At 39.7% G+C, this 57671-nt stretch carries 57 protein-coding genes, 2 tRNA genes and 1 pseudogene (1 of these 60 running past the window's edge); 57 read left to right on the plus strand and 3 right to left on the minus strand.

Annotated elements, in window-relative coordinates; translation table 11 throughout:
* Positions 1-336 precede the first annotated feature (336 nt).
* From K9B36_RS15490 to rsmI, 12 genes and pseudogenes are all read left to right on the plus strand, one after another.
* Positions 337-546: pseudogene (locus K9B36_RS15490) on the plus strand (IS1595 family transposase); the annotation flags it as partial.
* An 82-nt stretch (positions 547-628) separates the two neighbouring features.
* Positions 629-1282: a hypothetical protein gene (locus K9B36_RS15495; RefSeq protein WP_223703277.1), complete on the plus strand. Its 654-nt coding sequence runs from the start codon at positions 629-631 to the stop codon at positions 1280-1282.
* A 357-nt stretch (positions 1283-1639) separates the two neighbouring features.
* Positions 1640-1840: a sigma factor G inhibitor Gin gene (locus K9B36_RS15500; RefSeq protein ID WP_223703278.1), complete on the plus strand. Its 201-nt coding sequence runs from the start codon at positions 1640-1642 to the stop codon at positions 1838-1840.
* Positions 1841-2009: 169 nt separating this feature from the next.
* A complete protein-coding gene (locus K9B36_RS15505; protein WP_223703280.1) occupies positions 2010-3473 on the plus strand; it encodes an aminotransferase class I/II-fold pyridoxal phosphate-dependent enzyme in 1464 nt (487 codons plus the stop codon).
* Between the two features lie 7 nt (positions 3474-3480).
* Positions 3481-4119 carry a dTMP kinase gene (gene tmk, locus K9B36_RS15510; protein WP_223703281.1) on the plus strand — a complete coding sequence of 213 codons (639 nt, stop codon included), beginning with the start codon at positions 3481-3483 and terminating at the stop codon, positions 4117-4119.
* Between the two features lie 94 nt (positions 4120-4213).
* Positions 4214-4543 carry a cyclic-di-AMP receptor gene (locus K9B36_RS15515; protein ID WP_223703283.1) on the plus strand — a complete coding sequence of 110 codons (330 nt, stop codon included), beginning with the start codon at positions 4214-4216 and terminating at the stop codon, positions 4541-4543.
* Between the two features lie 64 nt (positions 4544-4607).
* Positions 4608-5048 (plus strand): YaaR family protein, encoded by a 441-nt coding sequence (locus K9B36_RS15520; RefSeq protein ID WP_223703285.1) that lies wholly within the window; start codon positions 4608-4610, stop codon positions 5046-5048.
* Between the two features lie 17 nt (positions 5049-5065).
* Positions 5066-6058, plus strand: a complete 993-nt coding sequence (gene holB / locus K9B36_RS15525) for a DNA polymerase III subunit delta' (protein ID WP_317889885.1) — start codon at positions 5066-5068, stop codon at positions 6056-6058.
* A gap of 1 nt (position 6059) precedes the next feature.
* Positions 6060-6884 carry a PSP1 domain-containing protein gene (locus K9B36_RS15530; protein ID WP_223703287.1) on the plus strand — a complete coding sequence of 275 codons (825 nt, stop codon included), beginning with the start codon at positions 6060-6062 and terminating at the stop codon, positions 6882-6884.
* A 12-nt stretch (positions 6885-6896) separates the two neighbouring features.
* Entirely contained in the window at positions 6897-7265 is a 369-nt protein-coding gene (gene yabA / locus K9B36_RS15535) for a DNA replication initiation control protein YabA (RefSeq protein ID WP_223703289.1), read from the plus strand.
* Between the two features lie 128 nt (positions 7266-7393).
* Positions 7394-8155: a tRNA1(Val) (adenine(37)-N6)-methyltransferase gene (locus tag K9B36_RS15540; protein ID WP_223703291.1), complete on the plus strand. Its 762-nt coding sequence runs from the start codon at positions 7394-7396 to the stop codon at positions 8153-8155.
* 79 nt (positions 8156-8234) lie between these two features.
* Positions 8235-9116 (plus strand): 16S rRNA (cytidine(1402)-2'-O)-methyltransferase, encoded by an 882-nt coding sequence (gene rsmI, locus K9B36_RS15545; RefSeq protein ID WP_223703355.1) that lies wholly within the window; start codon positions 8235-8237, stop codon positions 9114-9116.
* A gap of 58 nt (positions 9117-9174) precedes the next feature.
* Here the strand turns inward: rsmI and K9B36_RS15550 are convergent, their stop codons facing one another.
* Positions 9175-9456: an AbrB/MazE/SpoVT family DNA-binding domain-containing protein gene (locus K9B36_RS15550; RefSeq protein ID WP_223703292.1), complete on the minus strand. Its 282-nt coding sequence runs from the start codon at positions 9454-9456 to the stop codon at positions 9175-9177.
* Between the two features lie 533 nt (positions 9457-9989).
* Between K9B36_RS15550 and metG the strand changes: the two genes are divergently transcribed.
* From metG to K9B36_RS15680, 26 genes are all read left to right on the plus strand, one after another.
* On the plus strand, positions 9990-11987 hold the full coding sequence (gene metG, locus K9B36_RS15555) for a methionine--tRNA ligase (protein WP_223703293.1): 1998 nt from the start codon (positions 9990-9992) through the stop codon (positions 11985-11987).
* A gap of 135 nt (positions 11988-12122) precedes the next feature.
* The gene (locus K9B36_RS15560; protein ID WP_223703294.1) at positions 12123-12890 is read left to right on the plus strand and encodes a TatD family hydrolase; all 768 of its coding nucleotides are present in this window, start codon (positions 12123-12125) and stop codon (positions 12888-12890) included.
* A gap of 227 nt (positions 12891-13117) precedes the next feature.
* On the plus strand, positions 13118-14320 hold the full coding sequence (locus tag K9B36_RS15565) for a G5 and 3D domain-containing protein (protein ID WP_223703295.1): 1203 nt from the start codon (positions 13118-13120) through the stop codon (positions 14318-14320).
* Between the two features lie 186 nt (positions 14321-14506).
* The gene (rnmV, locus tag K9B36_RS15570) at positions 14507-15061 is read left to right on the plus strand and encodes a ribonuclease M5 (RefSeq protein WP_223703296.1); all 555 of its coding nucleotides are present in this window, start codon (positions 14507-14509) and stop codon (positions 15059-15061) included.
* Positions 15062-15946 (plus strand): 16S rRNA (adenine(1518)-N(6)/adenine(1519)-N(6))-dimethyltransferase RsmA, encoded by an 885-nt coding sequence (gene rsmA / locus K9B36_RS15575; protein WP_223703297.1) that lies wholly within the window; start codon positions 15062-15064, stop codon positions 15944-15946.
* Between the two features lie 1331 nt (positions 15947-17277).
* Positions 17278-18168: a sporulation peptidase YabG gene (gene yabG / locus K9B36_RS15580; protein ID WP_223703298.1), complete on the plus strand. Its 891-nt coding sequence runs from the start codon at positions 17278-17280 to the stop codon at positions 18166-18168.
* Positions 18169-18388: 220 nt separating this feature from the next.
* Complete coding sequence (gene veg, locus K9B36_RS15585) at positions 18389-18649, plus strand: biofilm formation stimulator Veg (RefSeq protein WP_223703300.1); 261 nt, start codon at positions 18389-18391, stop codon at positions 18647-18649.
* 256 nt (positions 18650-18905) lie between these two features.
* Positions 18906-19088, plus strand: coding sequence for a small, acid-soluble spore protein, alpha/beta type (locus K9B36_RS15590; RefSeq protein WP_223703301.1), 183 nt, complete (start codon positions 18906-18908; stop codon positions 19086-19088).
* Positions 19089-19225: 137 nt separating this feature from the next.
* Complete coding sequence (gene ispE / locus K9B36_RS15595; protein WP_223703302.1) at positions 19226-20095, plus strand: 4-(cytidine 5'-diphospho)-2-C-methyl-D-erythritol kinase; 870 nt, start codon at positions 19226-19228, stop codon at positions 20093-20095.
* A gap of 56 nt (positions 20096-20151) precedes the next feature.
* Positions 20152-20994: a pur operon repressor gene (gene purR / locus K9B36_RS15600; RefSeq protein ID WP_223703303.1), complete on the plus strand. Its 843-nt coding sequence runs from the start codon at positions 20152-20154 to the stop codon at positions 20992-20994.
* 60 nt (positions 20995-21054) lie between these two features.
* Positions 21055-21432, plus strand: a complete 378-nt coding sequence (locus K9B36_RS15605; protein ID WP_223703357.1) for a RidA family protein — start codon at positions 21055-21057, stop codon at positions 21430-21432.
* Positions 21433-21561: 129 nt separating this feature from the next.
* Positions 21562-21852 carry a septation regulator SpoVG gene (gene spoVG, locus K9B36_RS15610; protein ID WP_223703304.1) on the plus strand — a complete coding sequence of 97 codons (291 nt, stop codon included), beginning with the start codon at positions 21562-21564 and terminating at the stop codon, positions 21850-21852.
* A 281-nt stretch (positions 21853-22133) separates the two neighbouring features.
* The gene (gene glmU / locus K9B36_RS15615) at positions 22134-23510 is read left to right on the plus strand and encodes a bifunctional UDP-N-acetylglucosamine diphosphorylase/glucosamine-1-phosphate N-acetyltransferase GlmU (RefSeq protein ID WP_223703305.1); all 1377 of its coding nucleotides are present in this window, start codon (positions 22134-22136) and stop codon (positions 23508-23510) included.
* Positions 23511-23528: 18 nt separating this feature from the next.
* Positions 23529-24482 carry a ribose-phosphate diphosphokinase gene (locus tag K9B36_RS15620; protein ID WP_223703306.1) on the plus strand — a complete coding sequence of 318 codons (954 nt, stop codon included), beginning with the start codon at positions 23529-23531 and terminating at the stop codon, positions 24480-24482.
* 83 nt (positions 24483-24565) lie between these two features.
* Positions 24566-25198 carry a 50S ribosomal protein L25/general stress protein Ctc gene (locus K9B36_RS15625; RefSeq protein WP_223703307.1) on the plus strand — a complete coding sequence of 211 codons (633 nt, stop codon included), beginning with the start codon at positions 24566-24568 and terminating at the stop codon, positions 25196-25198.
* A gap of 293 nt (positions 25199-25491) precedes the next feature.
* Positions 25492-26052 carry an aminoacyl-tRNA hydrolase gene (gene pth, locus K9B36_RS15630; protein WP_317889886.1) on the plus strand — a complete coding sequence of 187 codons (561 nt, stop codon included), beginning with the start codon at positions 25492-25494 and terminating at the stop codon, positions 26050-26052.
* 79 nt (positions 26053-26131) lie between these two features.
* Positions 26132-26362, plus strand: a complete 231-nt coding sequence (locus K9B36_RS15635) for an anti-sigma-F factor Fin (protein WP_223703311.1) — start codon at positions 26132-26134, stop codon at positions 26360-26362.
* A gap of 165 nt (positions 26363-26527) precedes the next feature.
* Positions 26528-30061 (plus strand): transcription-repair coupling factor, encoded by a 3534-nt coding sequence (gene mfd / locus K9B36_RS15640; protein ID WP_223703313.1) that lies wholly within the window; start codon positions 26528-26530, stop codon positions 30059-30061.
* A 206-nt stretch (positions 30062-30267) separates the two neighbouring features.
* Positions 30268-30804, plus strand: coding sequence for a stage V sporulation protein T (spoVT, locus tag K9B36_RS15645; protein ID WP_223703315.1), 537 nt, complete (start codon positions 30268-30270; stop codon positions 30802-30804).
* 882 nt (positions 30805-31686) lie between these two features.
* Positions 31687-33282, plus strand: a complete 1596-nt coding sequence (locus tag K9B36_RS15650) for a putative polysaccharide biosynthesis protein (RefSeq protein WP_223703317.1) — start codon at positions 31687-31689, stop codon at positions 33280-33282.
* A gap of 13 nt (positions 33283-33295) precedes the next feature.
* Positions 33296-34759 (plus strand): bifunctional methyltransferase/pyrophosphohydrolase YabN, encoded by a 1464-nt coding sequence (locus K9B36_RS15655; protein ID WP_223703319.1) that lies wholly within the window; start codon positions 33296-33298, stop codon positions 34757-34759.
* A gap of 15 nt (positions 34760-34774) precedes the next feature.
* Positions 34775-35044 carry an RNA-binding S4 domain-containing protein gene (locus K9B36_RS15660; protein WP_223703321.1) on the plus strand — a complete coding sequence of 90 codons (270 nt, stop codon included), beginning with the start codon at positions 34775-34777 and terminating at the stop codon, positions 35042-35044.
* 80 nt (positions 35045-35124) lie between these two features.
* Positions 35125-35433: a sporulation protein YabP gene (gene yabP, locus K9B36_RS15665; protein WP_223703322.1), complete on the plus strand. Its 309-nt coding sequence runs from the start codon at positions 35125-35127 to the stop codon at positions 35431-35433.
* Positions 35430-36068: a spore cortex biosynthesis protein YabQ gene (gene yabQ / locus K9B36_RS15670; protein ID WP_223703323.1), complete on the plus strand. Its 639-nt coding sequence runs from the start codon at positions 35430-35432 to the stop codon at positions 36066-36068. The genes yabP and yabQ overlap by 4 nt, the downstream gene beginning before the upstream one ends.
* Positions 36069-36083: 15 nt before the next feature.
* Positions 36084-36467: an FtsB family cell division protein gene (locus K9B36_RS15675; RefSeq protein ID WP_223703324.1), complete on the plus strand. Its 384-nt coding sequence runs from the start codon at positions 36084-36086 to the stop codon at positions 36465-36467.
* Positions 36468-36556: 89 nt separating this feature from the next.
* Positions 36557-37018: a S1 domain-containing RNA-binding protein gene (locus K9B36_RS15680; RefSeq protein ID WP_223703325.1), complete on the plus strand. Its 462-nt coding sequence runs from the start codon at positions 36557-36559 to the stop codon at positions 37016-37018.
* A 686-nt stretch (positions 37019-37704) separates the two neighbouring features.
* On the opposite strand, the gene K9B36_RS15685 is transcribed toward K9B36_RS15680, so the two are convergent.
* A tRNA-Glu gene (locus K9B36_RS15685) sits at positions 37705-37776 on the minus strand.
* 11 nt (positions 37777-37787) lie between these two features.
* Positions 37788-37864: transfer RNA gene (locus K9B36_RS15690), tRNA-Met, on the minus strand.
* Between the two features lie 433 nt (positions 37865-38297).
* Between K9B36_RS15690 and spoIIE the strand changes: the two genes are divergently transcribed.
* The 19 genes from spoIIE to lysS form a co-directional block, all read left to right on the plus strand.
* Positions 38298-40784 carry a stage II sporulation protein E gene (gene spoIIE / locus K9B36_RS15695; RefSeq protein WP_223703326.1) on the plus strand — a complete coding sequence of 829 codons (2487 nt, stop codon included), beginning with the start codon at positions 38298-38300 and terminating at the stop codon, positions 40782-40784.
* 189 nt (positions 40785-40973) lie between these two features.
* Positions 40974-41711, plus strand: a complete 738-nt coding sequence (locus K9B36_RS15700) for a VWA domain-containing protein (protein WP_223703327.1) — start codon at positions 40974-40976, stop codon at positions 41709-41711.
* Positions 41677-42711, plus strand: a complete 1035-nt coding sequence (locus tag K9B36_RS15705; protein ID WP_223703328.1) for a protein kinase domain-containing protein — start codon at positions 41677-41679, stop codon at positions 42709-42711. The genes K9B36_RS15700 and K9B36_RS15705 overlap by 35 nt, the downstream gene beginning before the upstream one ends.
* 278 nt (positions 42712-42989) lie before the next feature.
* Positions 42990-44384 carry a tRNA lysidine(34) synthetase TilS gene (gene tilS / locus K9B36_RS15710; RefSeq protein ID WP_223703330.1) on the plus strand — a complete coding sequence of 465 codons (1395 nt, stop codon included), beginning with the start codon at positions 42990-42992 and terminating at the stop codon, positions 44382-44384.
* Between the two features lie 22 nt (positions 44385-44406).
* Entirely contained in the window at positions 44407-44955 is a 549-nt protein-coding gene (hpt, locus tag K9B36_RS15715) for a hypoxanthine phosphoribosyltransferase (RefSeq protein ID WP_223703332.1), read from the plus strand.
* 84 nt (positions 44956-45039) lie between these two features.
* On the plus strand, positions 45040-46971 hold the full coding sequence (gene ftsH / locus K9B36_RS15720; RefSeq protein ID WP_223703334.1) for an ATP-dependent zinc metalloprotease FtsH: 1932 nt from the start codon (positions 45040-45042) through the stop codon (positions 46969-46971).
* 159 nt (positions 46972-47130) lie between these two features.
* Positions 47131-47904: a type III pantothenate kinase gene (locus K9B36_RS15725; RefSeq protein WP_223703336.1), complete on the plus strand. Its 774-nt coding sequence runs from the start codon at positions 47131-47133 to the stop codon at positions 47902-47904.
* Positions 47905-47925: 21 nt separating this feature from the next.
* Positions 47926-48807 carry an Hsp33 family molecular chaperone HslO gene (gene hslO / locus K9B36_RS15730; protein WP_223703338.1) on the plus strand — a complete coding sequence of 294 codons (882 nt, stop codon included), beginning with the start codon at positions 47926-47928 and terminating at the stop codon, positions 48805-48807.
* Positions 48808-48815: 8 nt separating this feature from the next.
* A complete protein-coding gene (locus tag K9B36_RS15735) occupies positions 48816-49733 on the plus strand; it encodes a peptidyl-prolyl cis-trans isomerase (protein WP_223703339.1) in 918 nt (305 codons plus the stop codon).
* A 107-nt stretch (positions 49734-49840) separates the two neighbouring features.
* A complete protein-coding gene (cysK, locus tag K9B36_RS15740; protein WP_223703340.1) occupies positions 49841-50767 on the plus strand; it encodes a cysteine synthase A in 927 nt (308 codons plus the stop codon).
* Between the two features lie 184 nt (positions 50768-50951).
* Entirely contained in the window at positions 50952-52382 is a 1431-nt protein-coding gene (locus tag K9B36_RS15745) for an anthranilate synthase component I family protein (protein ID WP_223703341.1), read from the plus strand.
* On the plus strand, positions 52379-52960 hold the full coding sequence (pabA, locus tag K9B36_RS15750) for an aminodeoxychorismate/anthranilate synthase component II (RefSeq protein WP_223703342.1): 582 nt from the start codon (positions 52379-52381) through the stop codon (positions 52958-52960). Before K9B36_RS15745 ends, pabA begins: the two co-directional genes overlap by 4 nt.
* Position 52961: 1 nt before the next feature.
* On the plus strand, positions 52962-53861 hold the full coding sequence (gene pabC, locus K9B36_RS15755) for an aminodeoxychorismate lyase (protein WP_223703343.1): 900 nt from the start codon (positions 52962-52964) through the stop codon (positions 53859-53861).
* On the plus strand, positions 53833-54687 hold the full coding sequence (folP, locus tag K9B36_RS15760) for a dihydropteroate synthase (protein WP_223703344.1): 855 nt from the start codon (positions 53833-53835) through the stop codon (positions 54685-54687). Before pabC ends, folP begins: the two co-directional genes overlap by 29 nt.
* Entirely contained in the window at positions 54680-55042 is a 363-nt protein-coding gene (gene folB / locus K9B36_RS15765; protein WP_223703358.1) for a dihydroneopterin aldolase, read from the plus strand. Before folP ends, folB begins: the two co-directional genes overlap by 8 nt.
* On the plus strand, positions 55042-55560 hold the full coding sequence (folK, locus tag K9B36_RS15770) for a 2-amino-4-hydroxy-6-hydroxymethyldihydropteridine diphosphokinase (RefSeq protein WP_223703346.1): 519 nt from the start codon (positions 55042-55044) through the stop codon (positions 55558-55560). The genes folB and folK overlap by 1 nt, the downstream gene beginning before the upstream one ends.
* Entirely contained in the window at positions 55512-55745 is a 234-nt protein-coding gene (locus K9B36_RS15775) for a helix-turn-helix domain-containing protein (protein ID WP_223703348.1), read from the plus strand. The genes folK and K9B36_RS15775 overlap by 49 nt, the downstream gene beginning before the upstream one ends.
* Complete coding sequence (gene dusB, locus K9B36_RS15780) at positions 55745-56746, plus strand: tRNA dihydrouridine synthase DusB (protein WP_223703350.1); 1002 nt, start codon at positions 55745-55747, stop codon at positions 56744-56746. The genes K9B36_RS15775 and dusB overlap by 1 nt, the downstream gene beginning before the upstream one ends.
* A gap of 310 nt (positions 56747-57056) precedes the next feature.
* Positions 57057-57671, plus strand: partial view of a lysine--tRNA ligase gene (lysS, locus tag K9B36_RS15785; RefSeq protein WP_223703351.1) — the 5' end (the start) only. Its footprint extends 876 nt past the window's final position; 615 of the gene's 1491 nt are visible here — the first part of the coding sequence; its start codon is at positions 57057-57059; the stop codon falls past the right edge of the window.

Raw genomic sequence — 57671 nt, forward strand, 5'->3', positions numbered from 1 at the left:
GCTGTCCCCCTGTGAGAGTAGGACGTTGCCAGGCAAATAGTGAAAAGATCAGTGCTGATTAAGGCACTGATCTTTTTTTGTGTTTCCGGGGTTAGGCAGGTTAAGGAACGAAGAAGTGAGGGACAGAACGGACCGGGGGCTTTTGGATGACTTGAAGAACATGAGTCTACTATGAAAAAATTTGAGTTTGATTTGAGAGTTGGTCGGTAGTTAAATAAATCCAGCAGGAATTTGTTTAGTGTGGTGCGGTGCCCAAGGTTAGTTATTGAAAGAAAAGAGAGAGTTATAAGAAGAAAAGAGAAAGTTTTCCGATAAAAGGTGCAAAGCCAGCATTACAATTATCACCGAAGGATTAAAGGATGGACACAGCGATTTAATGGGGTTGCAACAAAATATTTTAACAATTACCTTACTTGTTTGCAAGTATTAGAAAGCATTCAGCACCAAAGAAATGAAGTCACTATGAATGACTTGATTATTAAAGGGAAATTAATTCAAAATGTGGAGACCTATGATACGATTAGGTTATCTAGTTTCGAGATATAAAAATTGTCTCTAATTCAACTAATTAGGAGGCTTCCGAAGGCTCCCTAATAAATTGATATAACTGCTTAAAAAGGGGAATTATATGTATAATTTGCTGGTTTTCTTAGCGATAGCTTTGATTGGAATAATACTATATTTAACGATTACAAAAAGGAAGCCGTGGAAATTTATTGTAGTAATTATGGTAATAATCATAGGTGCTCTATTACTAATCGGCTTTCGCTTTACTGCATCAAGTGCTTTACCTAATGATACTAAACCAATAGAAAGTATAGAAACAATTTACTGGAAAGCAATATTATATGAAGATGTAAATAACCATACATTTGGCTTGGCGAAAATAAATCGAAGTATTGGGTTTCTGTATTATTACTCAGGTGGCACTTCTGACTACATCCTTGAAGGAAATGAACCATTCCAAGTTGCTGGTTTTGGAAGTGATGAAGAAGATGGTTTTATGGTTGGAGTTAGAACTGGTAACCCGAATATAAAGTATATTGTGGTTGGTAACCATCTGGAAGATTTAACGCCATCAGTCCCTTATAACTTCAATAGGGAAACAGTTGAGAAATATCCCGATAGATACCATGTCAAAGAGATAATTGATAATCATGCCTTCTTTGTACTAGATGAGTATTCTGAGGCAACATGGACAATAAGAGCGCTTGATAAAGATGGTAATCTAATTGCGGATAAATTATTTGGAACAGGTGAAGCAAGATATATTGAGTGGTAAACAACTGAATTGCTTAATCTAAAGTATATTGCGAATTAAAAGCGACAATGATTTTAAATGGAACTTCCGATTATATGGAAGTTCTATTTTTCTGCTAATATCACCATTAAACAATAGGAAAGCCTTAATTTTAAAAAATCTAATTCTCGATTCTTTACGGGCTTATAGCAACAACCTTTACAAAAGAGTCTATAATAAGACTTTCTTCAGAAACAGCCAAATTGTTAATTTCAAGACAAACACAGACTTGAAGGTGCTTCATACACTGATTGTATGAGTTTGGTAGCTTGTGATTTTGGTAATTTGGTATAAAACATGGAAACTTGGGAACACTAGTGGATGGAGGTGGAGCGAGACATGAAATCGACCGTTCAAATAACATATGGGGAAACGTGCATGGTTTGTGAAGAGAAAAAAGATAAGGGAATTCATGTTTATACTGAATTTCTTTGCAGAGATTGTGAGAAAGAGATGCTACAAACTGATACATCTGATCCAAGGTACAAATTTTACTTACAACAGCTCAAGAAGATTACAATTCCGAAAATCTTTTCATGAAGTAAAGTCCTTATTTAAAAGGGCTTTTTTTTATTGGGAAAAAGATGAAGGAGGCGGATGGTACTTTCGTTTTCATATTGTCCAAAGATGAAGGGTAGGAGTAGTCCCCTCTATCCGCTATAATAAGAAGTAGGGATTACACATTAAATATAGGAAAAAGAGTGAATAGATGATGAAGCAGGATCAAACAAGAACACCGCTATTTTCAACTTTAAGAAAGCACTGGGAGAGTGGTCCTCTCACAGGTCATGTACCTGGACATAAGTTTGGAACGGTTTTTCCTGAGCGAGGACTAGAATATTTTGAGGATATTTTAAAAATAGATGCAACAGAAATTACAGGCTTGGATGATTTGCATGATCCGGAAGAAATGATTAAGGATGCACAGGAGCTTGCAGCAGGGCTATATGGTTCAGAAGCCACTTATTTTCTTGTGAATGGTTCAACGGTGGGAAATCTGGCTATGATTCTAGCAACATGTACTAGGAAGAGCAGGGTGCTGGTGCAGCGAAATTGTCATAAGTCCATCTTAAACGCAGTGGAGCTGGCCGGAGCAGAGCCTGTATTTTTACCGTGTTTATTTGATGATGAACTCGGGGTGGTAACATCTATATCAACTGAAGGGCTTAAACAGGCGTTAGAAAGCATTTCAAATATCGATGCTGTAATTCTGACTAATCCTAACTATTATGGACTTTCCATCGATCTGGAGGAAATAATAGGAATGGTGCATGAGAAAAACTTACCGATATTAGTAGATGAAGCACATGGTGCTCACTTTGTAGCAGGTGATCCGTTTCCTAAATCTGCTTTGGCTTTAGGAGCTGATATGGTGGTTCATTCCGCGCATAAAACACTGCCAGCAATGACAATGGGTTCTTTTTTACATGTTCAGGGAGATATTGTAAAAAAAGAGAAAGTAGCTTATTATTTACGGATGTTGCAGTCAAGCAGTCCTTCCTACCCCATTATGGCATCACTTGATCTGGCAAGGTTTTATCTAGCCTCCATAGGACCTGAAGACATAAAGGTGATTGTAAGAAGCATTGATATGATTAAAGACGAAATAGATCAGCTAGTTGGAATCAAGGTAATAAGGCCTGCCAACCCTTATATAAAAGTGGATCCTTTAAAGCTGGTTCTAAGGTCGACTAACGGATTTAGCGGGTTTGAACTGCAAAAAGCTTTAGAAAAAGAAGGTGTTTTTGTAGAGCTTGCAGACGCGATGAATGTATTATTTATTCTCCCTTTAGCGGCTTTGTCTTCAAAACATGATATGATAGAGAGAATTAAAAAGGCTTTAAACAAATGTGAGAAGCAGGTGAGTGAAGTTAAAGTGGCGCTAGATAGCTTCATTCCGTTTCCGAGGAATCTAAGTCAGTTGACAATCCCTCTTGATGAACAGCAGAACTATCAGTGCAGAAAGTGCAGATTAGAAGAAGCTGTGGGAGAGGTTGCAGCCGAATCCATTATTCCCTATCCACCTGGGATATCTATTTTGCTTAAGGGAGAATTAATTACCAAGGAAGTAGTTGAATATATTTCTTATTTAAGAATGCTTGGTGCAAGGTTTCAAGGGAATGACTTATTAAAAACTAATTATATTACTACATATATAAGAGAAAAGGAGTAACATCGTTGTGAGTGGATTGTTTATTACATTTGAAGGCCCTGAGGGTGCAGGTAAAACTTCCGTTATCCAAAAGATAGCTAATGATTTAGCGGCAGAGGGATATCCCGTTTTATTGACCCGTGAACCGGGTGGGATTAAGATTGCCGAACAGATCCGTAGTGTCATTTTAGATTGTGACAACACGGAAATGGATGCCAGAACGGAAGCCTTATTATATGCTGCTGCAAGGCGCCAGCATTTGGTGGAACGAGTGTTACCAGCCGTAGAAGAAGATAAAATTGTGTTATGCGACCGCTATATTGACAGCTCATTAGCTTATCAAGGGTTTGCTCGCGGAATTGGAATTGAAGAAGTATTGAGCATCAATGAGTTTGCTACAGAAAAACAGATGCCATCTCTAACAATTTATTTTGATATAGAGCCCGAAGAAGGACTTCAGCGAATTGCGGCGAATAATAAACGAGAAATAAACCGTTTAGATCAAGAAAAATTGGATTTTCATTATAAAGTAAAAGAAGGCTACAGCAAAGTAATCGATAGATATAAAGAACGCATGCTGATTATTGACGCATCAAAGAGTTTTAATACGGTATATGATACTGTTAAAAAAGAGCTAGTGGAATATTTAGGGAAACAGGGTTATTAGATTTTACGCATATTTCTTAAGAAGCATAATAAATTACCAATAATGAAGTAATGATGTCAAACCATATTAATGGTAAAATAAAGGAGGAAACAAAATGAAGCTTATTATGGCTGTTGTTCAGGATAAAGATAGTTCTAAGTTAATGAACGCTTTGTTGGAAAACAATTTTCGTGCGACGAAGCTTGCTAGTACAGGTGGATTTTTGAAGTCTGGAAATACGACGTTTATGATTGGTACGGAGGATGTTCGTGTGCAAAAAGCGATGGATATAATTAAAGATAACTGTCAACACCGTCAACAGCTCGTTGCACCGGTATCACCAATGGGTGGAAATGCAGATTCCTACGTTCCATACCCGGTTGAGGTAGAGGTAGGGGGAGCGACAGTCTTCGTATTACCTGTCGAGCAATTTCACCAATTTTAATTACTGAAGCGGCTGGTATTTCGACAGCAACGAAAAACAGCCTAAGAAAGAGGGACGTTTCCTTTTGAAAATTTCGACGGATTTTCAAACGAATATAGATAAAAGCAGACTGGAAGTAAAAGGAGATGCAGCCTCTCGAGTAGGTTTTGGCGGAATTATGCAAAAGCACTCCTTTAAGTTACAGTCTGAGCAGTTGCAGACCTTAATGAGGGATATTGAGGTTGTGGGAAATAGACTTGGTAATTCTAGAACCTTTCAAGACTTAGCCAAATATAAAACGTTAGTTAAGCGCTTTATGGAAGAGGCAGTTGAATTTGGAATGAAACTGAATAAGTCTCATCATTGGACAAGTGATGGGCAATCAAGGCATTTACAAATTGTAAAGCAAGTAGATAAAAACTTGGTAGCTTTAACAGAAGAGGTAATGGGACAAGAGAAAAACAGAATAAATATCTTGAGTAGCATCGGGGAAATTAAAGGTCTGCTCATTAATCTATATACGTAAGTAAGTGAGTGATGATGGTGATAAAAAGTTGGTCAGATTTACAGTACCAACCTACCGTTTCAAGGATTATTAAAAATAGCCTTGAACGTAATCGAATAGCACACGCCTATTTATTGGATGGTATGAAGGGAACTGGCAAAAAAGATGTAAGTCTTCTATTTGCGAAGAGTCTCCTTTGTAAGGAACGCAATGGAGTGGATCCTTGTCAAATCTGTTCGAATTGTAAACGAATAGATTCACGTAATCACCCTGATGTGCATATTCTTGAGCCGGATGGAAACTCCATAAAAAAACAGCAAATTCAATACTTACAAGAAGAGTTCAAGAAAACTGGGCTGGAGTCTAAGAGAAAAATATATATTATTGAACATGCAGATAAAATGACAGCCAATGCAGCAAATAGTTTATTAAAGTTTCTCGAGGAACCCAATCAGGAAACTTTTGCGTTTTTATTAACAGAGAACGTTAATCAAATGTTAAATACCATTATTTCCCGTTGTCAACCTTTGTCTTTCTCAGCTTTGACTTCTGAAAGACTTGTAGATAAGCTTGTGGCAGAGGGCTTTTCATTACCTATAGCAAGGACAACATCCTATTTAACCAACAGTTTAGAGGAAGCAGTAGAATTATGTCGAGATGATTGGTTTGCGCTTGCTAGAAATTTAGTGATAAAATTGTATGAAGCGCTGTTTGGAAGACAGCAGCAAGCGTTGTTATTTATCCAGGAAAAATGGATGCCTCATTTTCAAGAAAGAAAACAATTGGAGATAGGCTTAGATTTATTGTTATTTCTTTATAAAGATATGTTATATGTTCAGTTAGATAAACAGGATGAGCTGGTGTTTGTGGATGCGAGGGAGCAGATTGAGAAGTTTGCACTTCAGACAACCCAGCAACGAGTAACAGAGCATTTATCCTATATATTACAGAGTAAGTCTCGGTTAGCATCGAATGTAAATCCGCACCTTCTCATGGAACAACTATCGTTAAACTTGCAGGAGGGATATTAGATTGTATGAAGTAGTAGGAGTTCGATTTAAGAAGGCAGGAAAAATATACTATTTTGACCCTAATGGGCTTGATATAATAGATAATGAATACGTTATTGTGGAAACGGTTAGAGGAGTCGAGTTTGGTAAAGCTGTCATAGGTACAAAAAAAGTGGAAGACAATGATGTTGTTCTCCCTTTGAAAAAGGTACTTCGTATTGCAGACCAGAAAGATCGCCTTATTGTAGAAGAAAATAAAAAAGCGGCCAAGGAAGCATTTGATGTTTGCTTTACCAAAGTAATTGACCATACACTAGATATGAAGCTGGTTGATGTCGAATATACATTTGATAGAAATAAAATAATCTTTTATTTTACAGCAGATGGCAGGGTGGACTTTAGGGAGCTTGTTAAGGACCTAGCTTCCATCTTCCGTACACGTATTGAGCTTCGTCAAATTGGTGTACGTGATGAGGCCAAGCTTCTTGGTGGAATAGGACCTTGTGGCCGGATGCTTTGTTGTTCCACTTTTTTGGGAGACTTTGAACCGGTATCCATCAAGATGGCAAAGGATCAAAACTTGTCTTTGAATCCCTCGAAGATTTCTGGTCTCTGTGGACGACTTATGTGTTGCTTGAAATATGAAAATGACGAGTATGAGTCAGCAAAAGAGCAAATGCCAGATTTACATGAGGTAATCGCTACCCCTAGTGGGACTGGTCGTGTTGTAGGGATTAATATCCTTGAGCGGGTGTTGCAAGTGGATTTAGCGGGCAAGGACCGAGTGGTCGAATTTACCCTTGAAGAATTACAAGAGGGAGCCGTTTCATCACAAGCCACAGATTAAGAGGTGGAGAATTTGGACAAGAAAGAGATTTTTGATTCTGTTAGTAATATGGAGGAACAGATCGGCCATTTATATAAGCAGCTTGGAGAATTAAAAGAACACCTTGCCCTTATCATTGAAGAGAACAATAGTGTTCTGGTGGAAAATGGGCATCTGAGAAATCGTTTGGAACAAATATCAACGGATTCTATAACGATGAAAAAAACGAAAAAGAAACAAAACGAACAAAAAGATTTGCACAAGCAAACAGATGTAGGAGAAGGATATGATAACCTTGCAAGGCTTTATCAGGAAGGATTTCATATCTGCAATCTCCATTTTGGAAGCCCCAGAAAAGAAGGCGACTGTTTGTTTTGCTTGTCCTTTCTAAATAAGAAATAAAGTCGCCTCTTTTTTAAAGTGGCGACTTTTTCGATGTGTAAGAAAAGCTCTAGATGAAATGAGAATGATTCAAAATACTAGGATATAATAAGATGGACTTAAGTTATCGAAAGAAAGGGTCATGAAGAATGGTACAGCTTGTGGAAGATGAACGATTAGATTACTTATTGGCAGAGAGTTTACGTATTATCCAGAGCCCCTCTGTTTTTTCTTTTTCATTAGATGCCGTTTTATTGGCGCGTTTTACTTATGTACCAATTCAAAAAGGCTCAATTATAGATCTTTGTACAGGAAATGGTGTTATTCCGCTATTGCTTAGTACTAGAACAAAAGGGACCATTACGGGAGTGGAAATTCAAGAGCGGCTTGCAAATATGGCAGAAAGAAGCTTTGTCTATAACCAGCTTGACGATCGAATCAATGTGCTAAATAAAGATATTAAGGAGGTGCCAGCCCTGTTAGGTCACGGCATATTTGATGTGGTGACGTGTAATCCACCCTATTTCCCAGTTTTGGAAAAAGAGGAGAAAATCAATTCTAACATCCACTATGCCATTGCTCGTCATGAAATACATTGTACATTAGAGGATGTAGTAAGGGTAAGCAGTCAGTTGGTGAGACAGGGAGGAAAGGTAGCCTTTGTCCATCGGCCGGGAAGATTATTGGACATTGTCACTTTAATGAGGAAATATCGCTTAGAACCGAAGCGATTACAGTTTGTGCATTCAAGAGTAGATAAGCCGGCAAATACAATACTAATCGAAGGCATTAAAGATGGCAGCCCTGATTTAAAGATCTTGCCACCTTTAATTGTCTATGATGAACAAGGAGAGTACACTCCGGAGGTAAGTAATATGCTCTTTGGAGAAGAAGGAAGCCGCAAAAGATAAATACTGAAAAAGTGGCTATGAAAGCTCAGTTAATAGTGCGTGGTTCAAGAAACGTTAAAGGCGGGATGAGAAAGTGGATATGTGGCAACAGAATAGTTTTTCAGAAAAATATACCAAAGGAAGGCTTTACCTTGTACCTACTCCGATTGGGAATTTAGAGGATATTACCTTTCGTGCTTTAAGGATATTAAAAGAAGTAGATTATATCGCTGCTGAGGATACCAGACAAACAAAGAAGCTTTGCAATTATTTTGAAATACCGACCTTCGTCATTAGCTATCATGAACATAATAAGCAACAAAGTGGAATGAATATCATCGAGTTATTAAAAGAAGGTAAGGATATAGCGCTTGTAAGTGATGCGGGCATGCCTTCCATTTCTGATCCTGGGTATGAGCTCGTGGTACAAGCTCTACAAGAGCAGCTATATGTTATCCCACTTCCAGGTGCAAACGCAGCACTAACCGCCTTAATTGCATCAGGGTTAGTGTCACAGCCATTCTATTTTTACGGATTTTTAAATCGTCAAAAAAAGGATAAGAAAAAAGAGTTAGAAAAGTTAAGTCGAATGGAGGACACTATTATCCTTTATGAATCGCCCCACCGGTTAAAGGACACGCTTTCTTTAATGAAGGAAGTGCTAGGCGATCGTTCTGTTGTGGTGAGTAGAGAGCTTACGAAAAAATTTGAAGAGTTTACTCGTGGACGAATTTCAGAAGTGATCACTAAGTTTGAAGAACAAGGGGTAAAAGGGGAATGTTGTCTTATCTTAGAGGGAAATTCAATGGGGGGGATGGAAGAGGAGGACACTTGGTGGCAGTCCTTAACCTTACTTGAGCATATAGAGCATTATATAACGGAAAAACAGTACTCTTCAAAAGAAGCAATTAAACAAGTGTCAAAGGAACGAGAAATACCAAAACGGGATGTTTATCAAGTTTATCATATTGAACAATCATAACGTAACACAAACAAAAGAGATCACGCTCAGCGTGATCTCTTGCTAATTTAAAGTATAATTATTTTGCAGTAAAGCTGTTTTGAATTTCTTGAACAATCTTCTCTGCGCCTTCACGACTTAAGATGATTTTTCCATCAGCAAGTGTTAGGTTGTTGTCCGATACTTCCCCAGTTACTTGACAAGTCATATTTGGCTTGTATTTCTTTAAGATGATTTTTTCTTCATCTACATAAATTTCTAAAGCATCTTTCTCAGCGATACCTAATGTTCTGCGAAGCTCGATTGGAATTACCACTCGGCCTAGCTCATCAACTTTACGTACAATACCAGTAGATTTCATATGAAAAATACCCCTCTCCATACCATAAATTATATTTTATTATTCAAGTAATCTATCAATTTCGTCATTATTCGACAAATCTTACGTACCCTTATCATAACAAGATTTACAAAATACGTCAACTTTTTTGATTGAAAAAATTTGGATTTTTATAAAAAAATGTTAGTTAAAAGTTCAAAACCCCTTTAAGAATAAGGTTTTTCATTTTAAGGCCATTACTAACTCATTACAAATAATTACTTATTTTGTAAGAGTATACTATATTCATTATAAACATGATTCGACAAAATACAACTTTTTTATTCGACAAATTTTCGACAAAGAGGTTATTAAGTTATCATGAAATAATAGTTTGGAATAAGGGGGAAAATTTACTCTTTACTTAACATTCCTTTACTAAACCATGTATAATAGTAATAAAAATTAGGTTATATTGTTGGTACATATAAATAAGAAGAAGACGCTCACTGCTCTCGTCCATTGGGCGAGAGCTTTCTACTTTTATATGGTACGAATAATGGGAGGTAGTTCTGATGGTAGAAAATAAAAAAACATTTTATATTACGACACCTATTTATTATCCAAGTGGAAATTTACATATAGGTCATGCTTACACGACGGTTGCCGGCGATGCTATGGCAAGGTACAAACGCCTCAAAGGCTATGATGTAATGTATCTAACAGGGACCGATGAGCATGGTCAAAAAATTCAGCGTAAAGCGGAGGAAAAGGGAATAACTTCTCAAGAGTATGTGGATGAGATTGTTGCTGGAATTAAAGAGCTCTGGGGGAAACTTGATATTTCTTATGATGATTTCATTCGCACAACAGAAAGCCGTCACAAGGAAGTTGTAGAGAAAATATTCAAGCAGCTTCTAGATCAGGGTGATATATATCTTGATGAATATGAAGGATGGTATTCTGTTCCCGATGAGACCTATTATAGGGAACATCAATTAGTGGAACCGCTAATGGAAAATGGAAAAGTTGTAGGAGGAAAAAGTCCGGACAGTGGGCATCCTGTGGAACTGGTTAGAGAACAATCCTACTTTTTCCGCATGGGCAAATATGTGGATCGTCTTCTTCAATATTATGAAGAAAATCCTGAATTCATCCAGCCTGAATCTAGAAAAAATGAAATGGTTAATAATTTTATCAAACCAGGACTCGAGGATCTAGCGGTGTCTCGTACTTCCTTTGATTGGGGAGTAAAGGTACCAGGAGATCCCAAGCATGTCATTTATGTATGGATTGATGCCCTTTCCAACTACATCACAGCACTAGGTTATGGAACCGATGATGATAAGAAGTATTTAAAATACTGGCCAGCGGATGTTCATCTTGTAGGGAAAGAAATTGTACGATTTCACACCATTTATTGGCCAATTATGTTAATGGCACTTGACCTGCCTCTACCTAAGAAGGTGTTTGCTCACGGCTGGTTATTAATGAAGGACGGAAAAATGTCTAAATCCAAAGGAAATGTAGTGGATCCAGTGACATTAATAGATCGCTATGGACTAGATGCCTTACGATATTACCTGTTAAGGGAAGTTCCTTTCGGTTCAGATGGAGTATTTACTCCAGAAGGATTCGTGGAGCGGGTGAACTTTGACTTGGCAAACGACTTAGGAAACTTGCTTAATCGAACAGTAGCAATGATAGACAAGTATTTTGATGGGGAAGTCCCTGTTTACAAAGGTCATGTCACCGAGTTTGATTCCCTCTTAAGTACCCTTGCTCAAGAAACGGTTGTACAATATGAAGAGGCAATGGAAAATATGGAGTTTTCTGTGGCGCTTTCTTCTATATGGCAACTTGTTAGTCGAACGAATAAATATATTGACGAAACAGCTCCATGGGTACTGGCAAAAACAGAAGATACAAAAGAGCAACTTTCTTCCGTAATGGGTCATTTAGCAGAATCCTTGCGCTATATTGGTATCCTATTAAAGCCTTTCCTTACAAGAACACCAGGTAAGATCTTTGAGCAGTTGGGTGTAAGTGAAAGTATGACTAGTTGGGAAAGCCTACAAACTTTCGGTAGTATTTCTGAAGGGACAAAAACGCAAAAGGCAGACCCGATCTTTCCAAGATTGGATGTAAAAGAGGAAGTCGAGCATATCAAAGCAATCATGCAACCGGCAGCATCCTCAGTGGAAGTAGAAAAAACTGATGTAAAAAAGGAAGAAGAAGTTCCGACTACAGAAGAGATTTCTTTTGAGGACTTTATGAAAGTTGATTTACGTGTCGCAGAAGTTACTCACTGTGAACCTGTGAAAAAAGCAGATAAATTATTAAAACTACAATTAAATCTAGGGTATGAAAAAAGGCAAGTGGTTTCTGGAATTGCAAAGTTCTACACACCAGAAGAATTAGTAGGAAAACGTGTGATTTGTGTTACCAACTTAAAACCTGTGAAACTTCGTGGGGAGCTTTCAGAAGGCATGATCCTTGCGGGAGAAAAAGACGGAGTGCTTTCTCTTGCCTCTGTTGACGCTTCCCTGCCTTTGGGTGCTAAAGTAAAGTAGAAATTATTAAGGAATACTATATTTAAAAACCAAGAGATGTTTCACGTGTAACAACGGGTAGCGTCTCTTGTTTTCATATGCATCGAAGGTTCCTTTTTATTAGTATTTTTAAAAAATATACGGGAGTGTTTTTCTATGTTATTTGATACACATGTGCATTTAAATGCAGACCAATATGAGGACGATCTGCAAGAAGTGATTGACCGTGCTCAGCAAGAGAAGGTAACGAATATGGTGGTGGTTGGATTTGATCGCAAAACAATAAAGCGTGCGATGGAATTGGTGGAGCAGTATGACTTTATCTACGCAGCTGTCGGATGGCACCCAGTGGATGCCATTGATATGAAGGAAGAAGATTTAGAATGGATCGAACAACTAGCACAGCATGATAAAGTAGTGGCAATTGGAGAGATGGGGCTGGATTATCATTGGGATAAGTCACCAAAAGAGATACAAAAGGAAGTGTTCAGAAAGCAGATCCGCTTGGCAAAAAAGGTAAAGCTTCCGATTGTTATTCATAACCGGGATGCCACGGCTGATGTGGTAGAAATATTAAAAGAAGAAGATGCCAAAGAAGTAGGGGGAATCATGCATTGTTATACCGGAAGCATTGAGGTAGCGCAGGAATGTATGGAGATGAATTTCTATCTATCATTCGGGGGCCCTGTTACATTCAAAAATGCTAAAAAACCAAAAGAGGTGGTAAAGGAGATTCCAATGGATAGGTTGTTAATAGAAACCGACTGCCCATACCTGACACCCCACCCATACCGTGGTAAAAGAAACGAACCTAGTTATGTACGCTTTGTTGCAGAGCAGATAGCAGAGTTAAGGGAGATGTCAGTGGAAGAAGTAGCAGAAAAAACAACGGCAAATGCAAAGAAATTATTCGGCATTAATTGACAAAAAGGCCTGTCGCATTAGGAGGATACTTGTCCAAATGCACCATAAACAAAAGAGTTCTAGCTTTCTTCTTCTCTACATAGGATAATCGTGTCGATATCTTTCACTTCCCTTTTGTAAAAATATTCTGCATAATAGACAATACGGTCAAGCAAGCAAAAGAAGGGTTGACAAGTATCGTACATGTCTATATAATTCCATCCGAGGAGAAGGAGGCGTTTTTTTGCATGTTACATAACATGAAAAAACTGTTTTCTGGTTCGTTGAGTAAGACCAAACTAGCGATAATGATTACTAGTTTTATAGTCTTATCAACTATACTTGGCTTTGGTGTCTTTCATGGCACAAAAGCAGCTGTTACAGTGAATATTGACGGAGAAGAAGTACTACTACACACGCATGCTGAAACCGTAGCAGATATACTTAAAGACCTAAATATTTCAATTCACCCAGAGGATCACTTGCATCCCTCAGAGAGCACAAAAGTAACCGATTCGATGCAAATAGTATGGGACCCTGCCAAAGAAATACAGCTGGTCATAGATAGTGATGAGCAAATGGTGTGGACGACAGCAAAAACAGTAGAAGAGTTACTGACTCAAGAAGAGATACAACTATCAACTCACGATAAAGTAAATGTAAGTCTGAATGATACCATCAAAGATAATTTGGTTATAAGGATTAATAAAGCCTTCCAAGTCACCTTGGATGTTGGTGGAGAAAAACAAGAAATATGGTCTACTTCGACTACGGTCGCTGACTTTTTAGAACAGCAAGAAATCACAATAAATGATCTTGACCGAGTGGAGCCAAGCTTAGAAGAACTGGTAGCAATGGATTCTGTAGTAAAAGTTACTAGAGTTGAAAAAGTCACCGATGTAGTGGAAGAGACTGTAGAATACGGTGTTGTCACAAGAAACGATGGCAACCTGGAAAAAGGGAAAGAGCAACTCGTTCAACAAGGGCAAGAAGGAACGATTGCCAAGCATTATGAAGTAATACTTGAGAACGGAAAAGAAGTGTCTCGTGAATTAGTGAAAGAAGAGACATTAAAAGAGTCACTAGATCGAATTGTTGCGGTAGGTACGAAAGCTCCGCCACAACCAACACAAGTTGTTTCGCGTAGTACGGAAACTAGCTCCAAGGAATTTTATGTTTCGTCCACGGCCTATACGGCTTTCTGTAACGGATGCAGTGGTGTAACGAGTACCGGAATTAACCTAAGAACAAATCCCGGTATGAAAGTAATTGCAGTCGATCCAAGTGTCATACCTTTAGGAACAAAAGTGTATGTAGAGGGCTATGGATATGCCGTTGCTGGAGATACTGGTGGTGCGATAAAGGGAAATAAGATTGATGTATTCTTTCCTGATAAAGAAACTGCTTACCGGTGGGGAAGAAAAAGAGTAAAAATTAAAATCATTGACTAATTTAACTATCTGCAGAGGGTTGTTCAACCTCTGCTTTTTTCTGTTATGATGGAAAAGCAGAAAAGCTACGCCCACTCATAGATATTAGGCAAGTTAGATAAAATAAAGTAGAATACAAACTATTGAACGTTTCAACTATATAGACGTATGTAGGTGTTAGAAAGTTTCACTATTTTGGAGGAAATTATGAAAATCAAAGAAATAATTGTGGTAGAAGGAAAAGACGATACCGTTACCATAAAAAGAGCGGTGGATGCTGATACCATAGAAACTGGTGGATCTGCAATTAATGAAGAAATACTAAGTAGAATCAAGCATGCACAAAATACTCGAGGGGTAATTGTATTTACGGACCCTGATTATCCTGGTGAAAAAATAAGGCATACAATAAGGGAGGCAGTTCCAGGATGCAAACATGCATTTCTTCCAAAAAGTCTCGCTAAGGGTAAAAAGGGAAAAGGGATCGGAGTGGAACACGCTTCAGTAAAGTCCATTCAAGAGGCACTTGCAGGATTACATCAAGAATATGAGCAAGTAATGGAACCTATTCCATTTGAAATTCTCGTGTACTGGGGCCTAATTGCAGGACCTTCTGCTAAGAAGCGAAGAGAGCGAATAGGAGAGTATTTAAATATCGGGTATACAAACGGAAAGCAGCTTCAAAAGCGTCTTCAGATGTTTCATATCACACAAGAACAACTAGAAGAAGCATTAGTTAAACTAGACCAGGAGGAGCAATAAATGCACAAGGACATTGCGACACCCAAACGCACGAAAGAAATTATGGATAAATACGGATTTTCATTTAAAAAAAGCTTAGGTCAGAACTTTTTAATTGATACAAACATCCTTCATAAGATTGTTGATTTTTCCGGAATCACTTCAACAACAGCTGCTATCGAGATTGGGCCAGGTATTGGTGCGCTAACAGAGCAAATAGCAAAAAAAGCGGGAAAAGTAGTTGCCTTTGAAATTGATCAGAGATTATTACCAATCTTAGAAGACACACTCTCTCCTTATGAGAATGTCAAAGTCATTCACCAAGATATTTTAAAGGCGGATGTTAAAAGTCTAATAGAAGATGAAATAAAAGGATATGAGGAAGTAAAAGTAGTTGCGAATCTCCCATATTATGTAACAACTCCAATCATCATGAAGCTGCTAACAGAAAGCATCCCTTTAGCAAGTATTACCGTTATGCTCCAAAAAGAAGTAGCAGATCGGATGGCAGCGAAACCGAGTACAAAAGAATACGGTTCGCTCTCAATCGCGGTTCAATATTACACAAAAGCAGAAACGGTTATGATTGTGCCCAAAACGGTATTTGTCCCACAACCTAATGTAGATTCTGCAGTCATTCGTTTAGAGGTGCGAAAAGAGCCGGCTGTGATCGTGAAGAATGAAGAATTTTTCTTTGAAATTGTGCGAGCGAGCTTTGGTCAACGTAGAAAAACGATATTAAATAACTTGATTAGTCATCTACCGGACGGAAAAGCGAAAAAACCAAGTATCGAACATGCACTATCACAAGCTTCCATTGATCCTAGGAGAAGGGGAGAAACACTCTCTATCGAAGAATTTGGAAGGTTAAGTGATGAGTTATTAGCTTTAGTTAAGACGACCTGATTTAGGGTCGTTTTTTTGAATTAAGGAAAACCTGTTAGGTGGCCTTCTTTACGTTGCTAATTAAAGGTTTCACTTGAAGAGCTAGGTTGAAAATGTAGGTTGCTGATATAACTCACTGTTCCTTTGCGTTTCAGGTGATCGCGCTTTCCGCGGGGCGGTGCGGGAGCCTCCTCGGCTGCGCCTGTGGGGTCTCCCGTCTACCGCTATCGCCCGCAGGAGTCGATCACCTTCCACTTCAATCCACAGGGGGAGCATTTTATATGTGAGGACCTTCTTTAGATTGCTCATTAAAGTTTTCACTTGAAGAGCTAGTCTGAAAATAGGTTGGGTTCTTTTGAAAGTCCCTGTTCCTTTGCGTTTCAGGTGATCGCTTTCCGCGGGGCGGTGCGGGAGCCTCCTCGGCTTTGCCTGCGGGGTCTCCCGTCTACCGCTATCTCCCGCAGGAGTCGAACACCTTCCACTCCAATCCACAGGGAGAAGTACTTTTTATATCTGGTGACACTTTACCTGCTAGCCTGTGAATAGCTAGGGTACTGTATTAACTCACTGTTCCTTTGCGTTTCAGGTGATCGCTTTCCGCGGGGCGGTGCGGGAGCCTCCTCGGCTTTGCCTGCGGGGTCTCCCGTCTACCGCTATCTCCCGCAGGAGTCGAACACCTTCCACTCCAATCCACAGGGAGAAGTACTTTTTATATCTGGTGACACTTTACCTGCTAGCCTGTGAATAGCTAGGGTACTGTATTAACTCACTGTTCCTTTGCGTTTCAGGTGATCGCTTTCCGCGGGGCGGTGCGGGAGCCTCCTCGGCTGCGCCTGTGGGGTCTCCCGTCTACCGCTATCGCCCGCAGGAGTCGATCACCTTCCACTCCAATCCACAGGGGAAAGCACTTTAGACAAAAGGTCATTTTCCCACCTTGATTATAGTGATTATTTTTTATATAGAATTCTAAGTTTTATATAGGTGAGTCGGTTTAAAGGACCTTAATGACCACCTATTGAACTTTTGGTACCAAGCTGTGGATCGGATCGAAAGGCGGAGACTCCTGGGGGAGGTAGTGCTTTGGGACGACCCCGCTGGCGTTTCGCCGAGGCGGCTTCCCAAGCGCCCCGCGGACGCGACGCCTTTCGTGGAGAGGAACAGCGTCATATAACTGAACACCTTAATATTGCATGGCAAGTTAAATCACTGCTTTACCAGCCAAAAACTCTAATTAATACCACGGCAGCCGAGTCCTATAATAGTCAATTCACTCACATACCTACCCTCCTTTGCATATCTTAGTTTAGGAAATAAGTTGGGATAAATGCAGCCTCTCAGTTGGAGGGAAGAACATGAGAATAAAGGTTGGAGATATAGTTGCACGTAAATCATATAATTGTGATTTGTCCTTCCGTGTGATGGATATTCATGAAAATGAAAACAAACAATTAGTGGTCATGTTATATGGAGAAGACGTTCGATTGATGGCAGATGCCCCTTACCAGGACCTTCAATTAGTGGATGGCAAAGAGTTGATGACACGGAAACAAAAAGCATATTCTATAGAAAATAAATCATTGCAATTATTTAAACAAGACTATCAGCTTATAAGAGAGAAAAATGAGTATAATGCAACAGGTGGTTATAGTACCGAGCAAGATTACTTTCAGGTTCCAGGCAGAGTGCTTCACATAGATGGAGATCCATTGTATCTAAAAAAATGTCTTGACCTTTATGAAAGAATTGGCGTGCCAGTTAAAGGAATACATGCTAATGAAAAAGAGATGCCAGTGAAAATTGCCGAATGGATGAAGCAATACCGACCAGACATTTTAGTGATAACAGGTCATGATGCTTATTCTAAAAGCAAGGGAAAGGTTTCCGATATTTCAGCATATCGTCATTCGCAACACTTCGTTCAAACAGTACAAGAAGCTCGCAAGATTCAACCAAACTTAGATCAGCTAGTTATATTTGCCGGAGCTTGCCAGTCGCATTTTGAATCCCTTATTCAATCAGGTGCGAATTTTGCTAGTTCACCTTCAAGAGTAAATATTCATGCTCTAGATCCTGTATATATTGTAGCCAGAATCTGTTTTACCCCTTTTATGGAGCGGGTGAATGTGTGGGATGTATTGAGAAATACGTTAACTGGTGATAAAGGCCTCGGTGGAATAGATACACGGGGCGTTCTTAGGACAGGGATGCCCTATCGGACTCATTCCGAGGAAGATGACTCTTAACGTATAACAAGTTAAGGGTTTTTTTGCATATTTTATTAAAGTTCGGAACTTTTTACATAAAACAGTAAAAAGTTGTAAATAGTAATTGTAGACATATGGAGATTATTGTTGAAGAAAAGTTATTGACATGCACCTTTTAGGGTTGATATAATTTTAAGTTTTATTTGAATTTTCTCTTGTGGCGTGTTATACTATATATAATATAGTGAGGTGGAGTAAAATGGGAAAAACGTTGGTTGATATCAAAAGAACGTTAGATTCTAATTTAGGGAAAAAGTTAACACTCCGTGCAAATGGTGGTCGTAGAAAAACGATCGAACGAATCGGTATTTTAGCTGAGACTTATCCATCTGTATTTGTAATAGAACTAGATCAAGACGAAAATGCTTTTGAACGCGTATCCTACAGCTATGCAGATGTCCTCACAGAAACGGTACAACTTACATTCTTTGAAGAAGGTATGGCAATTAGTGGGCAGTAAACTTTCCGTTTGCTGCTTTTTGTTTTGTCTAAAATCTTAGCCCGACTGTTTTTGTTTTACCCGCACCTGTTTAGCTCTCAGGATTCTTCCCGTGGAACCTTTCTGTGAATGTAGCCTCTATAGGAAGCACAGAGCTAGACAGAACCAAACGTTTTATTGCTTCATAAACATCTTTAAGTACCCACTTATAATAATGAAATAAACTACCCATACTAATGAATGTCACCATGATAGATCATAAAGGAGGCCGCTGCGATTGAGTAAACGACGTGGTATGATGTCTTATCAGTTAAAAGAGGAGCTTGCAAAAGAGCTTGGCTTCTATGATGTGGTGCAACAAGAAGGCTGGGGAGCAATCCGGGCAAAAGATGCTGGTAATATGGTGAAAAAAGCGATTGAACTAGCCGAACAACAACTAATTCAGAACCAACAAAAGTAACATTACTACGGAAACCGAGGTGTGTGACACTTCGGTTTTTTTTAGATAGCATAATATTTGACAAAATACGAGATATTTCTACATAAGAATGTGGTACAATACATAAATAATTGGAGACGAAAAAAGTAGGTGAAGATGTGAGACTGTTAGAAAAGGCACCAGCAAAAATTAATTTATCACTTGATGTGTTGAATAAGCGACCGGACGGATACCATGAAGTAAAAATGATTATGGCGACGATTGATTTGGCAGATCGAATTGAGCTTTCAGAACGAAGCGATGGTCAGATCGTGATTATTTCCCATAACCGTTATGTTCCCGACGATAGTCGAAACCTAGCATATCAAGCGGCATCTCTATTAAAACAAAGATTTAATGTGAACAAAGGGGTTTCCATTTCCATTACCAAAATGATACCTGTAGCAGCGGGCTTGGCTGGAGGAAGCAGTGATGCGGCGGCAACGCTAAGAGGATTAAACAAATTATGGCGTTTAGGATTAACGTTGGATGAGCTGGCGACTATCGGTGCGGAAATAGGATCTGACGTTACTTTTTGTGTGTACGGTGGTACCGCATTGGCAACAGGTCGTGGTGAAATCGTAAAACAAATTCCCCCACCGCCACATAGCTGGATTGTATTAGCAAAACCAACCATTGGTGTTTCTACTGCTGAAGTATATAACAATTTAGACCTAAGCAATGTAACACATCCGGATGTAAATGGAATGCTTCAGGCCATTCATGAAAATGACTATGATTTAATGACAAGTAAGGTAGGTAACGTGCTGGAATCCGTTACGTTGAAGCTTTATCCTGAAGTTGCACATATAAAGGACCAAATGAAAAAGTTTGGAGCGGATGCAGTGCTCATGAGCGGAAGTGGACCAACTGTATTTGGAATTGTGCAACATGATTCTAGAATGCACCGAATCTATAATGGTCTGCGTGGCTTTTGTGACCAGGTTTTTGCCGTGCGCATGATTGGAGAACGAAACACCCTTGATTAAACCCGTATATTAATGTTATATTTACTTTAAATATTCGGGTTTTAGGAGGATGAGACATGAAATTAAGAAGAAGTGGTCGTCTTGTGGATATGACGCACTATTTATTGCAGAATCCACAAGGGTTAGTTCCGCTTTCCCTTTTTGCAGATCGGTATGGTTCTGCAAAATCGTCCATAAGTGAAGACTTAGGTATTATCAAACAAACGTTTGAAGAGCAGGGGATCGGTACATTAATTACAGTACCAGGTGCTGCTGGTGGAGTGAAATATATACCTTCTGTAAGCAACAAAGAGGCAGCCTCTTACATAGAGGAGCTATGTGAAATAATAGCAAAACCAGAAAGGTTATTGCCAGGCGGGTACCTCTATATGACAGATATCTTAGGTAATCCAAAAGTACTAAATAAAGTAGGTAAAATGTTTGCCACTGCATTTAATCATAAAAAAGTAGATATCGTGATGACGATGGCTACAAAAGGGATTCCTTTAGCGCATGCCGTTGCAAGCTATTTAAATGTACCTGTTGTTATTGTACGGAGAGATAGCAGAGTTACAGAAGGCTCTACGGTGAGTATTAACTATGTATCCGGATCGTCCAAAAGAATCCAGACGATGGTCCTGGCTAAAAGAAGTCTTGAAACAGGATCAAATGTTTTAATTATTGATGATTTTATGAAAGCCGGCGGAACAGTTAGCGGGATGGTGAACCTGCTATCTGAGTTTCAAGCAAATGTTGCAGGCATCGGAATCCTAGTAGAATCGGAACACATCGAAGAAAGACTTATAGAGGACTATGTATCCCTTGTTAAACTTGAAAAGGTAAATGAGAAAGATCGACAAATAGAGGTTGCACAGGGAAACTACCTTGAGCATGTCCAAAGTAACACCCCTTTAAAATAAAGCTATTTTATGCAACCGCTGGGCCCAGTAACTAAAAAATAACTTAAGTTTGAGGTTGATATTGTGAAAATTGTTCATACAGAAGCTGCTCCAAAAGCAATAGGACCATATTCTCAAGGGATTGTGGTAAATAACTTATTTTATAGCTCGGGACAAATTCCATTAAAAGCAGATGGAGAGTTAGTCACTGGAAATGTTGAAGAGCAAACACACCAAGTTTTTAACAACTTAAAAGCTGTACTAAATGAAGCAGGGGCATCACTTGATTCGGTAGTAAAAGCCACTGTGTTTATTAAAGATATGAATCAATTTCAAGAAATAAACGAAGTGTATGGTCAATATTTTCATACACATAAACCTGCCCGCTCCTGTGTAGAAGTTGCCCGTCTGCCTAAAGATGTACTGGTAGAAATTGAAGTTATAGCGTTAGTAAAATAAACATCTGTATCTTTTCCTCCACATTGCCCAAAATTTTCAAAAATATTTTTTGAAATAAGAAGGATTTAAGAAAAATTTAGAGAATTTATAATACTAAGTTTTTTTAATGGGGAAAAGGTGGTGAACAGAATGGAAGTAACTGACGTAAGATTACGCCGCGTTAATACCGATGGCCGCATGCGCGCTATCGCGTCGATTACACTTGACCATGAATTTGTTGTTCATGATATACGTGTAATTGATGGAAACAATGGTTTATTTGTTGCGATGCCGAGCAAGCGTACACCTGATGGAGAGTTTCGCGATATTGCACATCCAATTAACTCAGGTACTCGTGGAAAGATTCAAGAAGCAGTCTTAGCAGAGTATCATCGATTAGGTGAAGTGGAAGTTGAATACGAAGAAGCTGGAGCTTCTTAAAAAATAGAGTAAAGCAGGCGAACCAACAGCCCTGCTTTATTTTTTTTACCCCCAAAACCAAAATTCAAAACCCAAAAGCCCCGCTTTTCCCCCAAATCATCAAAACCCCATCAAAATTAGCCCGCTGTCTCCCCAAAAAAGAAATTCACCTCACCCAAAATTCCGACCTTCACCACCGCCATCTTTTTGACAAAAAAATGTACTTTCACGCAGCTCCTTGAAAAAACGTTCGTTTTAAGATATATTCGTAATGGATAATTAGGTGAAGATGGAGGATTGTTATGATAAATCGTTATGCCGTAATATTAGCAGCTGGTCAAGGTACCAGGATGAAATCTAAATTATACAAAGTGATGCATCCTGTATGTGGCAAGCCGATGGTTCAACATGTAGTGGATCATGTTTCTACTTTGAATTTCGACAATATTGTCACTGTCGTTGGACATGGTGCAGAAACGGTGAAAAGTCAGCTTGGAAGTATTAGTGACTATGTCCTACAAGAAGAACAATTAGGTACAGCCCATGCCGTCATGCAAGCAGCCCCGATCTTAAGGGATAAAAAGGGCGTAACCTTAGTTATTTGTGGTGATACTCCTCTTATAACCCCTGATACGATGCAACAATTACTTGATCTGCATCAAGAGACCGGAGCAAAAGCAACCATACTTACAGCTTATGCCCAGGATCCTACAGGGTATGGTCGGATCATCCGTAATGAAGAAGGCCATGTAGGAAAGATTGTGGAACATAAAGATGCTACGGAAGATGAACGCAAAGTAACCGAAATAAATACAGGCACATATTGTTTTGATAACGAAGCGTTATTTGCTGCTTTAAACAATGTTTCAAATGACAACGTCCAAGGGGAATATTATCTTCCTGATGTCGTAGAAATTTTCAAAGAAAACGGCGATGTTGTATCCGCTTACCAAACATTGGATTTTGATGAAACGTTAGGCGTAAATGACAGAGTAGCACTCGCTCAAGCAGAGGCGACAATGAAAGCGAGAATTAACAAAAAACATATGATTAACGGAGTCAGTATTATCGACCCGGAAAATACTTATATCTCTGCCGATGCAGTGATTGGAAGAGATACAGTTATTTACCCTGGAACCTTCATTTCTGGGGCAACACAAATCGGTGAAGATGGTATTATTGGTCCCAACTCTGAAATCAAAGACTGTCAAATTGGTGATCGAACTTCTATACGTCAATCTGTCACGCACGACAGCGAGATAGGAAATGATGTGAACATAGGACCATTCGCCCACGTTCGTCCTTCATCAAAAATTGGCAACGAAGTAAAGTTGGGGAATTTTGTAGAAGTGAAAAAATCGACATTTGGTGAGGGAAGTAAAGCTTCTCACCTAAGCTACATCGGCGATGCGGAAGTTGGGAAAGATGTTAACTTAGGGTGTGGATCGATTACGGTCAATTACGACGGGAAAAATAAATACTTAACGAAGATTGAAGATGGAGTCTTTGTAGGTTGTAATGCCAATTTGGTTGCACCAGTGACCATTGGAGCAAACGCCTACGTTGCAGCAGGTTCTACCATCACAAAGGATGTACCAGGCGATGCGTTATCCATCGCACGTGCTCATCAAGTCAACAAAGAGAACTACGTAGAAAAGCTTCAAAATAAAAAATCCTAACGGAGGGTTCATGTAATCATGCCATATAAATATGCCGATTCTAACTTGAAAATATTCACCTTAAATTCAAATCCTGCCTTAGCAGAAGAAATTGCAGGTCATGTAGGAGTTCCGATTGGACAGTGTTCTGTTGCACGCTTTAGTGATGGAGAAATCCAAATTAACATAGAGGAAAGTATTCGTGGTTGTGATGTGTATGTTATCCAATCAACAAGCGCACCTGTGAATGAGCACATTATGGAAACATTAATCATGATAGATGCGTTAAAACGTGCATCTGCAAAAACGATTAACATTGTAATGCCTTACTATGGTTATGGAAGACAAGATAGAAAAGCTCGTGCACGTGAACCGATTACTGCGAAGCTAGTAGCTAATCTATTAGAAACTGCAGGGGCCGATCGTGTAATTACGCTTGACTTGCATGCTCCACAGATTCAGGGCTTCTTTGATATCCTGATTGACCACCTTATGGGTGTACCAATCTTGGCAGAATATTTCCAAAGCAAAAATCTAGAAGATCTTGTTATCGTCTCCCCAGATCATGGTGGTGTAACACGTGCTAGAAAGCTTGCAGACCGCTTAAAAGCTCCTATTGCGATTATTGATAAACGCAGACCTCGTCCGAACGTAGCGGAAGTTATGAACATTGTAGGGCAAATTGAAGGAAGAACGGCTATTTTAATTGATGACATGATAGATACAGCAGGAACCATTACGCTTGCAGCAAATGCTCTTATCGAGAATGGAGCGAAGGATGTTTATGCTTGCTGTACACACCCAGTATTGTCTGGACCGGCGATAGAACGTATTCAAAACTCAAAAATCAGGGAATTGGTAATTACTAATACCATCTCTCTTCCAGAAGAAAAGAAAATAGACAAAATCACACAATTATCCGTGGCAGAGCTTATTGCAGAGGCGATTGTACGTGTTCATGAAGAGAAATCTGTAAGTACTTTATTTGATTAATTCAGGAGTGAGGGTTTAATCATCAGAAAATTGGGGAACTTGATAAAGAGACAAGTATTATATTTTCCCAGGAAGGTGATTAAATGACTTCAGTATTACATGCAAATGAGCGTACAGAATTCAAAAAATCTTCAAGAAGAAAAATCCGTGAGGAAGGGCAAATTCCTGCGGTAGTATATGGGAATCAGACGGATAATAAACCAATAAGTGTAGACAGCAAAGACTTTATTAAAACCATTCGTGAGACTGGAAAAAATGGAATCATCGAATTGGATCTGGGTTCAGAGAAGCGTAAAGTCATGCTATACGACTACCAAATGGATCCACTTAAAAGTTTAGAATTTATTCACCTGGATTTCCATGTGGTAAACTTTAAAGCAGAAATTGATGTGGATGTTGCCATTCATGTAACAGGGGATGCTGCAGGTGTAAAAGATGGCGGAGTTTTACAGCAGGTTCTTCATGAAGCATCCATCAAAACTCTTCCAAACAATGTTCCAGACTCCATTGAAGTGGATGTATCGAACCTTCAAGTAAATGAAACCATTACCTTTGGCGATTTAGAAACCTCAGGTAAATATAAATTTAATCACGAAGAGGATGAAGTTATTGTTTCTATCCTTCCACCACGTCAAGAAGAAGAAATTGATAGTGGAGAAGAGCAAGAGCCAGGAGAGCCTGAACTTGTTGAAGGTAGAGAAAATAATAACGGCTAAATACTTAAAAAAGGCGTAACCTATATGGTTGCGTCTTTTTCTAGGATATTGCCTCATTTGTTGTTCCGTCCTATAACAAGAGCTGCTGTTGTAGGACTTTGCTGAGTATAGGCTTCGTTTAAAGTTCTTCTACTTGGAAAAACAGCTAACTTTCCTAGCTGTTTTCTTCACTTTCCTCTAGAGTTAAAGTAAAATAAAAGGAACCTATTAGTTTTTGGAGGCCTTTAATGAAAAAGTTCTTTCGTTCATTGTTAAAAAAGGAAGAAGAGGTAGCCGTTTCAGGAGGAGAGAAAATGAAAGTCTTTGTTGGATTAGGAAATCCAGGCCGTCAATACGAACAAACCAGACATAATATTGGCTTTATGGTAATTGATGAACTAGCAGATCGGTGGAACATCTCTCTTAGTCAATCAAAATTTAAAGGCATTTATGGTCAGGGGATCGTAAATGGTGAAAAAGTATTATTAGTAAAGCCTCTTACATACATGAATTTATCAGGTGAATGTGTGCGTCCTTTATTAGACTTCTATAAACTTGAAGCGGAGGATGTTGTCATTGTTTATGATGATCTCGATTTACCGGTTGGGAAATTAAGGTTACGCCAAAAAGGAAGCGCTGGAGGACATAATGGAATAAAGTCGCTCATTCTGCATCTGCAAACACAAAACTTTAATCGCATCAGAATGGGGATAGATAGACCTACGAACGGCCAGTCTGTCTCTGACTACGTTTTAGGCAGATTCAGCCAAGAAGAACAGCCTGATATCACTTGGGCCGTTAAAAGGGCTTCTGAGGCTTGTGAGGAAGCACTGGAAAAAGAATTTTTGCAAGTTATGAATACATTTAATCAATAATAGAATAGAGTAAATCTGTATAACAATGGTATCCCCTGTTCATACTATTCCTAAAAAGCGAGGTAATAGGAGGAAAACAGTGGCTATACATTATAATTGCAGACATTGCGGATATAAGGTCGGTACAATTGATGCAACATCTGTTTTTACAGAACAGCTTGGATTTCATCAATTAACAGATAAGGAACGGCAAGAGATGATTGCATACAAACCAAACGGTGATATACATGTTAAAACAATTTGTGAAGATTGTCAGGAAGCGCTTGATCGAAATCCTGCCTGGCATGAGTCTGAGAGCTTTATCCAATAAGAATGCTTTGGTGTGATGCCAAAGCCTTTTTGCGTCTTTACCTATGGCTCTTTTCGTAACGGCTGGTACTAGTATGTAAAAGCAACAATCAAGGCGAAAATAGCCTAATCTATTTATAAAACCATTAAAGCACACGTGCTTTTCATATGAGAGGAGGGGGAAAAAGTGAAAGGACTTATTCCTTATTTTACAGAAAATGATGATTTTGAATCCGTCTTAGTCGGATTAAAGGAAGGTTTGGGAGAACAGCTGGTATCCGGTATTTCCAATGCAGCGAGATCTGTGTTTATCGCATCCTTATATGAGGAAAGAAAGGCTCCTGTATTAGTTGTTACACATAATTTATATCATGCCCAAAAGGTCTACGAAGACCTAGCAAGCTTTCTTCCAGCAGAAGAGTTATTTCTCTATCCTGTTAATGATGTGCTTGCAGCAGAAATAGGGATAGCAAGCCCTGAGCTAAAGGCGCAAAGAATTGAAGCGCTAAACCATTGGTCCGCTAAACAAAGTGGAATTATTGTTACTCCTATTGCGGGTCTCAAGAAGATGCTTCCAACCAAAACGAAATGGCAGCATACTTTACTTAGTGTAGAAGTGAACAAAACGATTCCCCTTGATAATTTAGCAGAGCGGCTAGTGCGACTAGGGTACCAAAGAGTGGGCATGGTTGATACCCCAGGTGACTTTAGCATCCGTGGAGGAATTATCGATATCTATCCCTTAACTGAAGAATTGGCTATCAGAATTGAGTTGTTTGATGATGAAGTGGAATCAATTCGATCGTTTTCAGTGGAAGATCAGCGTTCTCAGGAGAATATGGATCGTGTAACAATCGGCCCGGCAACAGAAATTATCCTCACAGACCAAGAATTAGAAAGAGGCAGGTTGTTACTTGAAAAGGAAAGAAACAAAGCAATAAAAAAGGTAAAAGATGAGAAAGTAAAACAACTGCTCTCAGAGAATATCTCCCATGAGTTAGAGCAATTAGCCAATGGGCAAGTATTTTCTGGACTTAAAAAATATCTGAGCTTCTTCTATGAAAAACCAGCTAGTTTACTAGATTATGTTCCCTCTAACGGAGTAGTAGTCTTAGATGAAATAAGTCGAATTCAGGAAACAGCAGAGAGCTTGGATAAAGAAGAAGATGAATGGCTAGTGGAGTTGCTAGCTGAAGGAAAAGCAGTACATGATTTAAAGTTTTCCCACTCTTTTATTCAGCTTGTGAACAGCAAAAAGCTGCCGTTTGTTTATTTATCCTTATTTCTACGGCATGTTCCACATACACATCCGGAAAATCTAATTAATATGTCTTCCAAGTCCATGCAGCATTTTCACGGACAAATGCATTTACTTAAATCAGAAATTGAACGGTGGAAGAAGGCAAACTATGCTATCGTAGTTCTTGCTTCCGATCAGGATCGTATCCAAAAACTTGAAACAGTCTTTGACGATTATGATATGGACATTAGGAAGCTATCAACCGATTCTGCTTTTGTCCAAGGAGAAGTACAAATTATTGAAGGAGATCTTCAATCAGGATTTGAACTGCCACTTCAAAAGTTAGCTGTAATCACAGAGGAAGAGTTATTTAAAAAGAAAGCAAAAAAACCTAAAAATCGTCAGAAACTCTCTAATGCGGAGCGGATTAAGAACTATTCAGAGTTGAATGTTGGAGACTATGTGGTCCACATCAATCACGGGATCGGTAAATACTTAGGAATTGAAACTCTCGATATTAATGGATTGCATAAAGACTATATTCATATAAAATACCAAGGTTCCGACAAGCTTTATGTACCAGTCGAGCAAATTGATCAGGTTCAAAAATATGTAGGGTCCGAAGGCAAAGAGCCGAAAGTCTATAAGCTTGGTGGAACCGACTGGAAGAAAGTGAAAACAAAGGTCGAATCATCTGTACAGGATATTGCGGATGATCTTATTAAACTTTATGCAGAACGAGAAGCAAGTGAAGGATATTCCTTCTCCCCAGATGGAGAAATGCAACGCGAGTTCGAAGCCACTTTCCCTTATCAAGAAACAGAAGATCAATTACGCTCTATTCATGAAATTAAGCTAGATATGGAGAACATTCGTCCCATGGATCGTTTGCTATGCGGTGATGTTGGATATGGGAAGACAGAGGTTGCTATACGCGCAGCATTTAAAGCGATTATGGATGAAAAGCAAGCTGCAATCCTTGTGCCAACTACTATATTAGCTCAACAACATTATGAAACGATTCGGGAAAGATTCCAAGATTATCCAATCAATATTGGTTTATTGAGCCGCTTCCGTTCAAGAAAACAACAAACCGAGACGATGAAAGGCCTAGCAAACGGTACGATCGACATTGTAATCGGAACGCATCGTCTTTTATCAAAGGATATAAAATATAAGGACTTAGGGTTACTAATTATTGATGAAGAACAGAGATTTGGTGTCACACATAAGGAAAAAATCAAGCAACTAAAAGCGAATATCGATGTGCTTACACTCACAGCCACCCCTATTCCACGAACACTTCATATGTCGATGCTGGGAGTACGGGACTTATCTGTTATTGAAACACCACCAGAAAACCGTTTTCCAGTACAAACCTATGTGATGGAATATAACGGAAATTTAGTAAAAGAGGCAATCGAAAGGGAATTAGCGCGTGGAGGTCAAGTATACTTCCTTTATAATCGTGTGGAGGATATTGAGCGAAAAGCGGATGAAATCTCTATGTTGGTTCCAGATGCAAGAGTAACCTATGCCCATGGGAAGATGACTGAAAATGAACTAGAATCGGTGATGCTTCAATTTTTAGAAGGAGAAGCGGAGGTCCTAGTTAGTACGACAATCATTGAAACAGGTGTAGATATTCCGAATGTGAATACCCTGATCGTCTTTGATGCGGATAGAATGGGATTATCTCAGTTGTATCAATTACGCGGACGGGTTGGACGTTCCAACCGTGTGGCCTATTCCTATTTTACCTACCGAAAAGATAAAGTACTTACAGAGGTAGCAGAAAAACGTTTGCAATCCATAAAAGAATTTACAGAGCTTGGGTCCGGATTTAAAATTGCGATGCGCGACCTTACCATTCGTGGAGCAGGAAATCTTTTAGGAGCCCAACAACATGGATTCATCGATTCTGTAGGTTTCGATATGTACTCCCAAATGCTGAAGGAAGCCATAGAAGAAAGAAAAGGCAATCCGGAAATGAAAAGAAAACGCGAAATAGAGATAGATGTTCAGTTGGATGCCTATATTCCTGAAACTTATATTTCCGACAGCAAACAAAAGATTGATATGTATAAACGATTTAGAGGAATAGAGTCTCCGGAAGAGTTAGACGAATTAAAAGAAGACATGAAAGACCGTTTTGGTGAATATCCGGTAGAAGTGGATTATTTATTCCAAATATCAGAGATGAAGGCATTCGGTCTGGAGGAAAAAGTTGCTAGCATCAAGCAAACGAAACAAGAGTTAACGATTCTTCTATCCGAAGAGGCAAGTGAAGTAATTGATGGCCAAAAACTTTTCCAGCTAGGTAATCAATATGGAAGAATGGTAAGTCTTGGGATGGACGGTAAACGTTTAAAAATAGTCATTCAAATAAAAAAAATTACTGCAGATGAGTGGTTGCAAGTTGCCATATTCATGATAAAAGGACTTCAGACGGTGAAAAAAGAAGGGGTAAATGTATCCTAGAATGTTTAAGTATGTGGAATCTTGTCTATATAAATACTGGGGGATTTTACAAATTTAAAAAAACACTTCCAACATGTATATAACTTCCTGAGTGTAGGATACTAACTTCAACAAATGGTGAATTCTTCATAAAAAGGACAACATGATCAATTCCACCAATTTAAATCATCTCTTTTTATCATCGGATGAAGGAGGCAACTTGAGAAATGAAAGCAACTGGTATTGTTCGACGTATTGATGACCTCGGTCGTGTAGTAATTCCAAAAGAAATTAGAAGAACTTTACGTATTCGTGAAGGTGACCCGTTAGAGATTTTTGTCGATCGGGATGGAGAAGTAATTCTTAAGAAATACTCTCCAATTTCAGAGCTTGGCGATTTCGCAAGAGAATATGCAGAAGCTCTATATGATAGTCTAGGACAACCTGTTCTAATCTGTGATCGAGATACGTTCATAGCCGTAGCTGGCAGCTCCAAGAAGGAGTACATGAACAAAAGTATTAGCGAAGTGATTGAGAAATCAATGGAAGACCGCAATTCTGTATTAAAAACAGAGGAACAGCAGGTAGCTATTGTGGATGGCATGGCGGAGACGCTTGCATCCTATACGATTGGACCAATCATCGCAAATGGTGATCCAATTGGAGCGGTAGTTATCATGTCCAAGGAAAAAGTGTTAGGTGAAGTGGAACAAAAGGCTGTTGAAACAGCAGCGAGCTTCCTGGCGAGACAGATGGAGCATTAATGAAATTAGAAGTAGCAGGTTATTCTGCTGCTTCTTTTTCTTTTCTATTATGCTTGTCGGAGCTGGGCGAGTCGCTTCCCCATTTCGGTTTGTCCAGTTGCAGCGTCTAGCTCCTCGAGTCAGAAGCCAGCTTCCTCCAGAGGTCAAAGAGCGACTTCTTGCAGAATCCGTCTTATGCTTGTCGGAGCTGGGCGAGTCGCTTCCACATTTCGGTTTGTCCAGTTGCAGCGACTAGCTCCTCGAGTCATAAGCCAGCTTCCTCCAGAGGTCAAAGAGCGACCTCTTGCAGAATCCGTCTTATGCTTGTCGGAGCTGGGCGAGTCGCTTCCACATTTCGGTTTGTCCAGTTGCAGCGACTAGCTCCTCGAGTCATAAGCCAGCTTCCTCCAGAGGTCAAAGAGCGACCTCTTGCAGAATCCGTCTTATGCTTGTCGGAGCTGGGCGAGTCGCTTCCACATTTCGGTTTGTCCAGTTGCAGCGACTAGCTCCTCGAGTCATAAGCCAGCTTCCTCCAGAGGTCAAAGAGCGACCTCTTGCAGAATCCGTCTTATGCTTGTCGGAGCTGGGCGAGTCGCTTCCACATTTCGGTTTGTCCAGTTGCAGCGACTAGCTCCTCGAGTCATAAGCCAGCTTCCTCCAGAGGTCAAAGAGCGACCTCTTGCAGAATCCGTCTTATGCTTGTCGGAGCTGGGCGAGTCGCTTCCACATTTCGGTTTGTCCAGTTGCAGCGACTAGCTCCTCGAGTCATAAGCCAGCTTCCTCCAGAGGTCAAAGAGCGACCTCTTGCTGAATCTGTCTTATGCTTGTCGGAGCTGAACGAGTCGCTTCCACATTTCTATGGTATAATAATACAATTGTATGTTTTGTAAAGGCGGGCTCGTTATGAATGTTCAGGGTGACCGTCATCTTCTTTTGGTATGGAAAGGGGCAATGATATTAACGGTTGCAGGTGTGTTGACGAAGATCTTAAGCGCTGCATATCGGGTACCCTTTCAAAATATTGTCGGAGATGTAGGTTTTTATATATATCAACAAGTTTATCCATTCTATGGAGTGGCAATTATTCTTTCTACATATGGTTTTCCAGTCATCATTTCGAAGTTAATAGCAGAGCAACCGGATGAGAACCGAGAGCGGGCTGCTTGGAAAATCGGGAAGATTTCTTTCTCTATTCTTCTCATATTCGGTGGGACTCTTTTTTCAATCCTTTATTTTGGAGCGGAAAGGATAGCCCGAATAATGGGAGATGAAGGCTTAACCAGCTTAATTAGAATTGTGGCTTTTTCTTTCTTATTATTGCCTTTTGTATCGGTTTGGAGAGGGATGTTCCAGGGAAGCGGGAACATGACCCCAACTGCCGTTTCCCAAGTAAGCGAACAACTAATTAGAGTCTGTACCATTCTTTTGTTGGCGATTTTACTTGTACGGAATGACTATTCTTTATACGATGTCGGGGCAGGGGCGATGGTGGGGTCCATTGCCGGGGGAGTGGCGGCGATTGTAGTATTATGTTTCTTTTTTCAACGCTATAGGAGGAAAAATAAACAACAAAATGATTCTGCTATTTCCTTCCCTTCCAAACCGGTTGTGGTCGCACTGCTAACGCAAGGCTTTACCATTTGTATAAGCAGCTTGTTATTAATTTTCTTTCAGATGGTTGATAGTTTTACGATATATGCTTGGCTAGTTGAAAGTGGTACTTCTGAGGATGCGGCTAAACGATTAAAAGGAATATACGACCGAGGTCAGCCGCTTATTCAGCTGGGAACGGTGGTTGCCACCGCCTTTTCCTTATCGTTGGTTCCTTTTATTACTATGGCGAAAGGAAAGCAGTTAGATAAAGAAATTAAAGATAAGGTCAAATTATCAATTAGAGTCAGCATTGCCATTGGTACAGGTGCCTCGGTAGGGTTAGCTTGGCTCATCCAGCCAGTGAATAAGATGTTATTCTCAAATATAAACGGTTCTGAAGTTCTATTCGTTTTAGGATTATCTATTTTATTCAGCAGTATCGCGCTAACGGCTGCGGCTATTTTGCAGGGGTTAGGACATGCACATTTGCCGGCCTTGTATGTTGTGATTGGAATAGGCATCAAACTAGGCCTTCATTACATTCTCCTTCCTACCTTTTCTACCATGGGTGCCGCAATAAGTACATTACTGGCAAGTGCAATAGTAGCATTTGGCCTGCTATTTGAAATAAAAAGGAAAACAGGCATAGTCATTTTTGAGAAAACGTACGTATACCCGATCTTTGTAAGTGTTGGAGCAATGTCTGTACTATTGATCTTATTTTTACAAGGAAGTAATTGGTTTGTGGGAACAAGCCGGTTGTTTGCAACGGGACAAAGTCTGGTTGGAGTCATTTTAGGTGGAAGTGCATTTCTTCTCCTTTTAATAAAAAGTAATTATTTTACAAAAACTGAGCTTTCCTTCCTACCTTTAGGCAGCAAGCTATCCAAATTAATTAAACAGTAAAGTGGTGACATAAATGGGTAATTTAACGGTGTTAGGTTTAGGTGCTGGTGATTTAGAGCAACTTCCCATGGGAGTTTACAAGCAAATTATGAATAGTGAACATCTCTTTCTTAGGACAAAGGAACATCCAGTGATTCAGGATCTGGAAAAAGAAGGCCTGACCTACCAATCCTTTGATGCAATGTATGAACAAACAAACTCGTTTGAGGATGTATATGAAAAAATCACGGCACAATTACTTGTGGAGAGTCAGGAGAAAAACGTGGTGTATGCCGTTCCTGGACATCCTCTTGTTGCGGAGAGAACAGTCCAGCTCTTGCTCGAAAAGTCAAAAAACAACGAAATTAACCTTAAGATCTTGGGAGGGCAAAGCTTTCTGGATCCTATGTTTACAGCACTTGGTCTAGATCCAATCGACGGCTTTCAGTTTCATGATGCGACATCACTTGTGAAAGAATCGATTGAACCTACACAGCATATGATTTTCTGCCAAGTGTATGATGCCTTTATTGCATCCGAAGTAAAGCTGACACTTATGGAAATCCTGCCTGATGAGTATCCCGTTACAATCGTAACAGCTGCAGGATCTAAGCAGGAAAAAATAATAAAGGTCCCTTTATATGAATTAGATCATGTGACAGAAATAAATAACCTGACAAGTGTGTATGTACCAGCAGTTAAAGAGGAACAGTTACTATATCGGCAATTTTCCTCCTTTCGTCAAACCATCTCTATTTTAAGAGGTCCCAATGGCTGTCCTTGGGATCAAAAGCAAACCCATGAATCTCTTAAAAAATACTTAATAGAAGAAGCGTACGAATTGATTGATGCCATTGATGACAATGATATTGATGGGATTATAGAAGAGCTCGGGGATGTTTTTCTTCAAGTAATGTTACATGCCCAAATCGGGGAAGACGAGGGTTTCTTCAATATCGATGACGTGATAGAAGGAATTAACGAGAAAATGATCCGTCGACACCCCCACGTGTTCGGTGATGCCTCTGTTCATGATGCAGAGGATGTGGTAAAAAGGTGGGATGAAATTAAGAAGATGGAAAAGGGAGAGCGAGCCGAGCAATCCATCTTAGATGCTGTGGCTAAAGGGCTACCCAACTTGACAAAAGCGTTCCAGTTTCAGAAAAAGGCTGCCAAGGTTGGATTTGACTGGGAAAATGTAGAGCCGATGTGGGAAAAAGTTTCCGAAGAAATGAAAGAACTACAAGAGGAAATTGCACAAGGTGGAAGTCAGGAAGATATAGCAACAGAATTTGGAGATGTGCTTTTCGCCTTGGTGAATGTTGCGAGGTACTACAAGCTAGATCCCGAAGAAGCGGTTGCTTATACAAATCGTAAGTTTTATCGAAGGTTTACTTTTATCGAAAAGAAGGTAAAAGAGTTAGAATTAGAGATAGAAACGCTGTCTTTGGAACAATTAGATGAGTTCTGGAATGAAGCAAAACACAAAGGCTTATAATAAGGGGGAACAGTCATGCGATTAGATAAATTTTTAAAGGTTTCTCGAATCATTAAACGTCGAACATTGGCCAAGGAAGTTGCAGAACAAGGCCGAATTTCCATCAATGGTATTAAAGCAAAGGCAAGTAGTACCGTAAAAGGTGGAGATGAGCTAACCATCCATTTTGGACAAAAAATTGTAACTGCCTCTGTCGATCATGTACAAGAAACAGCAAAAAAAGAAGAGGCATCCATGATGTATACCATTTTAAAAGAGGAACGAGTCGCACAAACAGAAGAGTAGAATGTACAGGCTTGTTCTAAAAAAAAATCCCTTTCATATACATGTACTATCTTTAAGTAATGGATAGGTGAGGGATGAAAATGAACCAATACTATGAAGAAAACCATTCGAATAAGCAGCATACTGTCCAAGAACAAGACATCGTCATGAGAAGCAGAAGGTTGCTTGATATCACAGGTGTAAAGCAAGTAGAAAGCTTTGATAATGAAGAGTTTCTCTTAGAAACCGTCATGGGCTTTCTTTCTGTAAGAGGTCAAAATTTACAGATGAAAAACTTGGATGTAGAAAAGGGAGTCGTCTCAATAAAAGGTAAAATCATGGAGATTATTTACCTGGATGATCAACAAGCGGAGAAAGCTAAAGGTTTCTTTAGTAAGTTATTTAAATGACCCTAACCACCCAGTTCTACACAATGCTTGCCATGGTTGGCGTGGGCAGCTACTTGGGAGCAGCCGTTGATACGTATGGACGGTTTATGAAAAGAGAAAAAAGAGCGAGATGGATCGTGTTTCTGCACGACCTCCTCTTTTGGCTCATGCAGGGGCTTGTAACCTTCTATGTCCTCCTTAAAGTAAATGAGGGCGAGGTTCGTTTTTATATCTTTATTGCGATCGTTTGTGGGTATGCAGCCTATCAAAGTATTCTTCGTTATTTTTATTTAAGTTTATTAGAGTCCACGATTCAACTTTCCATAAGCTTCTACCAGTTGTTAGAAAAAATAGTGAAAATGACGATAATCAAGCCTATTCAATTACTCGTACAAGCTATAATATTTATTCTATTAGGGACTTATAAGGTTGTATATTCAATCGTTCGCTTTTTACTTATTTTGATTTGGAAAATAATAAAGATTCTTACTCTACCGATTCAATGGGTTTTTATGCTACTATGGAAGTTGCTTCCGAAATCTTTTAAAAAATATTTGGAAATTCTTTTTAGAAAGATAGCAGGATTTTTCTCACTAGTAAAGAATAGGAAACATAGTATAATAAATAGAGTGAAGGAAATTTTGAAAAAGCGCTAGGAGAGGAATGATAAGATGAGCGCGGCAAGAAAAAAGAACATAGCAGAAATAAATTCAGATTATTCAAAAGTTAAACAGGAACAGTATATGAAGCAACAAAAAAAACGCCGTGGGCTTTACCGCCGTTTGTCCTTATTCTTTGTCATAGTGGCAGTTTTTGGAATTCTTATAGGTAAGACACTTTTGGAGCAACGAGCTATTTTACAGGAAAAACAAGATAGAAAAGAAGCAGTGGAACAAGAACTGGTTCAATTAGAGCAAGAACAGCACCGTTTAGAGGAAGAAATAGTCAAACTGAACGATGATGAGTATATTGCGAAGATCGCACGTAGAGATTATTTCATGTCAGAAGATGGAGAAATCATCTTCAATATACCGGATGATTCGTCATCAGATTAGTTGTTATATTGACACCTCAATTTTGCTCTAGGTATAATGGTAGGTAAAGTGATTTATTTTTTATGATTTTAAGGAGGAGCATTTTTTTTATGTCAATCGAAGTAGGCAGCAAGTTACAGGGTAAGGTAACAGGAATAACTAACTTTGGCGCGTTTGTAGAGTTGCCAGGAGGCACAACGGGTCTAGTTCACATCAGTGAGGTTGCAGACAACTATGTGAAGGATATTAACGATCATTTAAAAGTGAACGATGAGGTACTAGTCAAAGTCATTAATGTGGAAAAAGACGGGAAAATCGGTCTTTCCATCAAAAAAGCTAGTGACACTTACCGTGAGCCACAACCACGCTCGTCTGCACCATCATCTCCATCAAGACCGAGCACACAAAATCGTTCTAGCCAACGACCACCAAGAAAAAGAGAAGAATTCCGTCCAAAGGAAAACTTTGAGCAGAAAGTGGCAAGATTCTTAAAGGATAGCGAAGATCGTTTATCTTCCCTGAAGCGCAACACGGAATCAAAACGTGGAGGTCGTGGAGCCAAACGAGGCTAACTTGCTGCTAAATATTCTATATATAGACGTAAGCCACGTCAAAAAGCACGCTCCGAATTGACGGAGCTGCTCAGACTGTAGATACCAATTCGATGAATATCGTGAAGGTGTCTACAGTTTTTTTGCGTTTTCAGAAGAGAACTCTGGGTAGAGTTTGTTGTTGTGTGCCTGTGAAGCATATGGGAAGTGGCTGGAATGAGAACATGGGAACGGTGTGAAAGGGTGGAGGAATGGTCTCAATGTGGTGGAATGAGACCGTCGGAGTGATGAAAAAGGGGGAGGGATGGTCTCAATGTGGTGGAATGAGACTATCTGAGTGATAAAAAAGGCCACTGAAAACTGAAAACATATAGTTTAGTTGGCTTCTAGCTGTGGATTGGAGCAAATGGTGTAGACTCCAGCGGTGGAGTAGCGACAAGCTTGAGACCCCGCAGGGCATAGCCCGAGGAGGCTCAAGGTCGCCCCGCGGAAAGCGAAGCCATTTGCGGAAAGGAACAGCGGTGTTTAACTCAAACCTAAAATTATGTACTTTTTTCAGTGGCCTCGTGATAAAAAATGGGGGGGATGGTCTCAGTGGAGAGAAATGAGATCCTCGGGTCGCTTAAACCGTTTGCAAAAACAACAAAAAAACAACACCCATCACTGGGTGTTGTTTTTAATTCATTTACTACTATCATGCTTATTTATGACCCATACGGGATTCGAACCCGTGTTACCGCCGTGAAAGGGCGGTGTCTTAACCGCTTGACCAATGGGCCTAATTTAAATTTGGTAGCGGCGGAGGGAGTCGAACCCACGACCTCACGGGTATGAACCGTACGCTCTAGCCAGCTGAGCTACACCGCCAAATTAAATTGCATAAATTGTCTTACAGAAATAAGGCACAAAAGTTATATTACTAAGATATAAAGTATATGTCAATACATTTGTAAAATGTAAGAATAATTAAAACATTTTCTATGGTTTTACCTAGAGAAGNTTAAATTGCATAAATTGTCTTACAGAAATAAGGCACAAAAGTTATATTACTAAGATATAAAGTATATGTCAATACATTTGTAAAATGTAAGAATAATTAAAACATTTTCTATGGTTTTACCTAGAGAAGTTACAAAAAATGAGGATGTGGGTTAGCAAATGCGATGTTTTCTTGGCAGCTTTCCTCCCTTTTTCTTGAAATAGGTCGAACACTTCTTTCTTGCAGAGTTGTTGGTTTGACAAATCTTTTCTTTTTCAGCTTGTATAATGACCTCAATGAACCGAAACGGGAGTGGATAAAATGGAGAGAGTAGAAAGGGAAATGGGGGAACCGGTTTCTAATGTTCAGTTAGATAAGCTGAAAAGAGGCATGTTGAATTATATGAATAATATTAGGAGTAAGCTAGCTTCTATTCTTTTTCATCAGGGCTTTCTATTGGTCTTTATTGGGTTTTTATTGGGACGAGCCCTTATCCTTGGGGAAGTGACTCCGTTTGCTTTACCATTTTTTGCAGCCGTCTATTTTATGAAAAAGAAACGAGCAGGGTTAACGTTGATAGCCTTATTGATTGGATCGAGTACGGTTTCTTTCTTAACAACAGCGTATGTTTTTGGTGGGATAGTGTTGTTCATCCTGTTATTTAAGTGGGTACTGGCTCTACGAATTGAAGCTATGAAGGCACTTCCCTTTCTAGTATTTTTCGCCGCATTTCTTTCTAAAACCTCAATGCTTTACTTAACGACCGGAATAGTTGCCTATGATTGGATGATGATTGCGGTGGAGGCGGGATTAGGCTTTATATTAACGCTTATCTTTTTTCAGAGCATTCCCCTTCTAACAATGAAGAAGAAAAAACAGGCGTTTAAAACAGAAGAGATCATCTGCTTAATTATCTTACTATCCTCCGTTCTAACCGGAACAATTGGCTGGACAATGTACGATATGTCAGTAGAGCATATTTTATCGAGATATTTGGTTTTGATCTTTGCATTTGTTGCAGGAGCTACGATTGGTTCTACAGTAGGAGTGGTGGCTGGACTAATTTTAAGCTTAGCTACAGTCTCGAATCTATATCAAATGAGCCTGCTGGCATTTGCCGGCCTCCTTGGTGGGTTATTAAGAGAAGGAAACAAGCTGGGTGTATCTGTTGGTCTTTTGCTTGGTACGCTCTTACTTGGAATTTATGGGGAAGGTACACATATGCTTATGCCCAACATATTAGAGTCTCTTGCCGCCGTTGTTATCTTTTTACTCACTCCGCAAAATGCCATCTCTAAATTGGCTAAACATATACCGGGAACAGCAGAGTATACTGCAGAGCAACAACAATATTTAAGAAAAATACGTGATGTGACAGCAAACAGAGTAGAGCAATTTTCCCATGTTTTTCAGGCTTTATCTAATAGCTTTTCAAAATTTCAATTTGAGCAGCCGGATTCAGAACAAGAAATCGATTTATTTTTAAGTAATGTCACAGAGAAAACATGTCAAAACTGCTTTAAAAAAGAGCAATGCTGGTCACAGAACTTTCATAAAACCTATGATTATATGACGAAACTAATGGAGGACACAGAAGAGGGAACGGTTAGTTTAAATGTCAAATTACAAAAGGAGTGGGATCGCCATTGTGTGAAATCGGAAAAAGTGAAAACGGTAATAAAGCAAGAGTTAGAACAATTTCATGCGAGTGAGAAGTTGAAAAAACAATTAATGGAGAGTAGGAGGTTGGTAGCTGACCAATTATTAGGCGTGTCACAAGTGATGGAGGATTTTGCTAAAGAAATACAAAGAGAGAGGGAAAATCATTACCTGCAAGAAGATCAAATTCTAGAAGCACTACAAGCATTTGGCATACAAATTGAACAGGTGGAAATATACAGTGTCGAGCAGGGGAATGTAGATATTGAAATGACTATTCCTTATTGCCAGGGTAGAGGTGAATGTGAAAAACTCATTGCTCCGATGCTTTCAGATATATTAAGTGAAAATATTATGGTGAAAAAAGAAGAGTGTAATGCAGACAACAATGGATACTGTCATGTGTCATTTGGTTCAGCAAAAGCATTTGTAGTAGAAACAGGCGTCGCACATGCAGCAAAAGGAGGAGGACTGGTATCAGGGGATAGCTTTTCTATGATTGAATTAGGCTTGGGGAAGTTTGCGATAGCAATCAGTGATGGCATGGGAAATGGAGAGCGTGCGCATCATGAAAGCAAAGAAACGCTAAAGCTTTTACAGGAAATTTTGCAGTCTGGTATTAAAGAAAAGGTAGCAATTAAATCCGTAAACTCTGTTTTATCCTTACGAACAACGGATGAGATTTTTACAACATTAGACTTAGCGATGATCGACCTTCAGGATGCTTCCACTAAATTCTTAAAAGTAGGCTCTACCCCAAGTTTTATCAAGAGAGGAGAACGTGTACTGAAAATAGAAGCTAGCAACCTACCAATGGGAATTATTCAAGAGTTCGATGTAGATGTCGTTAGCGAGCAGTTAAAGGCAGGAGACTTGCTTATTATGATGAGTGATGGAATCTTCGAAGGTCCGAAACATGTAGAGAATTATGACTTATGGATGAAACGAAAGGTTGCTGAAATTTTAACAGACGATCCACAGGAAATGGCAGATATCATTATGGAGGAGGTTATACGCACCCGCTCAGGTCAAATTCAAGATGACATGACTGTGGTTGTGGCAAAGATAGAAAGAAATATACCGAAATGGGCAGCTATCCCTGCTTACAACTATATTTCTAAAAACCAACCGATGCAGGAAGCGCTATGAAAAGTAAAGCGGAACCGGCTCGTATTGCTCCGACAAGCATAAGACAGTTTCCGCAAGAGGTCTCTCTTGGACAAGCATAAACCAGTGACTAAAGCTTTACATTTCTATTCTATTAAAAAAGGTATAAAACCCCCTAATATCGACCATGATGGCTAATGTATATCATATGCATTTAGGAGGGGACAAACCGTGTATAAAGGAACGTTAAAGCAAATTCTATTAATTACAGATGGTTGCTCAAACTCTGGAGAAGACCCAATTGCCATGGCAGCTCTTGCAAAAGAACAGGATATTACTGTGAATGTTATAGGGGTGATGGATGAGGATACAATTGACGAAAGAGGAATGCAGGAAATTGAAGGAATCGCCATGTCCGGTGGTGGGGTAAGCCAAATCGTTTATGCAAAAAACTTATCTCAAACAGTCCAAATGGTAACAAGAAAAGCAATGACCCAAACTTTACAAGGAGTGATTAATAAAGAACTTCAACAGATTTTAGGTTCAAGCTCATCGATGGAGGATCTTCCGCCGGAAAAACGAGGAGAGGTGATGGAGGTAGTAGACGAGTTGGGGGAAACAGTCTCCTTACAAGTGTTAATTCTAGTTGACACAAGTGCCAGTATGAAATCCAAGCTTCCAACGGTAAAAGAAGCATTGCTGGATCTATCACTTAGTTTAAATGCAAGAATGGGGGACAATCAGTTTTCTGCCTTTGTATTCCCAGGCAAACGCCAAGAAGTAGAAAACATCTTGGATTGGACACCAAAACTTGAGTCCTTATCATCTATATTTCCAAAACTTTCTACTGGAGGGATAACACCAACGGGACCTGCTTTAAAAGAAGCCATTCCTTATTTTAAGAAAAAGCGTAGCTTAAGGAGCTTGATTTCCGATGATGAACAATACTATGAAGAGTCAGGTAGGTAATCTGCCCCAAGGAACCACCATCTTCGGAAAATGGCACCAAAATAGCTATACCATCTTGAAAACACTTGGATACGGTGCGACAGGACATGTTTACTTAACGAGAAACACTAGTGGATATGCTGCGTTGAAAATTAGTGAAAACAGTTTATCCATTACATCTGAGGTTAATGTCCTACGTCATTTCTCGAAGGTCCGGGGATATTCCCTCGGACCTTCTTTGATCGATGTGGATGACTGGCAACAAAAAAAGGGAGGGCCTACCTATTCCTTTTATGTGATGGAATACCTTGAAGGGGAAGCATTCCTTAAATTTATTGAGAAGAAGGGGATGGAATGGGCAGGCATTCTTATTCTGCAGTTACTAACCGATCTTCAAACACTTCATGAGGAAGGATGGGTATTTGGTGACTTAAAGCCGGATAATCTAATTGTCACTTCGAATCCTTCTAAAGTAAGACTTATTGATGTGGGAGGGACAACAATCAGGGGTAGGGCAATTAAGGAATTTACAGAATTCTACGATCGGGGCTACTGGGGGTTAGGTTCAAGAAAAGCGGAGCCTACGTATGACCTATTTGCAGTTGCCATGATTATGGTGAACACCTGCTATCCTAAGCAGTTTTTAAAGAATGGAGAGGGTGGACTTAAGCAATTAACTAGCGTCATTCAAGGTAATCCATGGTTAATGAAACACGAAAAGGTTATAATTCGGGCACTGTCCGGTAAATACGATTCCGCTGGCGCGATGAAAAAAGACGTTTTACAGGTTTTAAGTGAAGCGAAGCCAATCAGTACTACTCAAACAAAGGCTAAATATACACCTCAATCAAGGGCTGGCAATTATGCAAGTAGAACCAGCAGGCATCAACAGCCCAAAAAAGCTACTTCCTCCGTAAAAACTACTCCTAAAAGTAAGGCAAAAGGAGTTCTTGAAACAGGAGTGCTGTTAACGATTGTTTTAGCCGCGTATTTTTTCTATATTTACGGCCAATTGTTATGATAACAAGTGTTTACTAGGAAAAGTAGTGGGTATAAAGGGGTATGGTTCTTTTTACTGCCCTATTCAAACGAAATTTAGAGTAATTTCTTAATTTAACAGGAAAAGAGCACGACAGCACTGATTGTAACCGGGTGTACCAAAATACGTAAAAGCAACAATCTATGCGAAAACAGCCTTTTACAAGTAGTAATTAAAAAGCTTCTGTTTTGCAGTGACACACATCAAATGGTAGGATAAAGTAGAAATTATACGTGTATTTTTAAAGGAATGGGTATAATATGTGGAGCAATGTTTCTGCCTTTATTCAAAAACATAAATTACTACCAGAAAAGTCCAGTGTTGTGGTGGGTGTAAGCGGTGGAGCAGACTCCATTGGCCTGTTGCATTATTTGTACACTCAAAGGCAGGAAAAGCATTTAACACTTGTTGTGGCTCATGTGGACCACATGTTTAGGGGAAAGCAGTCAAAAGAAGATATGCTTTTTGTTCAAGAGGTGTGTAAACAAAGGAACATCCCTTTTGAGTCAAAACAGATAGACGTAAAAGCCTACCAGGTGAAGCACAAACTTAATGCTCAGGTTGCTGCAAGAGAGTGTCGTTATAAGTTTTTTCAAGAAATAATGGACAAGCATGATGCACACCTTTTAGCACTTGGTCATCATGGAGATGATCAGGTTGAAACCATCTTGATGAAGATAGGAAGAGGATCCTCTATGTCGGGTGTTACCGGAATACTTCCACAGCGCCGTTTCGGAAAAGGATGGATTATTCGACCGCTTCTTTCGGTTACTAAGGATGAAGTTCTTGCCTATGTGAAGAAAAATAGGCTTTCTTATCGCCACGACCCGAGTAATGATAAGGATAACTATCGTAGGAACCGTATACGGCATCATGTACTACCGCTTTTAAAAGAAGAATTCCCCACCTTACATGAGAAGTTCCAGAGATTCAGCGAGCATTTACAAGAGGACAATTTATACTTAGAGGAATTAACGCAAAAAGAGTGGAATAAAGTAATTAAAACTAAAACAAACAAGAGGGTAGTTATAAGCAGAAAACCGGTGCTTTTAATGGCAAAAACTTTACAAAGGCGAGGGATTCATCTAATATTAAACTATCTCTACAATTATAGAATTCCTCCATCTCTTTCCTCTGTACATATTGATAATTTGTTATCCTTATTGGAAAGTGAGCACCCTTCAGGAATGTTGCATTTTCCGGATGGTTTGCAGGTTCTCCGGTCTTACAATGAGTGTACGTTTACATTTGAAGATGTAAAGTTTTCGCCTTATCGTGCGACACTTGAAGTTCCCGGTACTCTAATCTTGCCGACAAACGGTGTAATCATCTGCGAGGTTTGGACACACTACAAACATAATGGAATTTTAGAGCAAAACCAGGCAATCATCGATTTAAGCAATGTAACTTTCCCGCTTAATGTGCGAACAAGACGTGATGGTGATCGTATTAAGCTAAAGGGAACTCACGGCAGCAAGAAGTTGAAGAGTGTATTTATTGACGGGAAGGTTCCTAGAGATGAACGGGAAACCTGGCCTGTTATAGTAGATGCACAGGAAACGGTTCTCTGGGTGCCGCTGCTAAAACGTTCGTCTTTTGAAGCAACAGAGGAAACGATGGGTCCTGTACTAGTATTAACTTACAAGAAGAGCTAACAGTTTGGGAGGCAACAAAGAAATGAAACAAGATATTGAAAAGGTACTCTTTAGCGAAGAAGAGCTTCAAGCAAAAGTAAGAGAATTAGGCGGCCAACTGACAGAAGATTATAGCGGCCGTTATCCCTTGGCAATAGGTGTTCTTAAGGGAGCTATGCCATTTATGGGCGACCTCATTAAACGGATGGATACATATTTAGAAATGGATTTTATGGATGTATCAAGCTACGGTAATAACACCGTTTCTTCAGGAGAAGTGAAGATCCTGAAAGATTTGGATACTTCTGTTGAGGGTAGAGACATCCTAATTGTAGAAGACATCATTGATAGTGGATTGACATTGAGCTATTTGGTGGAGTTGTTCCGCTACCGTAAGGCAAAAACAATTAAAATTGTCACACTGCTGGATAAACCAAGTGGCAGAATAGCTGATATTAAAGCAGATTATGTAGGTTTTATCGTTCCCGATGAGTTTGTAGTAGGATACGGTCTCGACTATGCAGAAAGATATCGTAATCTTCCTTATATCGGCGTATTAAAGCCTGAAATCTATACAAACAACGAAGAGTAAAAACAGTTAAACCGATTTCTTGAATTGGATTAATTTTCTATGATACTATTGGTTTAATCTGTCTATCGTGGGAGGAGGTAAGGGATGAATAGAATATTTCGTAATACCATCTTTTATTTATTAATATTTTTAGTGGTCATAGGGGTTGTTAGCTTTTTTAACAGTCCAAGTACGGACGAAGAACCGATCACGTATAATACATTCATCCAGGATCTTGAAGATAACCGGGTGGAAAAGTTCACTATACAACCAACTCGTTCCGTCTATGAGGTGCGTGGAAATATTGTAGGTGCAGAGGAAGGCAAAACCTTTGTTACAGCAATTCCAAATAGTCCAAGTGCACTAGAACGTGTAGAATCGGTTGCAGAAGCGCAAAACATAAGCATGACGGTAGAAGAGGCGGAAGAAACAAGTGGCTGGGTAACCTTCTTCACTTCCATCATTCCATTTGTCATCATTTTCATCCTATTTTTCTTCTTACTAAATCAAGCTCAAGGCGGCGGAAGCCGTGTGATGAACTTTGGTAAAAGTAAGGCGAAGCTATATAGTGAGGAAAAGAAAAAAGTTAAATTCAAGGATGTAGCAGGCGCAGACGAAGAGAAACAAGAACTAGTAGAAATAGTGGACTTTCTAAAAGATCCTCGTAAATTCTCAGAGCTTGGTGCTCGTATTCCTAAAGGGGTGCTATTAGTAGGACCTCCGGGTACAGGTAAAACCTTGCTTGCGAGAGCAGTTGCAGGGGAAGCAGGTACACCATTCTTCTCTATTAGTGGATCAGACTTTGTAGAGATGTTTGTCGGGGTCGGTGCGTCCCGTGTTCGTGATCTATTTGAAAATGCGAAAAAGAATGCCCCATGTATCATTTTCATTGATGAGATTGATGCTGTAGGTCGTCAACGTGGCGCTGGATTAGGTGGAGGACACGATGAGCGTGAACAAACCCTAAATCAATTGCTAGTAGAAATGGATGGATTTGGAGCAAATGAAGGAATTATCATTATTGCTGCAACAAACCGTCCTGATATTCTTGACCCTGCGTTATTGAGACCAGGTCGTTTTGACCGCCAGATCACAGTTGATCGTCCAGACTTAAAAGGTCGTGAAGAGGTTCTTAAAGTACATGCGCATAACAAGCCGTTTTCTGAAAAGATCGATATGAAGACTATTGCGATGCGTACTCCTGGCTTTTCTGGTGCAGACTTAGAAAATCTTCTCAATGAAGCAGCGTTAGTAGCTGCAAGACGCAATAAAAAAAGCATTGATATGCTTGATATTGATGAGGCGATTGACCGTGTTATTGCTGGGCCGGCTAAGAAGGGGAAAGTTATCTCTAAGAAGGAACGTAATATTGTAGCCTATCATGAAGCTGGGCACACCATTATTGGTTTAGTTCTTGACGAGGCGGACATGGTCCATAAAGTTACAATCGTTCCTCGTGGGCAAGCTGGCGGTTATGCCGTAATGCTGCCTAGAGAAGACCGTTACTTCATGACAAAGCCTGAGCTATTGGACAAAATTACTGGTCTCTTAGCGGGTCGTGTGGCTGAGGAACTTGTCTTTGGAGAAGCAAGTACGGGTGCTCATAATGATTTCCAACGCGCTACAGGAATTGCCCGCAAAATGGTTACTGAATATGGAATGAGCGAAAAGCTTGGTCCATTGCAATTTGGTCAAGCATCAGGTGGTCAAGTATTCCTAGGTCGTGATATTCAAAATGAGCAAAACTACAGTGATGCCATTGCGCATGATATTGATATGGAAATTCAGCGTTTCATTAAAGAAAGCTTCGAGCGGGCTAAGCAAATTCTTACAGAAAACCGCGAAAAGCTAGAACTTGTAGCTCAAACTTTATTAGAAGTTGAAACACTTGATGAAAAACAAATCAAGCACCTTTACGAAAATGGGAAGCTTCCGGAAGTTCCTGTTAAAGAAAATGTGCAAGATGATGTAAAAGTAAATATCAATTCTAAAAAAGATACAGATATAAAAAACACGGACGATAAAAAGCCGGAATGAGAAAAAGATGCCTGTGCTCAGGCATCTTTTTTTGTCGAAATTAGCAGTTTAGTGCAGAAAAAGGATTTCCCGAGGAATAAATAGTTCCTGGTTATCAATGTGAATACTTATAGTATAATAAGGCTATCATTGTAAATTGTTAGTAAAGTGGGGATTGTCATGATATTTGTCTTGGATGTAGGGAATACAAATACAGTTATTGGTGTATACGAAGGAGAAGAGTTAAAGCATCATTGGAGGGTGGAAACGAGTCGAAATAAGACGGAGGACGAGTTCGGGATGATCATCAAATCCTTACTCGAACATGTTGGTCTTAAATTTCAGGACTTTGATGGGATTATCATCTCTTCTGTGGTTCCTCCAATCATGTTCTCTTTGGAAAGAATGTGTCAGAAATATTTTCATGTAAAGCCATTAGTGGTTGGGCCTGGGATTAAAACAGGGTTAAATATAAAGTATGAAAATCCGAGAGAAGTCGGTGCCGATCGAATTGTCAATGCAGTTGCAGGTATACACCTCTATGGAAGTCCGCTAATTATTGTGGACTTTGGTACGGCGACAACCTATTGCTATATCAATGAGGAGAAACAGTACCTCGGTGGTGCCATTGCGCCCGGTATAAGCATTTCAACTGAAGCTCTTTATTCAAGAGCATCCAAGCTTCCCAGAATTGAGATTGCACGACCAGATGGAGTAATCGGAAAAAATACGGTTAGTGCAATGCAAGCGGGGATTCTTTTTGGTTATGTCGGACAAGTAGAAGGGATTGTTGAACGAATGAAGCGTCAATCTCCTATTGTCCCTAATGTAATTGCTACCGGGGGCTTGGCTACCCTGATAGGAAATGAAACAGATGTAATTGACATCGTCGATCCTTTTTTAACACTAAAAGGGCTACATTTAATTTATACAAAAAATACAAAAGATGAATGAGACGAAAGGAGAGAGTACAGCATGTCAGACTATCTAGTAAAATCACTTGCATTTAAAGGACAGGTGCGAGCGTATGCAGTTAAATCAACGGAGACTGTTTCTGAAGCGCAAAAACGTCATCAAACATGGCCAACTGCCTCAGCAGCTTTAGGTAGAGCAATGTCTGCCTCGGTGATGCTTGGAGCAATGCTAAAAGGCGAAAATAAGCTAACCATAAAGATTGACGGCGGAGGGCCAATCGGAGCGATCCTTGTGGATACCAATGCAAAAGGACAGGTAAGAGGGTATGTCTCGAACCCTCAAACACATTTTGAACTAAACCAGCAGGGGAAATTGGATGTGGCACGAGCTGTTGGGACAAACGGATCACTCACGGTTGTGAAAGACATAGGCTTAAAAGATCATTTTTCAGGGCAAACGGAATTGGTTTCCGGTGAACTTGGAGAAGACTTCACTTATTACCTGGTATCTTCTGAGCAAGTGCCTTCAGCTGTAGGAGTGGGAGTTCTTGTAAATCCGGACAACTCCATACTTGCTGCCGGTGGTTTCATTATCCAGTTACTTCCTGGAACATCGGAAGAAACAATTCGTATTATTGAAGAAAAAATCAGCACCATGACACCTGTTTCAAAGCTTATTGAAAAAGGACTTACACCAGAGGAACTTTTAAAAGAAATTCTAGGAGAAAACAATGTTGAATTTTTAGAAACAATGCCGGTGGAGTTTAAGTGCAAATGTTCTAAAGATCGCTTTGAGCGTGCAATCATCTCTTTAGGAGAAAAAGAAATCTCTGAAATTATTGAAGAAGATGGGCACGCACAAACGCATTGTCATTTCTGTAATGCGACCTATGATTTCTCTAAAGAAGAGCTTGAAAGCATGAGAGATCAAGTTAAAGGCTAGGTGACAACATGCACCAAAAAGGGACGTTGAAGAAAAAATGGTTATGGAATATTATATTTGGCTTAGTTATCATAAATTGTTTAACCTTGGCGTTTTTGGCTAAGCAATCCCTTTCCTTAAGAGAAGCTTCTTCCGTAATGGGCCAAGAGGACATCATTGCTACTGTAGGTGATACTCCTATCACAAGAGGGGATAGGTTACGAGAGCTTGAGAAGATGTATGGGGATGAAGTGGCGCGTATTTTAGTTAATCAAGAAGTGATAAAGCAAATGGCAGAGAAGTACAAGGTGACCATCTCTGATGAAGCGGTAGAACGAGAGTGGAAAATGATTAAAACCATGTACAATCGATCGCCACTGCTTCAAACTGCTTCTGAGGAATCGGTCAAACAGCAAATCAGATCAAGTTTACTGCTAGAAGAATTATTAGTAAAAGATGTTACCATATCAGAAGAAGAACTAGAAAATTATTATCAGGAAAATGAAGAGCTTTATACAATAGATGATTCCTTTCATCTCTCTCATATTGTGGTGAAGACTGAAGAGGAAGCCAACATGGTAAAAAAAGAATTAGAAGATGGCTCGAGTTTTCCTTCTTTGGCCATGGAGCTATCTACAGATGAGCTAACCGCAAACCAGGGTGGTGACTTAGGATTTTTAACTCATAAATCAGAAACTTACCCTGCGGTTTATCTTGAGGAAGCCAGCAAATTAGAGGATAAAAAGTGGAGCAACCCTATCCCGGTAGAAGATTATTTTGTGGTGCTTTATTTGCACGAAAAAATAAACAGTGTTACCTATTCTTTTGAGGATGTAAAAAACCAAATTCGACGTCAGCTCGCCCTAGAACATATGGAAGGGACAATGGACCCATCGATTTTTTGGAATGAAATTGGAGTAGAATGGCATAATGCGTCTGCTCAATAGAGTAAAGATGAAGAAGGAAAGCAAATAAATTGACAATTCAGATTAAATGGTGTTAAATGGAAGTAATTCCGACAAAAACACTAAGTTTTAAGAATGGGGGAGTTAGTATGGTACGAGTGGCAAATTCAATGGATGAGTTAGTCGGGCAAACACCCATAGTAAAACTAAACCGAATCGTTGAAGAAGATATGGCTGAAGTATACCTTAAATTAGAATTTATGAATCCAGGGAGCAGCGTAAAGGATCGTATTGCTTTGGCGATGATCGACGCAGCGCTCGAAGAAGGAACGCTGAAAGAAGGAGACACGCTAATCGAACCGACCAGTGGCAACACGGGAATAGGTCTGGCTATGATTGCGGCTTCCAAAGGTTTAAAAGCAATCTTGGTTATGCCAGATACCATGAGTGTAGAGCGTAGAAATTTACTTCGTGCCTATGGAGCGGAGCTGATACTAACTCCAGGAGCAGAGGGGATGGGTGGAGCGATCCGGAAAGCGGAAGCTATTTCAAAAGAAAAAGGATTGTTCATGCCGCAGCAGTTTAATAACCAGGCTAACCCTGAAATTCATCGTAAAACAACAGGAAAAGAGATTGTAGAACAAATGGGAGATAGACTCGATGCTTTTGTATCAGGTATTGGGACCGGTGGAACCATTACAGGTGCTGGAGCTCTCCTGAAAGAAAAATATCCTGAAATAAAAATTGTTGCAGTAGAACCGACCGACTCTCCAGTACTATCAGGAGGAAAACCGGGACCACATAAAATCCAAGGAATTGGTGCTGGGTTTGTCCCCTCTATCCTTGATACAAAGATCTATGACCAAGTTATTACGGTGAAAAATGAACAGGCTTTCGAGTATGCTCGTCTTGCTGCTAAAGCAGAAGGGATTCTCGGTGGGATATCCTCGGGAGCGGCAATATTTGCAGCTTTACAAGTTGCAAAAGAGCTTGGAAAAGGGAAAAAAGTATTAGCGATAATTCCAAGTAATGGGGAACGTTATTTGAGTACACCGTTATATCAATTTGAAGAATAGGCAATGTTAAAGGAAAACAGGGAACCAACTGTTTTCCTTTTTTTATTGACTGATTTCGTATTGAATGTTGCTTTTACGAGCATTACGAAAAGAGCCTTTCAATTTTACATTCTTTCTTGTGCAATAATCGACAAGTATCATGTAGAATAAAGATACTATGCAAGTTAGGAGCGTGGCAGCAAGAATGCAAAAGGTACCAGTAGGTGTAAAGCTTCCTTTAGAAGAGAATGAGTGGTTTAGTCGGTATAAAGCGTTGGCCAAAAATAAATCCCATCACGTACTATTAGAAAGTGGTCGAGGTGGAAGGTATTGTATAATGGGTTTGGATCCGGTAGCTTCACTGAAAGGGAAAGGTTCAAGTCTCGAAATACACTATAAGGACGGGCAAAAGCAAAAGCTTAGCGGTAACCCTCTAAAGCTTCTTCAAGATTTTGTAGTCACAAGAACCGCTAAGAAGCTCGAAGGTTTTCCTGATTTTACAGGGGGAGCCATAGGGTATTTAACATATGATTGTGTTCGTTTCATCGAGGACATTCCTTCTATTTCTGAGGATGATCTTACTATACCAGATCTGTATTTCTTATTGTTTGATGATGTGTTTGTCTACGATAAGCAAGAAAAAGCACTGTTCATTATTGCTCATGCAAACGAAGGTGAAGAGCAGGGTGCTAAAGACAGAATAGAAGAATATAAAGCAAAATGGACAAGTGCTCATGATGCGGTCACGAACTACGAATTTGAAAAGAAACATTCAACCTTAAAGCGGGAAGTTTCTTTTACAGAAGATGCATTTATTGTAGCGGTTAAAAAGGTGCAGGAATATATCTCACAAGGAGATGTGTTCCAAGTAAATCTTTCGGTACGTCAGGCAGAACCATTAAAGACTCACCCGATGGAGATCTATTCAGCTTTAAGAAAAATAAATCCTTCCCCATATATGGGATACTTGCAGCTTCCGGAATTTCAGCTAGTGAGCGGTTCTCCTGAGCTGCTAGTGAAGAAAAAGGAGCAGGTGGTCAGCACCAGGCCTATTGCTGGTACGAGGTCACGAGGTAAAACGGATGCCGAGGACTTGGAATTGGCACAAGAACTGATAGAAAATGAGAAAGAACGAGCAGAGCATGTAATGTTAGTGGACTTAGAAAGAAATGATTTGGGGAGAGTTTGTCAATACGGTTCAGTGGAAGTAAATGAATTTATGGCAATTGAAAAATATTCCCATGTAATGCATATCGTTTCGAACGTCCAAGGTGTGTTAGCGGAAAATAAAGATGTTGCTGATATCATTGAAGCGACATTCCCTGGTGGTACGATAACAGGTGCTCCAAAAGTGAGGACAATGGAAATTATTGAAGAGCTTGAGCCTGTTAGACGTTCTGTTTATACTGGTTCTATAGGGTGGATTGGCTTTGATGGAGACATGGAACTTAATATATCCATTCGAACGATGATTGCCAAAGATGGAATGGCCTATGTGCAAGCAGGAGCGGGAGTTGTTATCGATTCTGTTCCAAAACAAGAGTATAAAGAGTCCTTGAAAAAAGCGGCAGCGCTTTGGAAGGCAAAAGAGTTGAGCGAAGAGGAGCAAAAAATAAGAGCTGAGGTGAGAGTATGATTTTAATGATCGATAACTACGATTCCTTTACCTACAATTTAGTGCAATACCTAGGGGAACTTGGAGAAGAACTACTCGTAAAACGTAACGATGAAATAACAATAGAAGAAATAGAAGAACTAGATCCAGAGTTTTTAATGATTTCTCCTGGACCGTGTTCTCCAAATGAAGCAGGGATATGTTTAGATGTTATACGCCACTTTGCTGAAAAAAAACCGATTTTTGGAGTGTGTCTTGGGCACCAATCGATTGCACAGGTATTTGGTGGAGATGTGGTGCGTGCAGAAAGACTGATGCATGGAAAGACGTCGCAAATGTACCACGATGATAAAACCATTTTCCAAACTCTTTCTAACCCATTTACCGCTACTAGGTACCACTCTTTAATCGTGAAAAAGGATACATTACCGGATTGCTTTGAGATAACCGCTTGGACCGACGAAGATGAAATTATGGCAATTCGCCACAAGGAGTTACCGATAGAAGGAGTACAGTTTCACCCTGAATCCATTATGACCTCTGTGGGTAAGGATCTGTTGCGTAACTTTATTCAAACCTATTCAAGCAAGAAGGTGTAATATGATTGTTTACAAGGACGGAAGCTGGAAGCCGATTGAAGAAACAACTGTATCTGTAATGGACCATGGCTTTCTTTATGGAGTGGGGCTTTTTGAAACCTTTCGAACCTACCAAGGTGTCCCGTTTCTTTTTCGTGACCATCTAACAAGGCTGAAAAAAGGACTTCATTCCGTTTATATAGAGTGGGAGGAACAAGAAGCCTTCCTTTATAATTTGGTAAACCTAGCACTAGAAAAAAACAACCTTACAGACGGAGTTGTCCGTTTAAATATAACTGCAGGAATCAGTAATTGGGGGCTGCCAAACGAAGAATATAGCAAACCCTCCACTATTCTTTTTACCAGACCAGTCGCATCAGTCCCAGATGGAAAAAAGGCGGTGTTTCTGAACATCCCAAGAAATACACCTGAGGGTGAAGTGCGGTTAAAGTCCCACCACTACCTTAACAATCTTTTAGGTAAAAGGGAGTTAGGCAAAAATTCAAATTCAGAAGGTATCTTTCTTACAAAAGAGGGATTTGTCGCTGAAGGGCTTGTCTCTAATATCTTCTGGATCAAAGATGATGTTCTATACACACCTTCAATATCCACGGGGATTTTAAATGGGGTAACAAGACAATATATCCTACATTTAGCATCGTTAATGAATGTAAAAGTAAAAGAAGGTTTCTTTTTAAAAGAAGAACTCCTACAAAGTGAAGAAGTATTTATCACCAATTCAACACAGGAGATGGTTCGTATCTCACAAATAGAGACAACACCTTTTCCTCACAAAACGAACTCGGTGTTGAATCAGTTAGAGAAATTATACAGACAGAGTACCGCACAACAATTGCAGTCCTATCAACAGGCAAAGAGGGTCGATATGCAAGATGATGAATACAAACTTATATCAATCTAAATTAACTTGTGGGCCCTATACCCTGCCCTATAAAGAAAAGACTCTTATCATGGGAATCTTAAACGCAACCCCCGATAGCTTTTCGGATGGGGGAAAGTACAACCAAACAGAGCAAGCGGTCCTTCGAGCGAAGGAGTTGGTAGAGCAAGGTGCCGATATCCTTGATATTGGTGGTGAATCAACCAGACCAGGGGCCTCGTTTGTAAGTGTGGAAGAAGAACTAGAACGGGTGGTTCCCATTATCGCCGCAATTTCAAAAGAGGTAAATGTGCCAATCTCCATTGACACGTACAAAGCGACTGTAGCGAAAAGTGCCATTGAAGCAGGAGCGCATATCATCAATGATGTTTGGGGGGCAAAAGCTGACCCTGATATGGCCAAAGTTGCTGCAGAATACGGTGTTCCTATCATTTTAATGCATAATCGAAAAGAGCGGAATTACCAACAGCTAATACCAGATATGATTAGCGACCTTTTTGAAAGCATCAGTATAGCCAAGTGTGCAGGGGTAAAAGAAGAGAATATTGTGCTTGACCCCGGGATTGGGTTTGCTAAAACGTTTGAAGATAATTTAACGGTGTTGAACTCATTAGAACACTTTTCTAGCCTAGGTTACCCTGTGCTTCTTGGAACATCAAGAAAATCCTTTATCGGCCGAGTTTTAGACCTGCCCGCTGAGGAAAGGTTGGAAGGTACAGGAGCGACAGTTTGCCTTGGTATACAAAAAGGCTGCCAGATTGTTCGGGTACATGATGTGAAAGAAATTTCGAGAATGGCCAAAATGATGGATGCCATGCTCCAAAAAGGAGGGACAACTCATCGATAAGATCTATGTTAATCAGATGAAGTTTTATGGATATCACGGTGTATTTCCCGAGGAAACCAAGTTAGGCCAAAGGTTTATCATCGACTTAATAGTAGAATTAGATTTGTCTAAAGCAGGTAAGTCAGACGACCTTACTAATTCCGTCAACTATGCTGATCTTTATAACACATGCCAGCAGGTGGTAGAAAAAGAAACCTATAAGCTAGTGGAAACAGTGGCGGAACGGATTGCCCAAAATGTTCTTCTATCTTTTCCTTTAATTGAGCAGTGCACAGTAAAAGCAATTAAGCCAGACCCGCCTATACCCGGCCATTATGAATCGGTGGCAGTTGAAATTACAAGAGGGCGAGCGTAATGTATGTATCCTATATTGCTTTAGGCTCTAATCAGGGGGAACGGCAAGCTATTCTACAAAGCGCTATAAAATCTATTATGGAGGATAGCAGGATCCAACTTGAGAAAGTTTCCTCCATTTATGAGACGGACCCGGTTGGTTATACCGATCAAGCGAGGTTTTTAAATATGGTAATTAAAGTAAATACCTCCTATGCCGCCCTTGAATTATTAAAGTTCTTGCAAAGTACAGAGAATATTTTTGGCAGAAAAAGAGATATAAGATGGGGTCCGCGAACGTTAGACCTTGACATTTTATTGTACAACCAAGAAAATATTGAAAATGAAGAGCTTATTATTCCCCATCCAAGAATGTGGGAAAGAGCCTTTGTATTAACTCCTTTATTAGAAATTGCGGATAGAGAAGATATTCCTAGACATATAGATCATAAAGCACTTCTTGAATTACAAGAAAGAGAAGGGGTACAAGTATGGAAGCCGATAAATGGGGAAGACGTATCCGTGCGTTTCGAAAGCTAAAAGGATATACCCAAGAAGCATTCGCGAAAAATTTAAATATATCTGTTTCTGTATTAGGTGAAATAGAAAGAGGCAATCGTGTACCGAAAAAAGAATTTCTTTGTGCAATTGCCGATGAGTTAAAGGTTTCGGTGGAGGAATTAACGCCACCTGAATTAACAAAAAGAGAGGAGGTTAAAAGCTAATGTTGAAAATCGGTGATATTCTAATGAAAAACCAAGTAGTACTTGCACCAATGGCAGGTGTATGTAACGCGGCATTCCGACTGACAGTAAAAGAGTTTGGAGCGGGCCTGGTTTGTGCAGAGATGGTCAGTGACAAGGCGATCCTTTATAAAAATGCTAAAACGATGGGGATGCTTTATATCGATGAACGCGAAAAACCTTTAAGTCTTCAGATCTTTGGAGGAGAAAAAGATACACTAGTGGAAGCTGCAAAGTTTGTAGATAAGAATACAACAGCAGACATTATTGATATCAACATGGGCTGCCCGGTGCCGAAAATCACGAAATGTGATGCAGGAGCAAGATGGCTTTTAGATCATAATAAAATATATGAAATGGTTGCTGCAGTTGTAGATGCTGTAGACAAGCCGGTAACAGTGAAAATGCGTACCGGATGGGACGACGAACATATTTTTGCGATTGAGAATGCGCAAGCAATTGAACGTGCTGGTGGACAAGCGGTAGCTGTGCATGGTCGTACTCGTGTACAAATGTATGAAGGAACTGCAGATTGGAACATCATTAAGCAAGTTAAAGACTCTGTCAACATTCCTGTAATCGGAAATGGCGATGTTCAAACCCCGCAAGATGCCAAAAGAATGTTAGAAGAAACCGGTGTAGACGGGGTGATGATCGGTCGTGCTGCCCTAGGCAACCCTTGGACAATTTACCGTACCGTTCAGTACCTTGAAACGGGGAAACTTGTTGATGAGCCTTCTGTACGTGAAAAAATGGATGTTTGTAAACTCCATTTAGATCGTCTTATTGATCTTAAAGGGGAAAATGTAGCGATTCGTGAAATGCGTAAGCATGCTGCATGGTACCTTAAAGGAATACGCGGAAATGCAAAGACACGTAACTCCATAAACGAATGCCTCACAAGACAAGAACTAGTGAGTCTTATAGACAATCTCGTGGAAGAGAAGGAACAACAAGAATCAGCAAACTTGCACGCTATTTGACATGCAAATAAGGCTATCCTATAATACCCCTAGATTACCCTTCAAAAACTGCCAGTCGGACGCTGGCAGTTTTAGCTTTATTTATAGTTGGAAATAATATAGGTAGGCATTTTTTGAAAACTTTTGCAGTCTTAAAGAGGAACCGTTCGATTTCTGGAGATGTACAGTGTTTTTTTGATATAATAAGAAGAATAATGTAGCTATTATAATAATTACATACTTTTAATAGATTCTAAACAAAGCTCTTTTCGTATAATAAAAGCAACATTCAATGCGAAAGCAGCCTAAAACAATGATGGAGTTGAGTGCGATGAGTCAAGAAGAATTAAACTTAAATGACCAGTTGATGGTGAGACGGGAAAAACTGAAAACACACCGCGAAAAAGGGTTAGATCCTTTTGGAACAAGATTTGAACGTACAAATGATTCGAAACAACTGATTGTTGAATACGGAGAAATAGAAAAAGAACTTCTTGATGAAAAAGAAGTTGCGGTAACCATTGCAGGGCGTATTATGACAAAACGTGGCAAAGGAAAAGCGGGTTTTGCTCACATTCAAGACCTGACAGGACAAATCCAGCTTTATATCCGTAAAGATGCGGTTGGAGACGACTCCTACGAAATTTTTAATTCCGCCGACATCGGTGACATAGTAGGTGTTACAGGAACGATTTTCAAAACAAAGGTTGGCGAGCTCTCTATTAAAGCCACCTCATTTGAATTGCTAACAAAGGCATTACGTCCATTACCGGAAAAGTATCACGGACTAAAAGACGTAGAGCAACGCTACCGTCAACGTTATCTTGACTTAATTACAAACCCGGAAAGCAAAGAAACATTTATAGCAAGAAGTAGAATCATCCAAGCGATGCGTCGCTACTTAGATGACCATGGTTACCTAGAAGTGGAAACGCCGATGATGCAT

The sequence above is a fragment of the Sutcliffiella deserti genome, assembly GCF_020037475.1.
Classification (GTDB): Bacteria; Bacillota; Bacilli; order Bacillales; family Bacillaceae_I; genus Sutcliffiella_A; species Sutcliffiella_A deserti.

Bases quoted from the DNA above. Each gene is read 5' to 3' on its own strand.
- K9B36_RS15495 (WP_223703277.1), top strand. From the start codon at position 629: ATGTATAATTTGCTGGTTTTCTTAGCGATAGCTTTGATTGGAATAATA.
- K9B36_RS15500 (WP_223703278.1), top strand. From the start codon at position 1,640: ATGAAATCGACCGTTCAAATAACATATGGGGAAACGTGCATGGTTTGT.
- K9B36_RS15505 (WP_223703280.1), top strand. From the start codon at position 2,010: ATGATGAAGCAGGATCAAACAAGAACACCGCTATTTTCAACTTTAAGA.
- K9B36_RS15515 (WP_223703283.1), top strand. From the start codon at position 4,214: ATGAAGCTTATTATGGCTGTTGTTCAGGATAAAGATAGTTCTAAGTTA.
- K9B36_RS15540 (WP_223703291.1), top strand. From the start codon at position 7,394: ATGGTACAGCTTGTGGAAGATGAACGATTAGATTACTTATTGGCAGAG.
- rsmI (WP_223703355.1), top strand. From the start codon at position 8,235: ATGTGGCAACAGAATAGTTTTTCAGAAAAATATACCAAAGGAAGGCTT.
- K9B36_RS15550 (WP_223703292.1), bottom strand. From the start codon at position 9,456: ATGAAATCTACTGGTATTGTACGTAAAGTTGATGAGCTAGGCCGAGTG.
- metG (WP_223703293.1), top strand. From the start codon at position 9,990: ATGGTAGAAAATAAAAAAACATTTTATATTACGACACCTATTTATTAT.
- K9B36_RS15560 (WP_223703294.1), top strand. From the start codon at position 12,123: ATGTTATTTGATACACATGTGCATTTAAATGCAGACCAATATGAGGAC.
- K9B36_RS15565 (WP_223703295.1), top strand. From the start codon at position 13,118: ATGTTACATAACATGAAAAAACTGTTTTCTGGTTCGTTGAGTAAGACC.
- rnmV (WP_223703296.1), top strand. From the start codon at position 14,507: ATGAAAATCAAAGAAATAATTGTGGTAGAAGGAAAAGACGATACCGTT.
- rsmA (WP_223703297.1), top strand. From the start codon at position 15,062: ATGCACAAGGACATTGCGACACCCAAACGCACGAAAGAAATTATGGAT.
- yabG (WP_223703298.1), top strand. From the start codon at position 17,278: ATGAGAATAAAGGTTGGAGATATAGTTGCACGTAAATCATATAATTGT.
- veg (WP_223703300.1), top strand. From the start codon at position 18,389: ATGGGAAAAACGTTGGTTGATATCAAAAGAACGTTAGATTCTAATTTA.
- purR (WP_223703303.1), top strand. From the start codon at position 20,152: ATGAAATTAAGAAGAAGTGGTCGTCTTGTGGATATGACGCACTATTTA.
- spoVG (WP_223703304.1), top strand. From the start codon at position 21,562: ATGGAAGTAACTGACGTAAGATTACGCCGCGTTAATACCGATGGCCGC.
- glmU (WP_223703305.1), top strand. From the start codon at position 22,134: ATGATAAATCGTTATGCCGTAATATTAGCAGCTGGTCAAGGTACCAGG.
- K9B36_RS15620 (WP_223703306.1), top strand. From the start codon at position 23,529: ATGCCATATAAATATGCCGATTCTAACTTGAAAATATTCACCTTAAAT.
- K9B36_RS15625 (WP_223703307.1), top strand. From the start codon at position 24,566: ATGACTTCAGTATTACATGCAAATGAGCGTACAGAATTCAAAAAATCT.
- pth (WP_317889886.1), top strand. From the start codon at position 25,492: ATGAAAGTCTTTGTTGGATTAGGAAATCCAGGCCGTCAATACGAACAA.
- spoVT (WP_223703315.1), top strand. From the start codon at position 30,268: ATGAAAGCAACTGGTATTGTTCGACGTATTGATGACCTCGGTCGTGTA.
- K9B36_RS15650 (WP_223703317.1), top strand. From the start codon at position 31,687: ATGAATGTTCAGGGTGACCGTCATCTTCTTTTGGTATGGAAAGGGGCA.
- K9B36_RS15655 (WP_223703319.1), top strand. From the start codon at position 33,296: ATGGGTAATTTAACGGTGTTAGGTTTAGGTGCTGGTGATTTAGAGCAA.
- K9B36_RS15660 (WP_223703321.1), top strand. From the start codon at position 34,775: ATGCGATTAGATAAATTTTTAAAGGTTTCTCGAATCATTAAACGTCGA.
- yabP (WP_223703322.1), top strand. From the start codon at position 35,125: ATGAACCAATACTATGAAGAAAACCATTCGAATAAGCAGCATACTGTC.
- yabQ (WP_223703323.1), top strand. From the start codon at position 35,430: ATGACCCTAACCACCCAGTTCTACACAATGCTTGCCATGGTTGGCGTG.
- K9B36_RS15675 (WP_223703324.1), top strand. From the start codon at position 36,084: ATGAGCGCGGCAAGAAAAAAGAACATAGCAGAAATAAATTCAGATTAT.
- K9B36_RS15680 (WP_223703325.1), top strand. From the start codon at position 36,557: ATGTCAATCGAAGTAGGCAGCAAGTTACAGGGTAAGGTAACAGGAATA.
- spoIIE (WP_223703326.1), top strand. From the start codon at position 38,298: ATGGAGAGAGTAGAAAGGGAAATGGGGGAACCGGTTTCTAATGTTCAG.
- K9B36_RS15705 (WP_223703328.1), top strand. From the start codon at position 41,677: ATGATGAACAATACTATGAAGAGTCAGGTAGGTAATCTGCCCCAAGGA.
- tilS (WP_223703330.1), top strand. From the start codon at position 42,990: ATGTGGAGCAATGTTTCTGCCTTTATTCAAAAACATAAATTACTACCA.
- hpt (WP_223703332.1), top strand. From the start codon at position 44,407: ATGAAACAAGATATTGAAAAGGTACTCTTTAGCGAAGAAGAGCTTCAA.
- ftsH (WP_223703334.1), top strand. From the start codon at position 45,040: ATGAATAGAATATTTCGTAATACCATCTTTTATTTATTAATATTTTTA.
- K9B36_RS15725 (WP_223703336.1), top strand. From the start codon at position 47,131: ATGATATTTGTCTTGGATGTAGGGAATACAAATACAGTTATTGGTGTA.
- hslO (WP_223703338.1), top strand. From the start codon at position 47,926: ATGTCAGACTATCTAGTAAAATCACTTGCATTTAAAGGACAGGTGCGA.
- K9B36_RS15735 (WP_223703339.1), top strand. From the start codon at position 48,816: ATGCACCAAAAAGGGACGTTGAAGAAAAAATGGTTATGGAATATTATA.
- cysK (WP_223703340.1), top strand. From the start codon at position 49,841: ATGGTACGAGTGGCAAATTCAATGGATGAGTTAGTCGGGCAAACACCC.
- K9B36_RS15745 (WP_223703341.1), top strand. From the start codon at position 50,952: ATGCAAAAGGTACCAGTAGGTGTAAAGCTTCCTTTAGAAGAGAATGAG.
- pabA (WP_223703342.1), top strand. From the start codon at position 52,379: ATGATTTTAATGATCGATAACTACGATTCCTTTACCTACAATTTAGTG.
- pabC (WP_223703343.1), top strand. From the start codon at position 52,962: ATGATTGTTTACAAGGACGGAAGCTGGAAGCCGATTGAAGAAACAACT.
- folP (WP_223703344.1), top strand. From the start codon at position 53,833: ATGATGAATACAAACTTATATCAATCTAAATTAACTTGTGGGCCCTAT.
- folK (WP_223703346.1), top strand. From the start codon at position 55,042: ATGTATGTATCCTATATTGCTTTAGGCTCTAATCAGGGGGAACGGCAA.
- K9B36_RS15775 (WP_223703348.1), top strand. From the start codon at position 55,512: ATGGAAGCCGATAAATGGGGAAGACGTATCCGTGCGTTTCGAAAGCTA.
- dusB (WP_223703350.1), top strand. From the start codon at position 55,745: ATGTTGAAAATCGGTGATATTCTAATGAAAAACCAAGTAGTACTTGCA.